General features: G+C 37.0%; 79 protein-coding genes and 4 pseudogenes. 2 read left to right on the forward strand and 81 right to left on the reverse strand.

What is annotated here, in order from left to right; translation table 11 throughout:
* Positions 1-240, forward strand: a 240-nt coding sequence (locus ACFVTB_RS25200) for a hypothetical protein (RefSeq protein WP_387755689.1), incomplete at its 5' end; no start/stop codon positions are given.
* A 208-nt stretch (positions 241-448) separates the two neighbouring features.
* Here the strand turns inward: ACFVTB_RS25200 and ACFVTB_RS25205 are convergent.
* The 34 genes and pseudogenes from ACFVTB_RS25205 to ACFVTB_RS25370 form a co-directional block, all read right to left on the reverse strand.
* Entirely contained in the window at positions 449-913 is a 465-nt protein-coding gene (locus tag ACFVTB_RS25205; RefSeq protein ID WP_387755692.1) for a toxin-antitoxin system YwqK family antitoxin, read from the reverse strand.
* Between the two features lie 44 nt (positions 914-957).
* Positions 958-1,434: a hypothetical protein gene (locus ACFVTB_RS25210; protein ID WP_387755695.1), complete on the reverse strand. Its 477-nt coding sequence runs from the start codon at positions 1,432-1,434 to the stop codon at positions 958-960.
* A 62-nt stretch (positions 1,435-1,496) separates the two neighbouring features.
* Complete coding sequence (locus tag ACFVTB_RS25215) at positions 1,497-2,033, reverse strand: SMI1/KNR4 family protein (RefSeq protein ID WP_387755698.1); 537 nt, start codon at positions 2,031-2,033, stop codon at positions 1,497-1,499.
* A 41-nt stretch (positions 2,034-2,074) separates the two neighbouring features.
* Positions 2,075-2,482, reverse strand: a complete 408-nt coding sequence (locus ACFVTB_RS25220) for a hypothetical protein (RefSeq protein WP_387755701.1) — start codon at positions 2,480-2,482, stop codon at positions 2,075-2,077.
* A 104-nt stretch (positions 2,483-2,586) separates the two neighbouring features.
* Positions 2,587-3,201, reverse strand: a complete 615-nt coding sequence (locus ACFVTB_RS25225; RefSeq protein WP_387755703.1) for a DUF1963 domain-containing protein — start codon at positions 3,199-3,201, stop codon at positions 2,587-2,589.
* Positions 3,202-3,264: 63 nt separating this feature from the next.
* Positions 3,265-3,726, reverse strand: a complete 462-nt coding sequence (locus ACFVTB_RS25230; RefSeq protein ID WP_387755705.1) for an SUKH-3 domain-containing protein — start codon at positions 3,724-3,726, stop codon at positions 3,265-3,267.
* Positions 3,727-3,768: 42 nt separating this feature from the next.
* A complete protein-coding gene (locus ACFVTB_RS25235) occupies positions 3,769-4,113 on the reverse strand; it encodes a DUF2185 domain-containing protein (RefSeq protein WP_387755708.1) in 345 nt (114 codons plus the stop codon).
* 74 nt (positions 4,114-4,187) lie between these two features.
* Positions 4,188-4,676, reverse strand: coding sequence for a hypothetical protein (locus ACFVTB_RS25240; protein ID WP_387755711.1), 489 nt, complete (start codon positions 4,674-4,676; stop codon positions 4,188-4,190).
* An 89-nt stretch (positions 4,677-4,765) separates the two neighbouring features.
* Positions 4,766-5,185: a hypothetical protein gene (locus ACFVTB_RS25245; RefSeq protein ID WP_387755915.1), complete on the reverse strand. Its 420-nt coding sequence runs from the start codon at positions 5,183-5,185 to the stop codon at positions 4,766-4,768.
* 24 nt (positions 5,186-5,209) lie between these two features.
* Positions 5,210-5,695 (reverse strand): annotated as a pseudogene (locus tag ACFVTB_RS25250) (ankyrin repeat domain-containing protein); the annotation flags it as partial.
* A gap of 32 nt (positions 5,696-5,727) precedes the next feature.
* Positions 5,728-6,195: an Imm6 family immunity protein gene (locus ACFVTB_RS25255; RefSeq protein ID WP_387755714.1), complete on the reverse strand. Its 468-nt coding sequence runs from the start codon at positions 6,193-6,195 to the stop codon at positions 5,728-5,730.
* Between the two features lie 30 nt (positions 6,196-6,225).
* On the reverse strand, positions 6,226-6,891 hold the full coding sequence (locus ACFVTB_RS25260) for an SMI1/KNR4 family protein (RefSeq protein WP_387755717.1): 666 nt from the start codon (positions 6,889-6,891) through the stop codon (positions 6,226-6,228).
* Between the two features lie 257 nt (positions 6,892-7,148).
* Complete coding sequence (locus tag ACFVTB_RS25265; RefSeq protein ID WP_387755720.1) at positions 7,149-7,805, reverse strand: hypothetical protein; 657 nt, start codon at positions 7,803-7,805, stop codon at positions 7,149-7,151.
* Positions 7,806-7,925: 120 nt separating this feature from the next.
* Positions 7,926-8,531 (reverse strand): hypothetical protein, encoded by a 606-nt coding sequence (locus ACFVTB_RS25270; RefSeq protein WP_387755723.1) that lies wholly within the window; start codon positions 8,529-8,531, stop codon positions 7,926-7,928.
* Between the two features lie 55 nt (positions 8,532-8,586).
* Positions 8,587-8,772: an Imm43 family immunity protein gene (locus tag ACFVTB_RS25275; protein ID WP_387755917.1), complete on the reverse strand. Its 186-nt coding sequence runs from the start codon at positions 8,770-8,772 to the stop codon at positions 8,587-8,589.
* Entirely contained in the window at positions 8,745-8,927 is a 183-nt protein-coding gene (locus ACFVTB_RS25280) for an Imm43 family immunity protein (RefSeq protein ID WP_387755726.1), read from the reverse strand. The genes ACFVTB_RS25275 and ACFVTB_RS25280 overlap by 28 nt, the downstream gene beginning before the upstream one ends.
* A gap of 391 nt (positions 8,928-9,318) precedes the next feature.
* Positions 9,319-9,918, reverse strand: coding sequence for an imm11 family protein (locus tag ACFVTB_RS25285; protein WP_387755728.1), 600 nt, complete (start codon positions 9,916-9,918; stop codon positions 9,319-9,321).
* A gap of 33 nt (positions 9,919-9,951) precedes the next feature.
* Positions 9,952-10,467 (reverse strand): hypothetical protein, encoded by a 516-nt coding sequence (locus ACFVTB_RS25290; RefSeq protein WP_387755731.1) that lies wholly within the window; start codon positions 10,465-10,467, stop codon positions 9,952-9,954.
* 186 nt (positions 10,468-10,653) lie between these two features.
* Positions 10,654-11,259 (reverse strand): immunity protein Imm33 domain-containing protein, encoded by a 606-nt coding sequence (locus ACFVTB_RS25295; protein ID WP_387755734.1) that lies wholly within the window; start codon positions 11,257-11,259, stop codon positions 10,654-10,656.
* An 84-nt stretch (positions 11,260-11,343) separates the two neighbouring features.
* Positions 11,344-11,835: an Imm6 family immunity protein gene (locus ACFVTB_RS25300; protein WP_387755736.1), complete on the reverse strand. Its 492-nt coding sequence runs from the start codon at positions 11,833-11,835 to the stop codon at positions 11,344-11,346.
* Between the two features lie 177 nt (positions 11,836-12,012).
* Positions 12,013-12,336 (reverse strand): DUF6572 domain-containing protein, encoded by a 324-nt coding sequence (locus ACFVTB_RS25305; protein ID WP_387755737.1) that lies wholly within the window; start codon positions 12,334-12,336, stop codon positions 12,013-12,015.
* 266 nt (positions 12,337-12,602) lie between these two features.
* Complete coding sequence (locus tag ACFVTB_RS25310; RefSeq protein ID WP_387755739.1) at positions 12,603-13,031, reverse strand: SMI1/KNR4 family protein; 429 nt, start codon at positions 13,029-13,031, stop codon at positions 12,603-12,605.
* 35 nt (positions 13,032-13,066) lie between these two features.
* Positions 13,067-13,546 carry a DUF6985 domain-containing protein gene (locus tag ACFVTB_RS25315; protein WP_387755741.1) on the reverse strand — a complete coding sequence of 160 codons (480 nt, stop codon included), beginning with the start codon at positions 13,544-13,546 and terminating at the stop codon, positions 13,067-13,069.
* A gap of 251 nt (positions 13,547-13,797) precedes the next feature.
* Positions 13,798-14,286 carry an SMI1/KNR4 family protein gene (locus ACFVTB_RS25320; RefSeq protein WP_387755743.1) on the reverse strand — a complete coding sequence of 163 codons (489 nt, stop codon included), beginning with the start codon at positions 14,284-14,286 and terminating at the stop codon, positions 13,798-13,800.
* A 191-nt stretch (positions 14,287-14,477) separates the two neighbouring features.
* The gene (locus ACFVTB_RS25325; RefSeq protein WP_387755745.1) at positions 14,478-14,822 is read right to left on the reverse strand and encodes a hypothetical protein; all 345 of its coding nucleotides are present in this window, start codon (positions 14,820-14,822) and stop codon (positions 14,478-14,480) included.
* Positions 14,823-14,900: 78 nt separating this feature from the next.
* A complete protein-coding gene (locus tag ACFVTB_RS25330) occupies positions 14,901-15,548 on the reverse strand; it encodes a DUF1266 domain-containing protein (protein ID WP_387755747.1) in 648 nt (215 codons plus the stop codon).
* 23 nt (positions 15,549-15,571) lie between these two features.
* Complete coding sequence (locus ACFVTB_RS25335) at positions 15,572-17,005, reverse strand: J domain-containing protein (protein ID WP_387755749.1); 1,434 nt, start codon at positions 17,003-17,005, stop codon at positions 15,572-15,574.
* Between the two features lie 336 nt (positions 17,006-17,341).
* Positions 17,342-17,776 carry an SMI1/KNR4 family protein gene (locus tag ACFVTB_RS25340; protein WP_387755751.1) on the reverse strand — a complete coding sequence of 145 codons (435 nt, stop codon included), beginning with the start codon at positions 17,774-17,776 and terminating at the stop codon, positions 17,342-17,344.
* A gap of 99 nt (positions 17,777-17,875) precedes the next feature.
* A complete protein-coding gene (locus ACFVTB_RS25345; RefSeq protein WP_387755753.1) occupies positions 17,876-18,262 on the reverse strand; it encodes an immunity 22 family protein in 387 nt (128 codons plus the stop codon).
* 164 nt (positions 18,263-18,426) lie between these two features.
* On the reverse strand, positions 18,427-18,900 hold the full coding sequence (locus ACFVTB_RS25350; RefSeq protein ID WP_387755755.1) for an SMI1/KNR4 family protein: 474 nt from the start codon (positions 18,898-18,900) through the stop codon (positions 18,427-18,429).
* Positions 18,901-18,955: 55 nt separating this feature from the next.
* Positions 18,956-19,393, reverse strand: coding sequence for an SMI1/KNR4 family protein (locus tag ACFVTB_RS25355; RefSeq protein WP_387755757.1), 438 nt, complete (start codon positions 19,391-19,393; stop codon positions 18,956-18,958).
* Positions 19,394-19,549: 156 nt separating this feature from the next.
* The gene (locus ACFVTB_RS25360) at positions 19,550-20,005 is read right to left on the reverse strand and encodes an immunity protein YezG family protein (RefSeq protein WP_387755759.1); all 456 of its coding nucleotides are present in this window, start codon (positions 20,003-20,005) and stop codon (positions 19,550-19,552) included.
* Positions 20,006-20,052: 47 nt separating this feature from the next.
* Positions 20,053-20,508, reverse strand: coding sequence for a DUF6630 family protein (locus ACFVTB_RS25365; RefSeq protein ID WP_387755761.1), 456 nt, complete (start codon positions 20,506-20,508; stop codon positions 20,053-20,055).
* A 149-nt stretch (positions 20,509-20,657) separates the two neighbouring features.
* Positions 20,658-20,962 (reverse strand): annotated as a pseudogene (locus tag ACFVTB_RS25370) (hypothetical protein).
* Positions 20,963-21,181: 219 nt separating this feature from the next.
* On the opposite strand from ACFVTB_RS25370, the gene ACFVTB_RS25375 reads away from it, so the two are divergent.
* Positions 21,182-22,348, forward strand: coding sequence for a copper amine oxidase N-terminal domain-containing protein (locus ACFVTB_RS25375; RefSeq protein ID WP_387755763.1), 1,167 nt, complete (start codon positions 21,182-21,184; stop codon positions 22,346-22,348).
* A gap of 122 nt (positions 22,349-22,470) precedes the next feature.
* On the opposite strand, the gene ACFVTB_RS25380 is transcribed toward ACFVTB_RS25375, so the two are convergent.
* From ACFVTB_RS25380 to ACFVTB_RS25610, 47 genes and pseudogenes are all read right to left on the reverse strand, one after another.
* Positions 22,471-22,980, reverse strand: coding sequence for a hypothetical protein (locus ACFVTB_RS25380; RefSeq protein WP_387755765.1), 510 nt, complete (start codon positions 22,978-22,980; stop codon positions 22,471-22,473).
* A 25-nt stretch (positions 22,981-23,005) separates the two neighbouring features.
* Positions 23,006-23,536 carry a hypothetical protein gene (locus tag ACFVTB_RS25385; RefSeq protein ID WP_387755767.1) on the reverse strand — a complete coding sequence of 177 codons (531 nt, stop codon included), beginning with the start codon at positions 23,534-23,536 and terminating at the stop codon, positions 23,006-23,008.
* Between the two features lie 45 nt (positions 23,537-23,581).
* Positions 23,582-24,016 (reverse strand): hypothetical protein, encoded by a 435-nt coding sequence (locus ACFVTB_RS25390; RefSeq protein WP_387755769.1) that lies wholly within the window; start codon positions 24,014-24,016, stop codon positions 23,582-23,584.
* A 13-nt stretch (positions 24,017-24,029) separates the two neighbouring features.
* Positions 24,030-24,446 (reverse strand): tetratricopeptide repeat protein, encoded by a 417-nt coding sequence (locus ACFVTB_RS25395; RefSeq protein WP_387755771.1) that lies wholly within the window; start codon positions 24,444-24,446, stop codon positions 24,030-24,032.
* 29 nt (positions 24,447-24,475) lie between these two features.
* Positions 24,476-24,754: an SMI1/KNR4 family protein gene (locus tag ACFVTB_RS25400; protein ID WP_387755773.1), complete on the reverse strand. Its 279-nt coding sequence runs from the start codon at positions 24,752-24,754 to the stop codon at positions 24,476-24,478.
* A gap of 196 nt (positions 24,755-24,950) precedes the next feature.
* Positions 24,951-25,658, reverse strand: coding sequence for an Imm3 family immunity protein (locus ACFVTB_RS25405; protein WP_387755775.1), 708 nt, complete (start codon positions 25,656-25,658; stop codon positions 24,951-24,953).
* Between the two features lie 125 nt (positions 25,659-25,783).
* Positions 25,784-26,251 (reverse strand): DUF6985 domain-containing protein, encoded by a 468-nt coding sequence (locus ACFVTB_RS25410; RefSeq protein WP_387755777.1) that lies wholly within the window; start codon positions 26,249-26,251, stop codon positions 25,784-25,786.
* A 76-nt stretch (positions 26,252-26,327) separates the two neighbouring features.
* Positions 26,328-26,681: a hypothetical protein gene (locus ACFVTB_RS25415; RefSeq protein ID WP_387755779.1), complete on the reverse strand. Its 354-nt coding sequence runs from the start codon at positions 26,679-26,681 to the stop codon at positions 26,328-26,330.
* Positions 26,682-27,053: 372 nt separating this feature from the next.
* Positions 27,054-27,506, reverse strand: coding sequence for a DUF4274 domain-containing protein (locus ACFVTB_RS25425; RefSeq protein WP_387755781.1), 453 nt, complete (start codon positions 27,504-27,506; stop codon positions 27,054-27,056).
* Positions 27,507-27,779: 273 nt separating this feature from the next.
* Complete coding sequence (locus ACFVTB_RS25430) at positions 27,780-28,268, reverse strand: antitoxin YezG family protein (protein WP_387755783.1); 489 nt, start codon at positions 28,266-28,268, stop codon at positions 27,780-27,782.
* A 60-nt stretch (positions 28,269-28,328) separates the two neighbouring features.
* Positions 28,329-29,105 (reverse strand): hypothetical protein, encoded by a 777-nt coding sequence (locus tag ACFVTB_RS25435; RefSeq protein ID WP_387755785.1) that lies wholly within the window; start codon positions 29,103-29,105, stop codon positions 28,329-28,331.
* 107 nt (positions 29,106-29,212) lie between these two features.
* Positions 29,213-29,680, reverse strand: coding sequence for a DUF6985 domain-containing protein (locus ACFVTB_RS25440; RefSeq protein ID WP_387755921.1), 468 nt, complete (start codon positions 29,678-29,680; stop codon positions 29,213-29,215).
* 203 nt (positions 29,681-29,883) lie between these two features.
* Complete coding sequence (locus ACFVTB_RS25445) at positions 29,884-30,702, reverse strand: hypothetical protein (protein WP_387755787.1); 819 nt, start codon at positions 30,700-30,702, stop codon at positions 29,884-29,886.
* A 77-nt stretch (positions 30,703-30,779) separates the two neighbouring features.
* Positions 30,780-31,259 carry a DUF6985 domain-containing protein gene (locus tag ACFVTB_RS25450; RefSeq protein WP_387755789.1) on the reverse strand — a complete coding sequence of 160 codons (480 nt, stop codon included), beginning with the start codon at positions 31,257-31,259 and terminating at the stop codon, positions 30,780-30,782.
* A gap of 18 nt (positions 31,260-31,277) precedes the next feature.
* A pseudogene (locus ACFVTB_RS27650) lies at positions 31,278-31,358 on the reverse strand (T6SS immunity protein Tdi1 domain-containing protein); the annotation flags it as partial.
* 13 nt (positions 31,359-31,371) lie between these two features.
* Positions 31,372-31,779, reverse strand: coding sequence for a hypothetical protein (locus ACFVTB_RS25455; protein WP_387755791.1), 408 nt, complete (start codon positions 31,777-31,779; stop codon positions 31,372-31,374).
* A 1,114-nt stretch (positions 31,780-32,893) separates the two neighbouring features.
* On the reverse strand, positions 32,894-33,430 hold the full coding sequence (locus ACFVTB_RS25460) for a hypothetical protein (protein WP_387755793.1): 537 nt from the start codon (positions 33,428-33,430) through the stop codon (positions 32,894-32,896).
* 1 nt (position 33,431) lies between these two features.
* Complete coding sequence (locus tag ACFVTB_RS25465) at positions 33,432-33,926, reverse strand: hypothetical protein (protein ID WP_387755795.1); 495 nt, start codon at positions 33,924-33,926, stop codon at positions 33,432-33,434.
* A gap of 186 nt (positions 33,927-34,112) precedes the next feature.
* The gene (locus ACFVTB_RS25470) at positions 34,113-34,616 is read right to left on the reverse strand and encodes a hypothetical protein (protein WP_387755797.1); all 504 of its coding nucleotides are present in this window, start codon (positions 34,614-34,616) and stop codon (positions 34,113-34,115) included.
* Positions 34,617-34,893: 277 nt separating this feature from the next.
* The gene (locus tag ACFVTB_RS25475) at positions 34,894-35,421 is read right to left on the reverse strand and encodes a hypothetical protein (RefSeq protein ID WP_387755799.1); all 528 of its coding nucleotides are present in this window, start codon (positions 35,419-35,421) and stop codon (positions 34,894-34,896) included.
* Between the two features lie 22 nt (positions 35,422-35,443).
* Positions 35,444-35,683 (reverse strand): hypothetical protein, encoded by a 240-nt coding sequence (locus ACFVTB_RS25480; RefSeq protein WP_387755801.1) that lies wholly within the window; start codon positions 35,681-35,683, stop codon positions 35,444-35,446.
* Entirely contained in the window at positions 35,683-36,147 is a 465-nt protein-coding gene (locus ACFVTB_RS25485) for an SMI1/KNR4 family protein (protein WP_387755803.1), read from the reverse strand. Before ACFVTB_RS25485 ends, ACFVTB_RS25480 begins: the two co-directional genes overlap by 1 nt.
* Before the next feature lie 372 nt (positions 36,148-36,519).
* Positions 36,520-36,912: a hypothetical protein gene (locus ACFVTB_RS25490; protein WP_387755805.1), complete on the reverse strand. Its 393-nt coding sequence runs from the start codon at positions 36,910-36,912 to the stop codon at positions 36,520-36,522.
* A gap of 5 nt (positions 36,913-36,917) precedes the next feature.
* The gene (locus tag ACFVTB_RS25495) at positions 36,918-37,262 is read right to left on the reverse strand and encodes a hypothetical protein (RefSeq protein WP_387755807.1); all 345 of its coding nucleotides are present in this window, start codon (positions 37,260-37,262) and stop codon (positions 36,918-36,920) included.
* Positions 37,263-37,474: 212 nt separating this feature from the next.
* Positions 37,475-37,714: a hypothetical protein gene (locus ACFVTB_RS25500; RefSeq protein WP_387755809.1), complete on the reverse strand. Its 240-nt coding sequence runs from the start codon at positions 37,712-37,714 to the stop codon at positions 37,475-37,477.
* 611 nt (positions 37,715-38,325) lie between these two features.
* Positions 38,326-38,628, reverse strand: a complete 303-nt coding sequence (locus tag ACFVTB_RS25505; protein ID WP_387755810.1) for a hypothetical protein — start codon at positions 38,626-38,628, stop codon at positions 38,326-38,328.
* A gap of 23 nt (positions 38,629-38,651) precedes the next feature.
* Entirely contained in the window at positions 38,652-38,897 is a 246-nt protein-coding gene (locus ACFVTB_RS25510; RefSeq protein WP_387755812.1) for an EndoU domain-containing protein, read from the reverse strand.
* A 423-nt stretch (positions 38,898-39,320) separates the two neighbouring features.
* Complete coding sequence (locus tag ACFVTB_RS25515; protein ID WP_387755814.1) at positions 39,321-39,842, reverse strand: hypothetical protein; 522 nt, start codon at positions 39,840-39,842, stop codon at positions 39,321-39,323.
* A gap of 1 nt (position 39,843) precedes the next feature.
* Positions 39,844-40,125 carry a CdiA C-terminal domain-containing protein gene (locus ACFVTB_RS25520; protein WP_387755923.1) on the reverse strand — a complete coding sequence of 94 codons (282 nt, stop codon included), beginning with the start codon at positions 40,123-40,125 and terminating at the stop codon, positions 39,844-39,846.
* On the reverse strand, positions 40,095-40,400 hold the full coding sequence (locus ACFVTB_RS25525; protein WP_387755816.1) for a hypothetical protein: 306 nt from the start codon (positions 40,398-40,400) through the stop codon (positions 40,095-40,097). The genes ACFVTB_RS25520 and ACFVTB_RS25525 overlap by 31 nt, the downstream gene beginning before the upstream one ends.
* A 36-nt stretch (positions 40,401-40,436) precedes the next feature.
* Positions 40,437-41,558 (reverse strand): hypothetical protein, encoded by a 1,122-nt coding sequence (locus ACFVTB_RS25530; RefSeq protein WP_387755818.1) that lies wholly within the window; start codon positions 41,556-41,558, stop codon positions 40,437-40,439.
* Between the two features lie 140 nt (positions 41,559-41,698).
* Entirely contained in the window at positions 41,699-42,055 is a 357-nt protein-coding gene (locus tag ACFVTB_RS25535; RefSeq protein WP_387755820.1) for a hypothetical protein, read from the reverse strand.
* A gap of 432 nt (positions 42,056-42,487) precedes the next feature.
* A complete protein-coding gene (locus tag ACFVTB_RS25540) occupies positions 42,488-42,838 on the reverse strand; it encodes an Imm3 family immunity protein (RefSeq protein ID WP_387755822.1) in 351 nt (116 codons plus the stop codon).
* Between the two features lie 14 nt (positions 42,839-42,852).
* Positions 42,853-45,525: pseudogene (locus ACFVTB_RS25545) on the reverse strand (deaminase domain-containing protein).
* Positions 45,526-45,536: 11 nt separating this feature from the next.
* Positions 45,537-45,932, reverse strand: a complete 396-nt coding sequence (locus ACFVTB_RS25550) for a DUF4280 domain-containing protein (protein ID WP_387755824.1) — start codon at positions 45,930-45,932, stop codon at positions 45,537-45,539.
* Between the two features lie 13 nt (positions 45,933-45,945).
* The gene (locus tag ACFVTB_RS25555; protein WP_387755826.1) at positions 45,946-46,470 is read right to left on the reverse strand and encodes an imm11 family protein; all 525 of its coding nucleotides are present in this window, start codon (positions 46,468-46,470) and stop codon (positions 45,946-45,948) included.
* A gap of 2 nt (positions 46,471-46,472) precedes the next feature.
* Entirely contained in the window at positions 46,473-47,081 is a 609-nt protein-coding gene (locus ACFVTB_RS25560; RefSeq protein ID WP_387755828.1) for a hypothetical protein, read from the reverse strand.
* Positions 47,078-48,139, reverse strand: a complete 1,062-nt coding sequence (locus ACFVTB_RS25565) for a phage tail protein (RefSeq protein WP_387755830.1) — start codon at positions 48,137-48,139, stop codon at positions 47,078-47,080. Before ACFVTB_RS25565 ends, ACFVTB_RS25560 begins: the two co-directional genes overlap by 4 nt.
* Before the next feature lie 158 nt (positions 48,140-48,297).
* A complete protein-coding gene (locus ACFVTB_RS25570) occupies positions 48,298-48,783 on the reverse strand; it encodes a hypothetical protein (protein WP_387755832.1) in 486 nt (161 codons plus the stop codon).
* A gap of 440 nt (positions 48,784-49,223) precedes the next feature.
* Entirely contained in the window at positions 49,224-49,916 is a 693-nt protein-coding gene (locus ACFVTB_RS25575) for an Imm3 family immunity protein (RefSeq protein ID WP_387755834.1), read from the reverse strand.
* 18 nt (positions 49,917-49,934) lie between these two features.
* Positions 49,935-50,249, reverse strand: a complete 315-nt coding sequence (locus ACFVTB_RS25580) for a deaminase domain-containing protein (RefSeq protein ID WP_387755836.1) — start codon at positions 50,247-50,249, stop codon at positions 49,935-49,937.
* Between the two features lie 163 nt (positions 50,250-50,412).
* On the reverse strand, positions 50,413-50,787 hold the full coding sequence (gene cdiI / locus ACFVTB_RS25585; protein WP_387755838.1) for a ribonuclease toxin immunity protein CdiI: 375 nt from the start codon (positions 50,785-50,787) through the stop codon (positions 50,413-50,415).
* Between the two features lie 304 nt (positions 50,788-51,091).
* Positions 51,092-51,556 (reverse strand): SMI1/KNR4 family protein, encoded by a 465-nt coding sequence (locus ACFVTB_RS25590; protein ID WP_387755840.1) that lies wholly within the window; start codon positions 51,554-51,556, stop codon positions 51,092-51,094.
* A gap of 435 nt (positions 51,557-51,991) precedes the next feature.
* A complete protein-coding gene (locus tag ACFVTB_RS25595; protein ID WP_387755842.1) occupies positions 51,992-52,606 on the reverse strand; it encodes a hypothetical protein in 615 nt (204 codons plus the stop codon).
* Between the two features lie 10 nt (positions 52,607-52,616).
* The gene (locus ACFVTB_RS25600) at positions 52,617-52,835 is read right to left on the reverse strand and encodes a hypothetical protein (RefSeq protein WP_387755844.1); all 219 of its coding nucleotides are present in this window, start codon (positions 52,833-52,835) and stop codon (positions 52,617-52,619) included.
* 809 nt (positions 52,836-53,644) lie between these two features.
* Positions 53,645-53,791 carry a hypothetical protein gene (locus ACFVTB_RS25605; RefSeq protein ID WP_387755846.1) on the reverse strand — a complete coding sequence of 49 codons (147 nt, stop codon included), beginning with the start codon at positions 53,789-53,791 and terminating at the stop codon, positions 53,645-53,647.
* Positions 53,792-53,925: 134 nt separating this feature from the next.
* Positions 53,926-54,408 carry a hypothetical protein gene (locus ACFVTB_RS25610; protein WP_387755848.1) on the reverse strand — a complete coding sequence of 161 codons (483 nt, stop codon included), beginning with the start codon at positions 54,406-54,408 and terminating at the stop codon, positions 53,926-53,928.
* Positions 54,409-55,310 lie beyond the last annotated feature (902 nt).

Below are 55,310 nucleotides of genomic sequence, written 5' to 3' on the forward strand. Positions count from 1 at the left end.
GTGTTTGACTTGCTCAATCTTTTTTATCGCTTTTCCATTAATCCGTTAGGATTAACAGGGCAGTTTCGCTCGTTGTTCAGTTTTCAAAGAACAATGTTTTTTTCAACAACGTTTGTTATCTTAGCACATCCGTTATTTCGATGCAAGCTTTATTTTTCAGCTTGTTTCGAGCTTCAAAAGCTCTCTACAGGCTTGTCCTTCGCTTGCCTCGCCAACCGTGTTTCTCTCGGCCGGAATTAGAATATACCATACTCAAATAGAATAGTGCAAGTCTTTTTTTAAAAGAATTTATATTCAGTACTCTTTCTTTATATTAACCTTGTTCTTCTATATAACAGAGAGGATTAAATCTATGATGTTATCTGGATGTTGATTGCAGCTTGGACAATTCACCTATTAAATCAGAGGACTGTGGTTTCCTTCATATAATGAACTAATCTTTCGAGCTTCAAGAGTCGTATTTAGTAATCATTATCTTTTCAAAATCAGTTGGCCCATTTTTCACTTCAATTGAGTTCCCGTTTTCATCCCACTCACGACCGTATACTTTGAACCCATACTTTTTTTCTGTAACTGATTTTACTTTGCCACTCTCAAACCATGAAATGCTCCTGCCGGTGGTTGTTCCTCTTTCCATATTGGTATGCTCTCTGACCTTTCCGCTTTGATAAAACCACACTGTCACACCATGTGGAATGCCATTCTCATAAAAACTATAATAGGCTAATGCGCCATTTGCACGTTTTTCATATAACAATCCTGTAATAGCGGTTCCGCCTTCTTCCATTGGCTTATTGAAAACTTGCTGCCCATATTCACCTGAATAACAGACATCTTCTATAAACTCGATTCCTAGTTCCATAACTTCTGATGCAGTCAGGATATTTAATTCATTCATCTTTTTCTCTTCCATTTCCTATCACTCCTAATCTCAGCTGAATGAAATAGTCTCGAGCTTCACTTTCTTTTTGCATTCTCGGGAATTATATCTTTTTCAACTTTTTCATAAATCCCTCTCCATCCCGTTGGAACAAAATCCTCATAAGAACCCGGTTCTTTGAAAAAAGAGTGAAAGATTTTATGATCAAAGTCTAAATAAAACGAAGTATCAACTTCAGGATTCTCTCCATCCAGGTATACCTCCGAATATAACTTAAAGTAATCCGCCAATTCTGTATAGCTTACTTTGAAGTGTTCCACGGCTTCTTGAAATTGTTCTATATTTTTTTCAGACAGTATTTCGCATCCTACACGTTCTTCATAGTCAGCCTCTGTTTCGGTTACTTCAGGCTGATTAAATTTTCTCCGGAAGGCGTTGTCTAACTTCACCAAATCCATAATCCATAATTCTTTTTCACTAACATACCAAGAATACTCTTCTTTGTGCTTCACCAACACCACGACTGTATTCGGAAAGTTTGGCTCTACTTTCACAACTGTCATACCTCCAATCTATAAGAGCTTTTTATTATTGTCTGCATCCATTGAGAGTCACCTCATTTCAACCGTGGTGAAATTAAACGAAGGAATACTTCAAATGACTCGCACACATGATCTAATGTTTCGCTCTGCCAATCTTCGAGTGATTTCTCTTCCAATTCCTCATCAGTCATTTCAGTTTCTAATATAACGTCCTCATGATTCTGAAAAACGATTTTCGGTTCGTTCTCATCTACTCTATAATCAAACAAAAATTTATCACCAGCCCCATTAATCGCAAAAGGAAATACTTTTGGGGGCAAGGCCTCAACCAAAGTATGATAGGCTAGTTCAATCGGAGTAATAATTTCCCCAAGCACTTCTTTTTCTATTAATGATAGTAATTGAATACTCCATGATAATTTCCCTGGTACTTCAATAACTCCTTGGCCCCGCTCCCCATGTTCATTCGTAACGTAAGGTACTGAACCATCATGTGTTAACACAATATCAACGTATCCCTGAGGAAAGTGGATACTCCATTTCTCTTCCAGATCCTTGATTTTATGAATATCTACATTTATTTGATCTGACCATTCTATGTTATAACTCATAGTACTTCTCCTTCAAAAAATTAAATCTCAACACCTTCACACTAACGTTCATCAACTTTCAAGCCTAAGATGTATTCTACTCTTGAATGAGCAGAATCGCTTGTTTCCCTGATTTTATAATCATCTTTATCCATTAACTCTTTACAAATTTGAATGTCTTGCAATAGTCTTTCAATGTCATTTTTATCGATACTCTCTTCAAATTTAGTATTTTCCAGATAACTATCTATTTTAGAGTATATAAAATCAGCAATTTCTTTGTATTTCAAACTCTCCATTGCAATAGAAACGAAGTATAATGTTTTGGCGAACAAACTATCATTTACTACTCCCCAATCCTCTTCCAATGTTCTTGCTGAAACCTGCGCCACATTCAAACCTTCTTCCATATATTCCCCAAAATCAAGTACTACAGAATTTTTTATTCTTTCGTAGCTTGTCATGCCCATTTTATCAATCCTTTTCTCCCGTCTAAAAGATTAGTTGAAGCTAAATAAGCTGGCTCCGATTACGATCGAAAACCAGCTTACTATTAAAACTTTCGTGTGATAAATCAAGTCGACTGTGTGAAAAAAACACCAGCATTATTTTCATCAGTATTAGGATTTAAGTATAAATAACCTATTGAATCAGTTAAATAAAATATATCTTTGTATTCTTCATGATAATCGCTGCCATAAAGTTGGAGACAGAATAAATATTCATCTAACAAAGAATAATCTTCGTTTTGCAAAAAACTCGGATTACCGCCGATTTTCGAACCGGTATATTCCTCTGTTCCAATTGGACCACCGACAATAACTTCTTGAGCTGGAATGATATATTCAGCATCATTGCGAGGTTTTCCTATTTGATGTAAGAGCACTTTGGTAAAGCCGCTTCGAATGTGCTCTAATTCAGAATCATCACCATGATAAACAATCTTATCTAGGAAAAAATCATTTTGATTATACGTTGTAAATACTGAAACCACAGTATCCTCTGGATAGTTTAATCCAAAATTAGATTTCAAAAAATCAGTTGGTAAACTTAAAATAACTACTAATTTTTCACCATCTGGATTTTCAGGCCAGTCCATATCTTCTGGTAAAAAGCTCATGCCGCCAATACGTGGCTTTAGCGATTCATTAGAAATCTCATTAAATATAATCTCTTTTGACTCTTTCATCGCGCCCACCTTTTTTTTACTTACACCTTAAAATTCACCTACTATTACTTCTGCAAAAGTTCATTATTCAGTACCTTCTTCAATATATATGGGTATGAACTCTTTTCCTTCACATAAATGGTTGAGAGCTTCATAGATGTCTCTCCCAAATTCCCAAATGTAGTAATCATCTCGAACACCATAAACTTCCCCTGTCTTAGACATAAACATTACTGCATTATCTCTAAAGGCTGTACCAATAACAACCAATTCGGCACCTATTATTACTTCATATCTCTTATAATGCTTTCTTTCTAAATCCCCCAGACCTTCCTCTGGCTCTATCCTAAAATCCTCCAAGTTGCCATTATACTCATAGCAACACGTCATTCCACTAAACTGCTCCAAAGCTTCTTTTACACAATCGAAAACGATATACCCCTTATCTTCTAAATAGTTAACTTTAGAGCTTATATCTATTTTTCGGTCAGTTGTCCACCCTGATTGTTCTAATATACTTATTGTTTTTTTCGATAATCTTTCCACCTAGGCACCTCATTTGATTAAATGGGCTATCCCAACTGCTATTTAAGTGTTTCTTAAAATTTCATTTAATGTAACTTCTTTCTCGGCAATCAAATCATAGAATCCTGTGTGTACTCCTTTTTCATATAACCAACATAGATCCGTTCCGTATGGAGCATTAAAAAGATCTAAAACGATAGGAGATAGCTTAAAAATAGATTCTGCACTTAGAATTGAAAAATGATCTGGATTACTAATATACTCATCATCATCAGCTATTGAGTATAAATTCCACCCATTACATTGAGGGATAGAGCTTTTTTCTCGAAATGAATAGCGAATAGGAAAACCTGCAACAATATTTTTAGAAACTAAAAAGCCCCCGAACTCACTGTTATTAATTTCCATGCTCCAGCTCCTTAACCATAATCGACTTGTTGAACATTGCGATGGCATTAACCATACCAACCCAAAGGTCTATTTTAATAAACGATCAATTTACCATTTGGCCAGCTGCCTTTCCATCCACATGGGAAGTTACCTGATTCGTATACTTTAAGCAGCTCTAGAAAAAAAATCGGATCTTTCTCGTCTTTGTAGTTGTACTCCATAATTGCACTAATAACATCCCATTTCACATGATCTAGAATCGCGGGAGATAGCTCTTTTTGATTTATATATTCGTTTATTTTAGGGACGACATATTGCTCAATCACTTCTTTACCTTCCCTAACTAGCTGGTTCCATTTTCTAAATTTATCGGGGAATTTTACAGATAAAAACTCAGTTAATTGGTTTCCAACCTCCAGCGTAATTGCTTCCCAATTTCTGCTTTGAGAATGTTTTGTAGCCCTTTTCCAGTTCGATTCGTTAACGACTTCAAATTGAATAGAATATTCAAGAGCATTTCCACAATTTGAAAACCAATTGATTTTACTAATCCTCTCAACAAAATCATTTTCGATAGCCACTATTACCCCTCCCTTAGGGCATTACTCTCCTTTTTCTTCTCTTTCAAAATAAAACAGCGGATATACCTCTCACAGCGTTCTCTTGATCTTTAACTTTTAAAGCATCTAAGATACTTGGTATGCTCATCCTCGAAACAGCGGCCTTCTGATTTTTTATTAGCAATGCTGAAAAACTCTTTTGCTAATTCTAAATCACCCAATTCATAAGCCACTTTTCCTGAGATAAATTCCTTTTTACCTGTATCTTTTCGTGCAAATCCTGTTAAATAAATTTTATCCGACCATTCTTTCGCCTTTATAAAATCGTTTATAACAAAGCAAGTATCAATAATATCCTTCACTAGATGAAAGCTTTCTTCACTATAAATACCTTTCGGTTCAGGCAATAACCCCCATGCTTCTTCCAGTGTTTTAATAGAGTCATTATGGTTACCGTTTTCAAATTGTTCATTACTCTTATTAATGAGGAATTCAAATTTTTCTTTTATGGGTGAATGTAAGGAAGCCATGTCTTCCCTCCTTAAATAATGAGGCTCCAATAATTTTACTACTGCAGTTTGTCCCTGTTCTTGAGCAAAAGCCAGAGCATCCATATTTGTCATATAATCACCACTGTACTTAACACTTATATCAATACCTCTTTTGATTAAAAACTCTGCAATTTCTACATGTCCATTACTAATCGCACCAAACAACGGATTTCTTACAGGATCACTGACATCCAATTTTGCACCATAGGATAATAAATACTTCACCACATCTAAGTGTCCTTCTGAAGCAGCCTCGTTGATTGCTCCACCACCATATGCACCACCAAGCTTATTAACATCAGCTTCTAATTATATAAGTTTCTTAACTATATCAAGTTGGCCTTCCGAAGCAGCTACATGAAGCCACGTTCCAAAAGGTGTCATCATATTTAATAATTCAATATTGTTGCCAATTAGTTCAGTAACTCTTGCAGTATTACCTTGCTTAATAGCTATACGAATTTCTTTGGCAATTTGTACATTATCCATAAATGATTATTTCCTTCGCTTAGCATTATCCCCTATTGCTTATCAATACCCATAGGGTAATTTTTTTCAAAGTTATGTAGTAATTTATCTGCCAAACCATCCAACACATAGACCTCATTAAAAGCCGCTAAAAAGTTCTCAACAGTCTCATAATTAACACTTTCAATAGTTTGTGGGAGAAATTTTTCTTTTTCATATTGATACGCCTCCCATATTGTATATGCTAGAGCATTTGCTAGACATATCCATACTTTTTCTCTGTCGCTATCCTTCTCGTATTGCATGAATGTCATCACGTCTGTCTCGTCCATGTTTTCTAGGTAAAGGTAAAGGTTATAAGCCTCAATGTTTTTAAATTTAACCCATTCCCAACATTTCTCTAATGACTCCAAAGCAACTTCATAACCTTCAGACTTTGAAATCTTGTCGATAATTAGTTCGCACAATGAAAGGAGGAATACTACTTTGGCGTCCACACTTAAATTCTTGAATTGATTCATTTTGTACTACTCACTCCTAATCAATCCATCCTACTTTTCTCTCTTTTCTTTTATTTTTACTCTCTCTCTTGCCAGCCTCATTTTTTCCATAAAATCATTACTCATATGAATACCAATGATTTTCGAGTTAATATCCTCTACTTCTTCTTCTTTTTTAATCTCTAAACTTCTAATAAAATCAATAAAAGAATCCGCCACTAAATATAGGTTCTCCCAATAGTCATCAATGCTAGTTATCCCTTGTACTTCTTCTTTCAACATTACCTTTGCGACCCATTCATTTTCGTGATCCCAAAAATAGATCTTCCCTTGATAGTTGCCTCTGACTCCAATACATATAAGGTTTCCAGCTGAATCATCAGCAATTGGAAGTACCGACGTTGGAATCCTATCGTAATACTGTTCAATTTTTTTCTCTAAATTATTTGATTCATCAGATAACACAAAAAATGAACTAAAGGACTCAAGGTTGTCATCCTGTGACCACGGCGTTTTTTCTATAGTTCGAAATCGAATCTCTTGCTCGAATGTAAAATTTCCGTACCTCAACAGAAACTGTTTATACACTTCTGGAAAAGATATCTCATATCTTTGCTCAATACTTCCTAGATCTTCCTCATTAATACTCTTATCTCCATTTGTTGAAATGCTAAGATCCGATAGTCGTTTCTCAATTTCATTTAATATTTTATCCATCGTCGTCATCCCCATTGCAACAACAAGCTTTTCGTATCCTAAAACAAAGTCTTTTTAAGTCTGAATACCGTTTACCGCTGCCTGATTACCCTACCCATTTATCAGAATCACATTATCACGTTCAAAGATATAACGCTCGGCATTAAATTAGACTTCTATGCTAATACGGCTTTCATAAAACTAGGAACTCCTCTACCGCTTTTCCCTTCCATCGCATATATTTGCTTTCTATTCATGATAGTTTTTGCACTCCATTCTTATTTTTCACGTATAGACAAATAATCCAATAGATTATCGGTATTACCTTTCCCTAGTAATGTTTCTAACTGTTTTTCTAATCGATCTACAAATTCACTTTTGACCTCAAGCGTTTCCTCATCTATGATTTCACCGTTAAATGCATGAGATACCTGAAGGACAACAGAAAGTGCATCAAAGAAACTAGCCAACGAATCCGATACAGAGAATAGTTCTCCTCCTTCGTAGCTTGCAAATACAGGCGAGTTTATAAGACCACTGTCAACTACAATCGGGCTAGAATCAATATCTGCGATTACAATCCAATGGGGATTCCAACTAGGATCTTCATAATACTGTCCTTCTTTATTAACCCACCTATAACCTGATTGTCTTTTTAATAAACGGTCCGGAGCATAGAGATATAGAACATTGTTTCCAAGATCAATATCGACACCATCCAATTGATGATTGTCCTCTCTTACAGGGCCACTAATACGAAAATTCTCATAAAGATACTTCAGTTCATTAGACAATGGAATTCGAATATCGATTAAATCTTTTGGCATATTAGGCTGATGGACAATTTCACCTTCTTTAATAAAGAACTCAAAAGGCTGCTTGGATTGAGTATAAGTTTGAATAAATTGCAGTATAGATTCTTTTAATGTATTCATGAGTTGCATCCCCTTCATGTTTTCTTATAAACGACATTCAGCCGATTAAGGTTAACTACTTTAAGAGAATCTGACACAAGTACATGTGATTTATAATCAGCATTTCTAACCTAGCAACACTTACTTCTTGTGATCAGTGCTTTTATTTTTCAATAACGGATCAACAACAAAATTATAATCATTTATACTCTTAGTGAAATTAAACTCAGGCAAGCTCGAGTGCTTTTGAAAATTAAGTATATATCCAAAGTCTGCATCCAAACCTTTATTTGGCTCACAATAACCAATAATACTTACTCCGTAATGTCCTCTTGGAATTTTCGTATAATCGTTCGAAGTAGATCGTTCATCAAGATGGTTTTCATAGTTAACAAAAAACTCCTCTTCCCAACTCATAATAGATACTATGTCAGAAATGATTACTAACTCACTCGACACTTGAAATGGAAATGGTTCAGTTTCAAATAACATCCATTCCAGTGGGAAGTCTAAGTCTTTTGTACTTTCAAGATTAATAATGATTCTATAATCCAATTCAGGAATAGGATAAATCGGAATGATTGCTCCTCGCGTTATAACTTCTTTTCCGACTTCTTCATTTTCATTGAAGTAAGTGATCAAATCTAACACCGTTATATTTTTTTCTCTTAGATACTCAGATAGTGTTACTGGATCAAAAACGACAATACCAGGAAAATTAAGCGATATTCTGAGCTTACTATCCATTACATTACCCTCCTATTCTTGATATAAGTAACATACAATAAGCTAAGTTATTACGTTATAAAAAATATTTCTTATTATAATAAGCCGGCAACTCTTCAATTGGAATAAAATCCACGCCCTTCAAATGTTCTTTTTCAATTTCATTTTTGAATGTTTCGCTACAAAATAAAAACCTGGTCATTAATGAACCTTTTAGAACAAATACTTCTTTGTCTAAACTAAAAATAAATATTCTGGAAATCTAACTTTTTCTGTACCGTGACTAATAGTCCACTCATAATTCATATCGGGCATTGGGTTTTTATCATTATATTCCTCTGCTAATACTGCATCTAAGGAAATAGGTACACCTCTACCACTCTTTTTTCCCATTGCATATATTTTTTGTTTCATCATGGTAACTTTTTGCACCCTTCTATTAACTTAATCCTTATGTTTTGCCACGCTGCTCTTGTCTAGATGACTATCTGTTTTTCCTACCAAACCAGAAAAACGTTTCTCAATCCTTCTAACGATGCTATCGTAGGTTAACGTAACCTCTTGTCCGTCGGGTCTAACAACCTTGCTCATCATGCATACTCTCGATCGTGAGTGTTATACCCTTTATAAAATAACAAATAGCCAGCCAGTTATTATTGGCTGACAGCATACTTTCGAGAATGCTTAGTATTTCTATTGTCTACAAAGTATCTCTATTTGCAACTTTCGTATAGAAATTCTGGCTTGTTTTGCATCTATCAACATTATCAAATAAATCATCATCATGCAGTTTATCTAAAAAATCTGTTTAATTAACCTCGATTTCAACAAAAGATAATCCCTCGAGATTAGCAGCACTACATAACTCTGCAAACCTAGGACTAACTACAATGGTAGAGAGCGATTCCTCTAGTCTAAATATATTTAGTGCATTTAATTGACGTTTTGAAATAACAAGATTATTAATAGTGATTGGACCATCTGGACGGTGGCTTAACTTAAAAACCGATCGTTCTTTATCCATACAAGATACTTTTTCTATAATATTCATTATATGATATCCCGAATATTCTTTATCATTCACTCTAAGTTTAGCTTCAATTAATTGAACTTCATTATTAAAGTATGTCAATATAATTTCCGTGAACTTGGGGCTAATTAGACTCGGACCATTTCCACAATGAAGTAAATCATAGTTCAATAGCTTTTCTTCGCTTACTTTTCCTTTCAATGAGAATTCAGGAAGAGTTTCATTAGAAGTTGCGATTTTTTTCCCTATAATAAAATTTATGTGCTTCAATAATAAATTAGAATCGTAGTGAATCCAATATTTGTCCGGGTAATCAGAAGAAATAAAAAACTCATACATACAATTGGGATTAAAAACAGTTAACTTTTGATTTCCCATTTCATAACACCCTTCTTATTAGTGACATCTTATTCATAATTCGAAAGGATAGGTACTCGATAGCCCTTTTTTTATTTTTTCAACTTCAGCAAGAATTTGTCGTCTATATTCGTCTTTTAAATTTAAATTTTCATCAAAATAGATATTCCTATGATTTTTAAATAGTTCTTCTTTTTGTGATACGATGTCAGCTAATTCAAACCACTCTTTCATATCTATCGACATATCCACCACAATAGATAAATCATGATCATAAAAATAGATGCTATTTTGAGCATTGGCTAAATCAACTAGCCAAAAATCCCCTTGACCCGTTTCTGCAAATATCCACATATCCTTAGTTATTTCTTCAAACATTTCATGATATTCAGTATTAAATTTTTCGGCTTTTTCATATGAAAGAAGTTTATGATCTATTGATATTTCATTATCTGATAAATTGTTGAAGATCCATACATAATCCCCCTTAAAATTATTCTCAATAATAATTTCCTTTTTTCTCTTTTTTAATTTAAACACTATTTCATCATATTTTCCCTTTTTAAACACATCAAACACCTACTTACAAAAAGATTTTTTAATCAAAGTTATTATACTTTTTAAATATTATGTTCGGGTAACAGTTCCTGGCGAACATGAATAATCATTCATAGCTAGATAAGCCAATAGTTGATTTTTGAGGAGATATACTCATCCTCTTCATCCTCTCTCTTAAATAGCTGTGTGTCTCATCTTCTATTGCCAAACACTATTATCATTTTCATCCAATACCGCTTCGATTTCATCCTTTTCAAACACAACAATATAACCTCTAGGAATTGCAAGTGCTTTAAGCAAAGACGGCCTAAGCGTTAACAATTCATATATATAGTAAGCTTCGAGTTCAGCATGCTCATTTGATTTTTCAATTGGTCCGAGATACCAACCAGAGTCGCCATTAGTATAATTTTTAGAACGTTCCAAATATACTTTTTCTAAATTAAAGGCCCCTTTGGCTACAATAATCTTGTCCTGAAACAAAGCTGCTTCACCATCAATATTTAGTTTATTTACTATATGATTTTGAGCTAATTGCACCGATAGAGAAACTGAAAGATCCTCACTCACGTCACTAAATGGGTTTGTCTTGTAATCAGGAGCAGCTATCTCCAATACCCCATTCCGATCAATAACGGTATAAATAGTCCAACCAATCTGTATTTTCATACCAGGTATTATCTGACCGCGATCTGCTTCTATTTGTTTAAACAGCTCCAATAACCACTCTGCTTGTGGTGACAAATATTCCACACAGTTCGCAACAAATTTCCTTCCATTTATAACTTTTGTGCTTTGGATCATTTGTTGTTAAGCTCCTTTTTTCATTGCTTCTAAGTTCAAAACTTTTAATTGTTCGCTGCTATAAGTTTACTTACTTATCTCCTATCACGTATTAAAGTAAGTAACCACATCTACTTTGGTTTTAATATCAGTATTTATTACATAATCAAAGTAGTCTTCTGCAATTTTCTTATTCTTTGGATCAATTCTATGAAAACAGTCTAAGAAATGAATAATTAATTCATCATCTACATTTTCAATCGGGGCGGGTAAATACCTTGCACCTTCAAAAACATACGCTTGCTTGTTCACAAAAGAAATGGCATCAACTATACAATTCAATTTCGCCTCATTTTCTTCTTTTACATCCATTTGCATTTGAATAAATAATCCTCCGAACTCTGTGCCATCATCTAATAACGTGTATATCTCATCTCCTGTAGGAATTCTTGTTCCCAACCATTCCCAACAAATATCCAGAGTACTTCGAGCATGCTCAAAAAAATCGTTGCTGCTTAACGTTTGGATAACGGACTCACTAAGCCCCAAATAATATATTATTTTCTTATCCATTGTTAAAATCGACCAATTAATCAAAGTAAGAACCTCCAGTTATTTTATAAACCAATTTTAAGTTCTTGTGCCGCAAACAAAAAAGCTCATTCCTACTTAATAAAAAAGGTTGGAAAGAGCTTATAAACGTTTATCAAGTGTTTGAATCATTGTTTTTCTTTTTCGAATGCTCATAAACCAATTTTCCCCGGCATCCCGTTTTTAGGATTCATGTAGTTCAAACTCAATATTCAAATCTTGCGTACTTTTTCTGAAAAACTCCAATAATTTATTACAATTCTCAGTTGGTTTATATCTAAATCTTAAATCAATTATAAATCCATCTACTGACTTCGCATCCGGGTAAACGTTATAGATTTGCCCGCTTTCAATAAAAGATAAATAAGCATTAATTTTGTCCTGCAATAAAGTTAAGTGTTCGAGCTCATTTTCCCAGTCTAAATGGTCTGCAATCATTAAGGCTACCTTATTATCGCTTTCACTTTTACCAATACCATCAATTTTATTTTTGTCTAATACTGACACTTGCATCACACCTCATTTTTCATTCTCAAGTATAGCCTCTCGAACTTCAAAGCCACTAATCTAGTTATCGGCAAATACTTGTAGAAACACATAGTTTTTTGTAATTTGTTCTTCGCATCACTCAGGAAAACAAAAAAGGGAGCGCCTGAGCGCTCCGAGCTTCAATCTACATTTAATTTTAATAACGCAGTACTTTCATCTTTGTACATTTTCCAAAAAGGAATTACGCTTTCAACAGAACAAATTTCACATTCCGCATTTCCAAATTAATATAAGTGATCAAAGAAATCCTTAAAACTGCTGCTTAATAAAAACATGTTATCCATCTCTTCAACTGACTCCATGTCATGCATCCAGAAATATATTTGTCCAAAGTACTCCTCACTAATTCCTATACAAATCTCATTTCCCCCGGGATCACTACCGATTGAAATAAATCCTTCAGGTAGTACACCATCTAAAACCTCAAACACTTTGGCCAAACTGTCCTTCATATCACCAATGCCGTAAAAATCATTTAAAACGCTTTCACCCTCTTCATCAGAAATCTTAAATATGGATAGTTCAGGATATCCCCTGTTATATTTAAGCAAAAAATCAATATATGGCTCAGGAAGTTTAAGACCATATTGACTTTCAAATTCACGAACTTCATTTATCGTTATTTTCTCGTTTGCTCGATCTATATTCGCCATTGTTATTCCCCTTTTTAGTTAGGCATTTCAGACAATCATAGAACGATATCTTGGAAGCCTGTCTCAACTATTTCTTCATCCTCAATTTTAACAGCAAGCCCATGTTCTATTTCCCAAGTACAATTAAAAATCAAGCCAATTCTTCTAACTCCATCTTTCCGTACTCTTCTGATAATCAATTGAGTTGGTTCAATTAATTGACCTAACCCTTCTTTACTTTCAATAACTGGTGCAATCTTGTTAGCTTCATCCTCTCCCACCATATCTCTATAGTCCATATAAACTTCTTGATAATAGTCAAAGATAGACTCTTCTGCTTTAGAAATAATATCGTCCATATTTTCAACAAAATTGATATGAGCTTCTTTTTGAGCATCGTGAAATTCGCCTGCTTCGTTTCCATCAATACTTAAAATGATAACTTTCTCTTTTCCAAATATTTTTATTTTCTGCTGCCCGCTCCAATATAAATCGTAAGAAATTTCACCAAATAGTTCATGGTTAAAACTAGCCATTCCATTACCCTCCTAACTTCTCTTTGATTTTACTATGTCCCCATATATGCCAGTGCTTTACATTAAGTGAGGGGGGAGCGCTGCGGGTCAGAGGGTTCTTCCGATCGCCATTAAAGCCTGATTCCTTATTTAAAAATTGTTTGCGGTAGTAATCAGGCTTTAAAAGCGACCACTGCCGTTTCTCCAGAATCCCTCTGCCCCTTCGCTAACCTCTCCTTTTACGTCAAGAACTGATTTTGATGTAGAACCGTTTAATCTTCTCTATCGTATAATTTATTTAGAAAGGCTGTGAACGAATCTGCAACATAAAAAACATTTCTTCTAGCTGTCTTCTCCGCCTGTTCTTTAGTCATACCTTCACTATTCACTAATAAAGCCTTTTCTGCCGCACCTTCATGATTCCAGAATACTATTACTGGCTTCTCCTCATTCTCTTTATAATCAAAACAGATTAGATTCCCTCCTGGATCAAAAGCAAAAGGAATCACCTTTTCTGGGAGTGTATCATTATAATCATTGAACACATTAGCAATAAATTCATCATCATCTTTATCAAAAGTTATTAAAGTTCCAAATGCTTTTTCTTTCCCTTCTACTTCAAACAATTCTGGACTAACATGTGCTCCATTATTCTCCATCACACATTCTATATAATCGAAAGGAAACTTAACTCCTAATTGCTCAGCTACTATTTCAACCTCTTCAAGTGTTACTTGTTCATCAGCCGATCGCCATTTCACGCGCGTACCTCCTTGGTGGGGTCTTATTAATAGAAATTATTAGTCGTGCCCGGAACCTTTTCAATCTCTTGAGAAAATGAATATAACAAAAAAACAGGTCATTCATGGTGCTATCTGACCATAATCGATCTGTTTTATGTAACGAAATAGCATTGTATTCAATTTTGAAACTGTCTCCCATCCATTCTCGATTATTCTTCATCTTCTTCTACTAGAATGCCATCCATTCTTTCTCTATTTTGTGCAATTTGTTTTGACATTTCAAAGCTATTCATAAAATGTTCAAGAGGGAGTTCTTCTTTATAGTCGTCATCCTGTTCAAACAGTTGGAAATTCGCATTATTATTAACTAACTCTTCGACTAACTCTTTCATTTTTTCCATGTCTTCACTATTTACAAAATCGGCTTCCATAAGAGGATTATTACTATTAATACGAGTTTTAATATCTGACAGACCTAAACCAGTGTATTTCTTAATGTTCATTAACAATTTACTAGCACTTTCAGTTTGTAATGTCACAGAGATTCTAGTCACTAGCAATCGGACTCCCCTCACTTTCGTGTAGAGCCTAAAAAATACTCCATTACAATGTGTGTACGCCCTAGAACCTTACTAGCTTAAGCTAATTTGTCTTAGCGGACTGTCTGGAGCAACTAGCAATTTAATAAGGTAATCTTGATGTCTATTCACATAGTCAAAAGAAGAAGAAGGCTCTGCGAAATCCGCGCCTGCCGCATACCCGATAGCGTAGTCCTTCCAGCTTGAATATGACATTCTAACATTCCGAACACTGGCAGCCACTATTCTCCATTTATCCTCTTCCGTTAAGTATCCGAGTTCATATCCTGCGCAACAAGCATATACGAGCCAAGAATGATCGTATGCGGCTATGCCTTCCGCTGGCAAGCGTGTCAAATAATGATTGGAGACAATCAGCTTTGCTTTTCTTGGATCACCCTCAGGCACTGATTGGATATATGAAGCGCGTTCCGATATAGAAAGCCCTGAGAGCAGCATACTACTGTTACGAAACTCTTTCCTGTGTCCAGCTTGAAAGAACCAGTCCAACTTATCCTTTAACATTCTCGCATCATCGATTTCCCATTGGTACAGCAATTGACGCAGCCGACTTTTATTTTCGAATATGAGGTGCATATTTTTAGCAAAAGGATAAGGATTATGCCCTTTCAAGCAAAAAGACGAAAGTGCATGAATATATAAAGATAATTGTTGGCGAACTTCGAGATTGTAATAATCCATGCTGGAACAAAGACAACTCCTTTCTACTTGCTCCATAAATAATTTTTAAAAACACAGTAAACTCTCCATACTATTGTGAAAATAAGACCACACCAAGCCACTATTAAAATAGTTCCGATTATTGATACCATTTTCACGCCCATATCAGGCAAATATCCATCAAGTATTAATACCACTAATACGAAATCGGCAACTAGCAACAATAGATATAACCAGATGTTTTTTGCAATTTGTAATAACAGCTCTTTCATTTTTGCAAAAAACGACGGTAAGGGCGGCCCAGCACTCTGTTGGAGCTCCAGTTCATCTGTAGGCTCTAATTCCTCCGTTTGCCCAAAGCTCTCTTGCTTAACTGTGAATCCCTCGAAATCCGCAAGATAAACAAGTGCTTCGATATCGTTCGAATCGATTTCCAATATCCGATTATAGGTTTCTCTAGCGTGGTTCAATTGTCCTGATTGGATATAACATTTTCCTAGAAGAGATAACACATCCAGACTTTTCGGCATTTGAGGCAGAAGATAAGCTAAATCCTGAATCGCATCAACCAGCCTGTCTTGTTTATAGTAAATACGAGCGCGATAGAAATAAGAATCCTTATCGTCAGGAGCAATACGAATACAATGATCGAAGGCATTAAGAGCACGGCTCAAATCATCCGTTCGAAAGTAAAATTCCCCTTGAAGGCGAAGCAAATCCGGATCACTCGGAAACACTTCGCAGGCCTTATTCAGCATATCTTCCGCAGTCTGCAAGTCATTGTCTTTGAGCGCTTTCAACGCCATTACCCGGTAATGCAGAAAGGTATCGTAATCAATGTTTCCTGCATCTGCAAGGAACGAGTGCCGCAAGCTTGTCACATATTGATGATCCTCCAATGCATACATAAACACATTAGGATACCGTTTGGAGAACAACTTCCAATCCTCTAGCGCTTCCTCCTTCCAAGCAAAACTGCCTTCGAGCAGTTGCCAAACCGATCTTGGTAAATGAGGATGACTTTCCAAAAAAATGAGCATTCGTTCGTAAACGGAACGTCGGAGATTAAAATCCCACATGACATCGTCATTCATCAGCTCCAACCAATAATCTGTATCGATTCGTGATTTGAACGTGTCGTATATCGTTTTGACCTTAGCCATAAACTCATTTAATTGATGTTCAGGACTGCGAAGCACATGATTCTGCTCTGGCACGATCGTGATGCGATGAGAAATAGACACATACTGACTTTCCTGCTGCTCATCTTCTTCCTCCGAAAGAATACGGTTGGCTGTTCGATCACTCTGCTGTTTACGTTTGGCCTGCTTAAGAGCTTGATCATAAGCTTCGCGCAGCCGTTGATACCCCTCCGGGTCATCCTCAGGGTGGTGGAGCTTCAACTGCTTCGCGTAAGCTCTTTTAATAATGGAGCTGTCACTGCTCGGATCTACTCCAAGTACATCCCAAATGCGCATGAATAGTCATCAGTCCTTTTTACGCAGTTAGATTTTGGCGCTACCTCAAAATCAGTTGTTGATATCTACTTTTCTATATCGGCAGACGTCTATCCCATGAACAGATCATTCAAACTTCCCCCATGTTTCACCAGTCAAACTGGTTTCATTAAAAGGATTAAATCCGAGCTCATATTGAATAGCAAATGTGTTCTTAAAAAGACAAAAGGGCGCGCCCTGCAAGGTGACGGTGATCGCTATTACATCACATTTACGTCATCTTGATGAAGGGCACGCCCTATAAAATTCAAAAAATCGGATTGTTAAATCTGAACCGACATCCCTACTGAATTTATGTTACTCGATAGAATATAATCTATTTAGAAGTTCCGAAAAAGTCTCACAAATTTGTGTTATTGCTGCTTCCCCTTCTTCTTCATGATCATAGAAGACAATCAACGGAGCTTCTTTTGTATGGCGATAGTCAAAACAGATTAAGTTACCAAATGGATCTCTTCCAAATGGAATAATTCCTTTGGTAAACGAATCCTCTGCAAAATACTTAAACATTGTTATATTCATATCGCTATTTGTAAAACTTATCAAATCATTGAATACTCCTTGTCCACCATTATCATAATCAAAAATATCAGGCACTGGATAACTACCATTATATTTTTTAATACAATCCTTATAATCTTGAGGGAAGGTCACTTTAAAAAGTTGTTCGACCGATACTATAGTAGCATCATCAACTGGCTCTTCTGCATAAATCCATTTTGTTAATCCCATATTAACCACTCCAGGTATTTTATTTTTGAGTTTTCTATATCGCGCTGATTTTTCGCCATTCCTATATCGCTCCTACCCAAGGGACTGAGTAGTCCCACATTATTGATATTCTACCGTACCTAAGAATCTCAGGTAATTGGATTGAAATGTAGCTTCAAAAATCTCCCCCGTGTATTTAAAGTTATAAAGTAAAACTACCGAGTTAATATCATTAGGCAATCCTACTTGAACTAGCTCTTCAAATCTTGTGACAATTTCATCATCATACGAAAATCCCTCAAGTAATTGATTCAGGTCATTACTCGCCGTTTCATAATATTCTGCTTCTATAGTAGCATCGTCATATCTTATAATCTCAAAGTGTTTTGCAAATATAGATGGTACAAAATCTCCTTCATCAGAATAAGAAACCGCGAGTAAATTACTCAATTCTGCAGCGGATTGAACTTTCCCTACCCACAACGAGACGAATCCTTCCTTTTCCATGTTAATCCTCCTCAAGCTTCTAACCCCTATCATTCCCGCTCTAAATATCATCATCTGGCTCTAAATTGCGTGGATCAATATCCCAAAAACTGAATCATTAATTTTCATTATTAAATCTCCCCTACTATGTCTAATGATCTGTTTGCCGGATGGACTAATATCACCTACACCTTAAGCATTTCAAAAAATTCAGATATATTTTGGGCAACCTTTTGTGTTACTGGAGAAAACTCCCCTGACTCTTCATGGAACCAAATAACTACTGTAGGTTCTTCTGTTTCTCTAAAATCTAAACAAATAAAGTCCCCAGCAAACAGTGTAACAACTGGCACTACATTCATTCCCACTAAATCTTCATCATCAGTTAATCTATCACCTATTTGGGCAATTGTAACTTCAACATCAAACCACCCATTAACAGGATCAGACTCACTGTCATCCAATATACACAGAAACTTTTCAAGTATATATTCATGGTTATTATAATTAAATACATTTGTGATCGGTATAGCTCCATTATTTTTCTTAATAAAACCCCTATAAAACTTAGGAAATGAAACTCTCAAGCTTCGCTCAACTACATCTAATAATTCATCGGTTGGCAGTGGAAAAACAATTGTATTACCATCCAATCTCAATTCTTTCACTCCCTATTTTCATAACTTTTAACATGCGTCCAACCAATAAGGACTTCTATTCAGCATCGTACAGACTATCAATAAACTCTTGAATATTCTCCGCCAAATAATGCATATTATCCATAGCTTCATCATACTCTTCATCTTGTGTCCAAAAGAAAATCTGATCATAGAACTCTTCTCTTATACCTAAACAAATTTGGTTACCACCAGAATCTCTCGCAATAGGAATAAATCCAATTTCTAATATCTCCTCAAAAAATCCTATCTTTTTTTCAAGATTATTATTCATATTACCAATTCCATAGAAAACATTTAGTGCACTTTCACCCTCATCAGATGAAATTCTAAAAACATTTGGTTCTACACGCCCCCCGTTATACTCCAACAAAAAATCTTTATATAAATTAGGTAATTTTATACTATTTGTCATCTCGAAGCTCTCTACCTGCTCTAATGATAACTGTTCATGTGTCCTTACAATTTCAGGCATGCTCATACCCCCTCTGGTTTCTCTTTAAACAAAAAAGGCCTATTACCAACTCGATTATGGGTTAGCATAGGCATTAGCAAACTATATACATACACCTGGAATCATGGAAATGCCAAAATTTCAGAAAACATGCTCATCGTTACAACACCTTGGTAGTCAAAGGTTACTCGTCTTTATCCCCTCAAACCATTCATCAGCAAAATCATCAGCTGTTTTTACATCATCATTTGTGTGAACTAAATTATATTTGTAATCAGCTTGAAATTTCCCGCTCATAGCGTTATATATTAACTTCATTTCAGTTGGCATCTCATGATCTTGTGCTTTACACAATTCTGCAATTTTTTCAATGTCTTCATTTATTATGTTCAAAACCATAAATTGGCGTTCTGGTGAGGCATCATACCTTTCGTCCCCATCCCTTAATGCATCATTCACCTTGTGACACTCTACGTACTTATTATTAATCAAATAATAGAAACTGCTTGATATCATACCTTCTTCGCACGAAGCATAAACATATACCTTATCGGCTCTGCCTCCAACATATTCCATACAAATAGAAATTATATCTGCTTGCAATTCACTAAATCTGCTTTCAAATTCTTTCAATACTAAATCTCACCTCTGTAAAAACGTATTAAAAATTAGGTTATACGCTAGACGTAATATTTGATACACCTTTCTTGGAAAGGGATTCTATCGTCGAGCAGTATTTCTTTTTGGAGCAAGTTTGTTATATTATCTAATTTTGCAATGAATAGTGCATAAAAGTCGCCGGAATTTGGATATGCAAATAGTCCATATCCCTTTGGTGACAGTATTTTGTTGGCCTCTTTGATCTTCTCAGGTAAAAATTCATAATCAAATGCTTGTAATTGCTCAAGTTCTTCTTGTGTTGCTAATTTAATATGGTGAGCAAATTCGTAATCCAGAATAAAATCGATAACTTCCTGGTATTCCTCACCTTTAAAATCAACGTATAAAAATTGTTTCGTCGCCAACCCATATTTTAATAGATCTTCATGTAAATCATAACTTCCTTGATCCTTCAAAAACGCTTTTACTTCCTTACTATTAGGAAATATCAGCTGCGCTATCCCTTGATCTGGCATACAGGGCTTCCCTCCTATTGAAAAAACTCCCCATGATTGTTGGGAATATATTCGTGGTAGCTTTTACGATAAAATTGGTCGATCAACCATGAGTAATATTTCGGTATCATTTCCAAAAAAATTAATAGACCTTAAAGCAATATATCACTTTAACTAAGCGCTGCTGAGAAAGCTGATTCAAGCATAGCATCAAAATCAGAAAAAGTTTCCATCAATTCCCCCGAAGGTTTATCTAGTTCAACAAAACTTTGTTTAGAAACGTTGTAACAATACCACGCTATATCTGAATCCCCCAAAAAAATTCGCAGTATTGCTGTGGCAGCACATCTTCGCCGAATTTTCTCACTACAGATTCACGAAATCGAGATAACTCGTTTCCTTTGGCAGGTAAATTGAGTTTACGGTTTCGCTCCTCTCTTATTTTTGAAATCTGTCCAATTTGCTCTTTCCACATATAATCACCTTCTTAAATTATTTATTCGTTACCAGGAGGATGAATATAAACCTTCTGGAATAGGAAACTCTACCTTGTTACGTTCTAATCTTTATATTTTTGTTTTACAAAATTCATCATTTTCATCTGTCTTAATTCGGAAATCTATACTATAATAACCTTTGGTCATATGGGTGTGACAAAATCATCCAAAGAATATTACCGGAGGGGAATAAAGAAATGAAAAAGTCTTTTATAGCAATTATGGTTGTTTTTATCCTAGCATGGTCGATGCCGGTAATGGCGGCAGCAGCCAAAGCCGAAGAGACAAGCGTGTATGTGAACGGCACGAAAGTTAAATATGCGCAAGCTCCTTTGACCGAAAAAGGTACGACAATTGTGTCGGCTCGGGAAACGATCGAAAGTCTTGGATTGACATTTACATGGGATAGCTCGAATAAAAGAATTATCGGCTCAAATGGAGAAATGACGCTTTCGATCGTCCTAGGCGCGCCAACTGCCACAGTTAACGGTGTATCCGTATTTCTAGGAACACCAGCGGTCGAGCGTAATGGCCGGATGATGGTACCGCTTCGTTTCCTTCTGGATGGCTTGGGCGCTTCGATGGAGACCAAGGGAAGCCAGATCAAAATCAAGACGGCACCAAAGGAGAAAAGCCGCTACTATACAGGGCTGCCGCTTGAAATTACAAATACGACCGTTAAAAATCTCGGCACCGACACCGTAAAAGTCAATTACGTCGAATATATTTATCTAGACGATAAGATGTACACGGTTGATTACTCGATATCTTTGGGTGCACGTAAAAAAGGTGTATTCGAGCATTCTAGTGCAACACCAGGCGATGACGTGGTAGTCGACAATGAGGAGCATATATTTTTCGGGCGTGCTGTAAAGAGCATTGAAGTAGATGGCAAGGAAATCGCAAGCAAAGGATTCCAAAAAGCAGAAGATGCCTATTTGGACAGATCGTTTGAAAATAGCTTAAGGAAGTACTTTGAGAAGCAATGGGCCGAGTATCAGAAATCGCTGAAGCAAGAGCTTGTCAAAAACAAAAATGTGCCGTTTAAAATTAGAAAATACAGCATTTCTTATGATACACTCGGCTATCCGGATGCCAACATTAGTCTGCTAAATTTGACTGACAAAAGAATCGTTTCGTTCGAGCTTTCGTTCAGCTGCTACGATGCTTACGGCGACAAGGTCAACGGACTGTTTTCCAATAGCAACCGGTTCTATGGCCTAGGAAATAATGTAAGTGTGAAAAGCGGAGAGAGCTTCACATTCACATGGAGCTTGTCGGAGTTCGGAGATACGGCCTCGTTGAAGAATATTCAAATCGATAAAGTTGCATTTTCCGACGGAACGTATTGGAAGAGAAAATAATAGTTGGAATCGCTGCAATAATTATTTGATCAGCATGGCTGTCGAGAATTTCTCGGCAGCTTTTTTCTATACCATTACGAAAAAGTAATCTGATGTATGCTGCTCTCAAGAACATAGACCTGCTAGAAATTTACTACCTTCCAGTCAGTCTCACATTTTTTTTCATAAGATATAAAACCTTCAATCGAAAATCTTTTTTCAAGCATCCTACTAGCCTCGTGTTTACCACAATCCTTCTCCAGATGCATTTCATCTTGTAAAAATAGTATAAATATAGAACTAGATGCATCGTTATTCGCCAAATATAAACCTAATAATTCGTTGTATTGAGTGCTAAAAAACAAAACTATATACTCTAATTTGAGTTTAATATTTTCCTTACATTCAATTAATCCTTCATAACTAGAAAACAAATTAAAATCATCCAAATCGTAAATTCTATTCACTGAAATTAATGGATTCATACCTCTTATATACAAGCCTATAACATCACCATTATCCTTCTCAAGGAAAAGGACATGGTTTAATCTCTCATTATCATCCTCATCATGTAAATAAATAATATTTGAGATTTCTTTTTGCTCGAAAAAATACTCAAACTTTTTTGTAAAAGAGATTATATAATTATTCATAGTCATCCTCACTATCAAATCAAATCTAATTCGGATTTAACTTGGACAATTTTGTACCATCGAACTCGTTTCCCCATCCCTTATTTTCATCAATAGAAAATATTAGAAACTGTTCTACGTTTGGCAATGGATAGTTGTTATCTATCATTAAATTTATAAGTCTTTCCAAAGATTTTAAGCTACTTTCACCATACCCGCTAACCACACTGTATGCATGGCTAGCACCTAGCTCATGGATACCATAAAGTAATGAGTTAATGGATTCATCCATATCTTGATACAAATTGTACAGGTACAGAAATTCCTCTTTGCTCAATCGTTCAAACTCATGCTTTTCATATGTTTTAAACTCTAGCAAGTGCTCAGGAATTAATTCGTTTGCAATGGTATGAGATTCTTCTAAGTTGGAATTAGTGAATCCCCATAAGTAGTTCAAAACGATCTTCCAGTCATTGAGATTATATTTTAAAGCTAGAAGGGCATTCTCAAAACAGCTAACTCCGTAAGCAACTCTACCTCTTAATGAAATTAGCTTAAACTTTTCCATATTCATCATTGATTAGCCTCCTTTATATCACCCGGAACAACCCTATTCATTCACTTATCTTGCAATTTCAAATTTAAAGAATTTGAGATATTTAGCATTCTTCGGACTCCCAAAACATCTACCTTCTGATTTGCTATTGGCAATCCTGAAAAATTCTTTTGCTGTTTCTAAATCATTTAATTCAAAAGCAACTTTACCTGAGATAAATTCCTTGCCGCCTGAATCTATGCGTTCAAATCCAGTTAGAAATATTTTATCTGCCCATTCTTTTGCTTTCTTGAAATCTTTGATTATAAAACAAGTATCAATAATATCTTTCACTAAATGATAACCTTCTTCAGAATAAATACCCTTTGGTTCAGGTATTAAGTTCCATGCCTCTTCTAATAACAAAATAGAGTCATCATAGCTGCCTCCCTTAAACTTTTCATTACTTTCATTTAGAATGTGTTCAAATCTTTCTTTAATTGGTGATGGCAAAATAGCCAAATTAAATCCCCCCTCAAATCATATCTATAATTAATCCAATGTATTTATCATCTTCGGTAAAAAAGATCTTATAGCCTTCTAACATGTAAGCTCTTAATAGATACTCCTTAGCTTTATCAAGCTCCTCGCACTCGAACAAACTTTCTCCAAGTCTCAGTAAAATAAATGGATTTGAGATTCCATCCGGGCAGTTTAAAGCATTAAAAAAATTGTTCTTTGCCATTTCATAGTCACCATTATGAAAATACGTATCACCTATTGCTGTATATATCCATGTACTGGTATCCCACTCGCTCTTGGGTAACGGAACCAAATCCAGTGCCGCTGTGTAGCTCTCAATTGCCTTATCCGTTTGTCCTTTATCAAACAGCGTGTCTCCCTGTTTACACAATTGGACAATTTGGTCATGTGCGTTTTCATTAATTTCCATTATTCTTTCCCCCATTAAGACCATCATATTTATAAGTTATCAATACCTTCTTGAAACATATCTATTGTATAATCATCAAAGGTATCATAACGGATTGAAAGCTCTCCCCCCCTGATCCAACTAAATACTCTATTGTCATTAACATCAGCGGAGTGCATACATCGAATAAATTCTCCTGAATCTTCAATCACAATTAGCCTTAAACCAAGCATTTCTTCAGTATTACGAATATCTTCCTCTGAAGCCCCTCCGAAAAAATCCCTTACTTCACCATATTCTTCGATCATTTTTATTATTTTCTCATTCATGATATCACTCTTTCTAGTCTTCATTTGCGTGCATCTTCCAGTAATTGCTTCTAAAATTATTATACTGTTTTTCAAGGAATGATGGATTCATTCGTCACCCACACCTACAAAAAAAGAAACCTTGAAAGGCACGAAGCCTATCAAGGTTATTCTTTCACTTTCAGATATTTGTAATGTTTAGATCATAGCGTAAACATCAGCTGTTCTGTTTACTAAGTAGCACTATTGCGTTTTTTATACGAATACCTAATCTATCAATCTCCTCTTTTGTAAGCTGTTCATTTCTAATACTATCTATTTTAAAAATTTGTAGTTCATGCTTTATAACAGTTAATTCATCTGCTTGCGAGTAACCGATTTTAGCCAAATTCTCTACAATTGTTGTATAAACGATTATTTTTTCACTCCATGTGTTTTTGCATTCTTTTTCAAAACGTTTAAGAACTTGGGGAAGTATTCGATCTTCATCAATCTTTTCGTTGTTGATCTGTTCAAAAAATACATTAACTTCATCTGTCAATTCTTCGTAATACCAACATGCTCTCGGGTAGAAATCCACTAGTTTTGTTTGTAACAAATTTATCGCATTCTCATAACGAGATGTTAGAGAAGCGTATTCCATACTTGTCAATCTATTCTCGTCCATGACTAGCTTAAAATCTAATGTAGACATTTCATTCATAATATAGTCTTTAAAAGTATTAAGCACCTTAGGGTGTGTTACCAAAATTTCTGCAACCGTTATACTAATCAATGCCCTGTCCGTCTCGCTTTTTTTCATTAACATGTCATATTCATTAAATGTTCTTGCAATAGCCTCTTTACTGCTCATCTTCTCATCATTTTTAAATTCCATATAGGTCTCGTTTATATACTCTGAATACTCATCATAACTAAATGACATCGACGACTACCTCCTAAATAAGGCCTTCTTAAATTAAAGCATAAAGAAACCTTGAAAGGCATAGAGCCAACTCAAGGTCAACAAACCGAAAATTTATATGATTACATCACTAATGAAATCAAACCTCAAAGAGCAACATCTTGGTATCCTACCTCAGTGACTCCTTCATCTATTAGACGTATACCAACCCCATTTTCCACGTCCCATTTACAGTCAAAAGTTAGTCCGATATATCTGCCTTCAAAGCGTCTCGCAGCAGGCACAAAAACCCCTACTAATCTAATATTTTTTAGAAGTTCGTCGATGGTGTCAATTATGGGATAATTCTTATCGTATAAAACATCATATCCAAGCTCAAATCGTTTTTGCTGGTAATAATCTAAGATAGGTTGTAAAAGACTTTGTTGGAGATGCTCCCAGTTTTCTATTAAAGAATTATACGAAGCATACTGTTTCTCACTAAATTCACCATCGTCGTCTCCATCTATCATCAAAGCAATATTGGCTTCTATTTCACAAAACTCAATGTTAGTATGCCTGACCCACCCATAATTGTATTCAAGTTCGCCGAAAACTGCATCATTAATTTTCATTTTGAGAAAGCTCCTTTCTATACGCCTGTTATCACCTATGGAATTAGAATCTAAAAAAATATTCAAAAGTGTATTATTAGGCTTTGTTTGTTAATTCTATATATTTATTTTTAACCAGCTCCAGGTACTCTTCTAGATACCCAATCTCGTTCTCACCAAAGCTGTCCTGATAATTAATCTTATCTGATAAATTTAAGACTCGCTTCATATTATTAATGTCTAGTTCAGTAAATGCAACATTATGTCGCATCATTAATTGGGTTAATAGGGAGATAGATAGTATACTACTGATATTATCAGCACTAATATATTCATAGAAAGATTGATAGCAGATACCAGCAGATTGTTCATATGTATGTTCATGTACGGTAACTTCAAAATAAAAACTATCAGTTATTAAATATTGTAGTTCAAAAAAATTAACACTCACTTATTTTGCTCCTCCTTTAGTTCGATCTGGCCCTTTTTTATTACGGTAAGACTCTTATTATTTTCAATCCCAGAATTGTAATCAATGGACATTTCATCAAGTGAAACTAAGACATTATTTATTTTAGTAGTCGAGTCCGTAAGGTCTTCGTCTGATATCTGTCCAATTAACTCGTCAGGGTTAAATTTAATGGGATTTGACCATAATCGACCTGTTCGATGTAACGCTTTAGCGTTAATTAAGTTATACTTTTTCCAGCATTACTGCACGTAAAAATGAAACGGCTAAATCTTTATACGGGTATTACATGGGTTAAATCTGTTATTGTTGAATGGTGAGTTCATTCGTCACTGGTAGCCCCCATATGATAAACTAGAGAACTGGAATTTCTATGTCATTACCAGGCGACTTATCGAAGAAGATATCAGGATTACTAGGGTTTGACTTTCTTAGCTTAGAGGCTTGTACTTTTGTTAATGGAGGAGTAAAAGAAATTGACTTATTAGAGAAGTCATTATCAAATATTTTTTCATACAACTTTGAGATGAAGTCTGTCCACTCACTCGAAGTTGACGGAGAGATGACGTCTTTTGATTCGAGTAGGCGATAACCATCTGCATGATAAAACATTAGCAGACCTGTTCCAAAATCACAATTTTCATTGCTTAATATAGCGTTTGGAACTTCAAAGCCACAGTTCCAATTATAGTTGGCAGCAAAAATATGAAGGTACAGAGAATTCTTCATATTTTTGATTTCTACAATAATACTTTCACTATCTTCACTATATAGCAGGTCTTTCAGCTTCTGAAGTTCTTCGTTCATTTATTTTACCCACCTTTCCCAACCACTGTAGCCAAACCAACGAGCAACAACACAGGCGGTTATCTCGGATTGTGGCTTCGTTCGTTGTATCCATTGCTTGACTGTAGTGTCCTTTTTCATTAACTCTCTTGCTTTATCAGATAACTTTAGCTTGTCCTCAACTTCTCTCGTCGCCCTAGCCCCCCATTCTACTTGAGGTTTATTTAAAAGTTAAAGATAAAAAATACCCCTAACAAGAGTACGTGTTAGGGATGATTACTATAATTTGATGAATCAAATCGGATTATTCGGGTATTCCTCTAAATATCTCACTATTAACTGTTGTCCTTTTGCATCTTTTGGCATTGCACTTAGATACTTATATTCCCAGATTATCAATTGGTCACTATAACTATAGTCGGTTTTGAACCAATCTGTATAGTCAAAATTCACTTTAAGTTTACCCGTTCGTTCTAGCGTTAGAGTAAATGAATACCATAACTCCTGTTCATTATTTTTAAAGACTTCTCGTAACTCTCTCGCTAAACTAAACAAATTTCTTCTTTTTATTTTAAATTCTTTTTCGTCTATGTGATAATTGTCGGGTATGTCAAGACTATATTTGTAATTTTCAGCTTCTTGAGAAGGACTATAGTAAAAATAAGTTCCACCGCCATCATCCGAAATCTGTGCATAAAATGAAAATATTCCCCATTCTTCTGGAATCATTGCATCTACTGTTTCTGCTATTTCACGGTACAATTCATTAATTATTTTTTCCAATATCATCATTCCTCTTGTTTACTTGCGATTATTTTATCGAATTTTTCCCCTCAGTTCACTTTATCTATTGAGATAGTTTTGCCAAGCGTCGCTAGGACTGAACGTTGCGCCCATCCGATTACTGGAAAATTTCGGTACAGCTATTGCGCCAGAAGTTTCTAAATACTTCATTAATTGCAGCCACTTGTTAAGTAATTCACTAGAATCAGCTTCCCATGGCTTCTCAATCACATCAATACAAACTCCTCCCCAATCAAACTCAGATACATAACTAGGTGAATTTTTCAAACACTCTCTTCCAAACAGTTCAAGAATATTATTACTAAAATAAGTTCGAGACCCTACTCCCAAAGGACCGTTCTGCAGAAACTCCACTGGAACTGGTTGTGAACACAAATCCATCCATATTTGATTACGCTCATTTTCAGTATTCCAAGGATATGCTTTTGGCCAAAATATATTTGTAATTCCGTAGCGAGGTTTTGCAATATTCGATATTTTGTCAGATATCTCAAAAAACATCGACCAGTGTTTTTTAGAAAGAGATTTATGGAAATTAAAATATAAAAAGGATCGATTACTGAGATTTACATGAAAATAACCAGAATATTTGATAGACTTATCTCGATGAAGATGAATTTCTGTTATTTTTCGTTCTGTAACTTTCTCAATAATTTCATTTCGATTATACTCAACCTTAACCCTCTCATCATTTCCCCAGTGAGTAGGAACTAGCTTTTCATCTGACTCGAAAACATCTAAGATACGACCTAGTACCTCTTCATTGCTAAAAGATACTGTTGGATACATTTCAATTAAAAATAAATCTGGTGTCATTTCCATCCTCCGCTCAAAGAAATTAATCATATGAATCATGGATCAACCCGGTAACCCCCACCCGTTTGATTGACGGTGAGTGTTGCGCTGAGTGGCTTATTTTGCTGCTACAGTACAATATCCTGGTATCCTACTTCAATGACCTCTTCATTCGATAAACGAAGTCCCAGTCCGTTTTCCTGGTCCCATGTGCAATTGAAAAGTATTCCAATATCTCGACCTTCTCTTATATCTCCATATGGAACCACAATTCCATCTAGAGAAATCATCTCAAGAACTTGGTCGGCTTTTTCGACTAAGGGATAATTTTCATTCTGAGCGATGTCGTAACCCAGTTCATGTCGCTTTTGTCGATAATATTTTATAATTGGTTCAAGGAAACTTTCATGTAATTGCTCCCAACTCTTCAACAAAGCTTGGTATGCCACATACTGTTCTTCATCAAATTTTCCATTTTCTTCGCCATCAATCATTAATGAAATATCGGTTTCTCTCCCGAAAAAAAGAATAGTAGTATCCTTAGACCAACTATAGTTATACTCAAGATCACCAAAGATTGGATCATTTTTTTTCATTTTACGATCTCCTTTTGTTGGTACAAGTTGCATTGTAAAAAAAACCAATAAGTTCATATCACTCATTGGTTCAATGCTAATAAATTCTTTTAATAATATCTCGTTTTTGGCTTCACCAGCATTAATAATAATATTACGTAATTCACTATTATAGCTGTCGGTATCAAATAAATGCGCCTTATGTTCCATCGCCATAATTATTTCTATACTTCCTCTTGTTGGAGAATTAAGAGGGATCTTTCTAGTTCTTTTCGAATGTCTCCTTTAGCTCGCCCATTCATAATCGGCTCCAGCAGAACATAAGCGTTTTGTGCTGGAATATACTTAGAAAATATAGCAATGACTTCTTTTGCATAAGAATCAATCTTCATTTTCAAAATAGTTGAACCCACAAACACTAATTTATCAAGGAGTACATCATCTAATGTACAAGATAGAGTATAATCTTCTAATGCAGTCCATAATGCCTCCAAACCTATAATTATATCATCTTCATAATCGCCTCTCTTCATTTTTTGTATCCATTCTTCATTTTTACTCACATATGATTCCAACGCATTAATAATAAAATGGACATCCTCTAACGTAATCACCATGTTACTTGAGTAATTGTATAGTAAATTTGATTTAACAACAGGATGAGTGTTTCCCCTAAAAAAGGCTTTTTCCGCACCAATTGGGCCTTTTTCAAGACGAATGATTACAGATTGTAATATTGCCTTTTCACTGACTGAAGAATTAAAGTCGTCTTGTGAAATAGTCTTTTCTATTTCTCTGAGCATCGACACACTTTCCACATCATTTAAACTCAGAAGACTATGCATGGCTTTGATTCTTATACGCTGTGTTCGATGTCGTAATGCTTCATGTAATCTTGGAACGAACATTTTATTATGCGAAGCCCCCATGGCAATTACGAATTCGATAGGAAAGTTTTCACCATTTTGCAGATAAGCTTCTTCTAGTTGTTTATCCGAAACAGTTACCTTCACATTATTTTCGTTATATACTCTGTACTCCATAAGGTATCTCCTATCATGTTTACTTGAGTCTAACAAAATCAGCCCCCCGTAAGGGTAAGGTTATGAGTAACCCCCATTTATAAAATAATATCTTGAAAACCAACCTCAACTACTTCTTCATCCTCAAACTTTACAGCAAGTCCATGCTCAGGTTCCCACATGCATTCAAGTAGCAAACCAACTTGTCTTACATCCTCATCAAAAACCATAGGAAATATCAGTTGCTTAGGTTCAACAATTTTAGATATCTCGTCCTTTGTTGATATGATAGGAGCCATCTTATCAGCGAATTTCTCACCGAGTTGCTGTCTGTAATCTTCGTAAACTTCTAAATAATAATTCAATATAGCATCCTCAGCCAAGTTTAAAAGACGATCTTTGTCGTTAAAAAATGCTTGATAGGCACTGACCTGTGCGTCTTCAAATTTTGCATCATCTTCTGCGTCAATATTTAATATCACAGTCTCTTCATACCCAAACAAAATAATATTAACATCTCTTTTCCACCCATAGTTGTAAATTAATTCTCCAAGCGTTTCATGCTTGATCGTATTCATTAATTTCACCTTCCATAGTTATTCTATAGGGCCCATAAATTGAGTGATTAAATATATGTGCTCAATAAGTTTAACCTTTTTTAAACTCTCAACTGCTTGAATCATATTAAAATTAATCAGCTTTCAACTCTAAAATGTACTCTACTCTTGATTTAGTAGAATCGCTTGTTTCCCTAATTTTGTATTCACTTTTATCATTAATTAACTTTCTGCAGATTTGAATGTCTTGCAACAGCTGATCAACGTCATAATTGTCTACATGTTCTTCAAATTTAGTATTTTCTAGGTCAATATCCAGTTTATCATATATAAAATCAGAAATTTCTTTATATTTCAAACTCTCTATTGCAATCGAAACAAAATATGATGTCTTAGTAAACAAACTATCGTTTACTCTCGTCCATTCTTCTTCTAATATTTTCGCTGAAGTCTGTGCTACATTTAACCCCTCTTCATCTATATATTCCTCAAAGCCGAACACTACTGAATCTTTTATTCTTTCATAACCCATAATGTTCATACTAATACTCCTTATCTCATACTTTTTAGAATAAATATTTAACCAAATATTCGGGACCGTGAATAGCGACCCAAATATGGCACCGGTTAATGCCCCAATGATCCAACCGCGGTCTTATTCCATATACATGTCCCTAAACTACTATCCTCTCCGCTTTGTAAATTGGATACACAAGTGGCTGCTAGCGCACCTATTGCCGCTGCCATTGCAATCAGGGGAGCTGCCGCAGCAATCAGCGGAACTGATAAAAAAAGCACACCTGCTCCTTGTTCTGCAGAAATTTTGAACATGCTTGGTGAAGGATCTCCACCATTTGATTCTAATAGGAATTTAATACATTACTCAGTAAATTATAAATTAAACTTGTGCTGAAATTCATTAATTCCATCTAAAGTAATTGGTTAATGTGATCCATCCATTGGCACTATAGTTACACCCCTTGATTATTTTTCTCACTATCTTTTCCCGTTAATTTAGGATATTCTCCCACTCCTGTTCCTTAATCTCTCCGGTTTTTGAATCTCTTTGTTCCATAGCTATATACCCATTTTCCTGATCACCTGCCACCGCAACAGGAACGAAGGAAAAAAAGACCACAACACGGCGGTTAGCTCGTATTGTGGCATTATTGGTAGTGTTGTCCGTCCTTGTTACTCAGGCTTTCAATTTACTCAAAACCCTTAACAGACTCTACTCTAATGAATCAGGGAATTATGAGAAGATATGTTATATCAAGTGCTAATTATACATTCCGTTAATTGGGTTATACTTTTTGAGCATTACTGCACGTAAAAATGAAACGGCTAAATCTTTATTCGGGTATTACATGGGTTAAATCTGTTATTGTTGAATGGTGAGTTCATTCGTCACTGGTAGCCCCCATATGATAAACTAGAGAACTGGAATTTCTATGTCATTACCAGGCGACTTATCGAAGAAGATATCAAGATTACTAGGCTTTGACTTTCTTAGCTTAAAGGCTTGTACTTTTGTAATGGAGGAGTAAAAGAAATTGACTTATTAGAGAAGTCATTATCAAATATTTTTTCATACAACTTTGAGATGAAGTCTTTCCACTCACTCGAAGTTGACGGAGAGATGACGTGATGTCATTCTACAAACAGAAGTAATTATTCTTCACTATTTTAAAAAAATCTTCTTCTTCATAAGGGTAATTCAGCAGTGCTAGATTTTCTTTAGTCAAATAATTAGCTTGATATTCATCTGAATGAGTATTGATCTGTAACACCCCTTTAATCCTTTTTATTAATGGGTAAGAAGTATCGTCTTCAACAAGCAGATCCTTATCGTTTAACTGCAGTAGTTTCCCAATAACTTCAATTATCTTTAACCACCCAATATCAAAAGTACGCGATATAAATTGAATACTAATAGGAACATTTGTATCCACTCCATGATCTTCGAGATTCATCTCTCGAAAGCGTTTAATATAGTCTTCTTCTTCATCTAAATCTATATTTAGTGAAAAATAAGTGCAACCAATACTCACTTGTTGAGCACCAGATCTATCCCTTACTTCCACTTCATAATTAATTAATTCTACAAAAAACACTTCGCATATCATATCGTAAAGTATCTTTCGCAAGGCTTCTCTAGGCAAATCAGAACCAACAGATACCCTAAAATCCATTTTAATCAAACCTCCAATACCCTCTTGTTACTTGAATGATTAGTAGTTCGTCTAGATGTTTTAAATCCTTGTGTTTCTGACTTATTAAATAATCAATAAGTTCATTTTTCTCTGGAACAACATCAAATGTATCTTTTTCTGCATTCCATGTTGAACTATCCCTCAATGGCATACCTCCATCCATATATTCTTTTTCTTTAATCTCATGATTTGCTAGTTTTCTAAACCATTCCTTTTCTGCATCATTAAGTTCTCCCTTTTGTGCCTTTTGCCATGCATGTGCAATAACAGGATCAGCTTGAAAATATAATTCTTCGTAGGGTTTACCACGAACTGATAACTGTTTAGTATCTAAGAATAAGTGCCTTTTCATTTTTAATATCTGTTCTTCTGTTAAGCCTGTATTTTTAGCAACAGTTGCGATGTCATCAAGCCCTGATTTTCTAATCTCAATGTACTTCCGCTCAAGGAATGCTTGAAATCCATCTTCAGGCACACACCATTATATCAATTGCTTTCACAAGCCTTCTCATTACGTATATGAGTACCTGTTACTACATTTTGTACTCAGCTAATTTACGATGGTAATGCTCGTAGAATAGCGGATTCCTTTACTTTTTACGTAAGCGCAAAACAGCTCCCACCTTGTTTGCATGATGCGAGCCGCTTTACGCTTACATTTTCATAAAATGATGATCCTATAATCTCTATCTGTAATAATTAACTTGTCATTAAAAACTATAGATAAACCTTTATATTTTTCGATAAGCATTTCATTAAGTGTTAATATATCTGACCCTTTCCGAACATACAAATATAGTTCGTTAATATTTCGATTCATAGGATCAAGATGCATCTCAACTCTCATAATATCATTTAAATTTCTTTCAATATTAGCTATTTTGTATACTATTTTCTCGACATCTTCCTCCACATTTGTATCGTTTCCAAACATTTCACCAAGTGATGAATAGTTCGGTTGTCCCCTTCTAAATATTTCCACTAACCCTATAACTAACTCCTGAAATGAACTTTCTGAAAATTTCACCTTTAACAACTCCCACGAGTTATCAAACATCCAACTCATATCATTGGGATCAATATCACTATCGTCCAAAATTCCAATAACTACAGGTTTTCTATAAAGAAATTTCGAATTAATTCTTTCATCATTATTTAAAAACACTAAAATCCCCTCCCATCTTCTCTGCCATTTTACTATATAGTAGGATGTTTGCTTGTTCCCCATCAGAGATTAATCTACCAATCACATTGCCGTCTTTATCGAAAAACAGACCATGCTCTAACGGCTCATTTCTAATACCGTCTTCCAAATATTTAACTGTTGAAGGTGCTTTATTACATGGGATAGATGTGTTATTGGTTGAATGATGGGTTCATTCGGCACTGGTAGCCCCGCCCATGAAGGTCAAGAAGGGCACTAAGCCTAAACTATGTGCCCACTATAGAATTACAATTTTTAATGAATCCTTCAATTCCCAATACTCATCTGTCGTTAAATCATTTACGGTCACATGAGTGATATAATTCTCATAATCAACACCAATATTTATTCTTCCAAATCTGATTAATGTATTGCATTTATCTACTTCACCAATGATAGTTGTTATTGCTTTTTTTCCCAAACACACTTGAAAATCGTTGATGTAATCATATATCCCTTTCTCAGGAATGATACTTAAATCAAAAACAGGAGTACCATCAACTGTTTTATTATTTTTAATGATTATGTCACTTAATACTGCATTCTTAACTGCCGTTAACGTGAGATTTCTAAGTATCCCTGTTCTTGAACCTATTCCAATCTCAACTAACGACCTTTCTATATCTCCTGTTCTCCAATACACAGTTTTTTCGTTTGCTAATGAATTCTGATAATTGCCTATTTGGACACTAAAAGGAACATAGTAGTCAAACTCAATATGGCACTCATTACTTTCTTCTAGCCCACATAATTTCAGTAAATTCATATTTCCCTCTATTCCCAATGTATTATTGAGGATTATACCTAGCATGTTTCACTACAACATTCATTCCGGGTTCCCGTGGGGCTAAAAGCATAAATTCCCAGTCGCCACCACAAATCATTTTATCCAAAACTACCCCGTTATTTTTAAATGCTTGAGTAAACGCACTTTGGAACTCTGTCAACATCCCTTGACTACTTACTGAGGTGGTCATTGCACCAATATTTTCCTCTTTGTTTTCGCAAGCATTTAGCATTGTTATCATTAATCTTTCTTTTTAAATATATTTTTGTCTTTTGTATACATACCTAATAAGAAATCAGTAAATGAATCTGTAATTTTGTAAAAGTCATCTTGATCAGTACTCTCAGAATAAAAATAAATTGGGGGATTATCACCTTCATTAAATTTAAAAAAACAAAACATGCAACCCTGGCTCATCCAAAAAACAAAATCATTTTCTGTTAAATTTTTAGTAGAATCATTTTCCTCAAGTAATTCCTGCCCACCTTCATTTAGAATTAACAGTTCGTCCATAAAGCAAGAATGTCCTCGTAAAAAAGTATGTTCTGTACCTCTACCCATTGTTTTAAGAAATTCAATGTATGCTTCAGGTAATTTTTCACTACCAATCATCTCTTGTAAATGTGTTAAATCTTCATTGGTACATGGGTTCATTGGTATCCCATCTTTGCTTAATTGACTTATAAGTTCAAATAAATACTTCATCCTACTTTCCTCCTTTTGGTAGTACCTCCACACGTGTTACTGTGTGCGCTATTTCTTTTCTAGAGCCGCTACTCTTACATTGTTTGTTTCTCCCGGTTTCAACAGTTGCATAGCGTTTTGAATATCCTGTGAGAAAGCGAACATAGCTAAAAGCAGGTCAATCATGGTAGTATCTGATCATAATTGACCTGTTCTATGTAACGGAATAGCGTTATTTGGGGTATGAACTTAAAGCATTTGATGTGCGTACAACCGAAATAGAGAAATCTTCATAGGGGTATTACATGGGTTAGATGTGTTATTAGTTCAATGATGGGTTCATTCGGCACTGGGTAGACCCTAGGTAAACGTCAATACAGATTTCTATAAGTGTCAAATTGCTTTGAACGGTGGATGATTCGTATCTTGATTTTGTAAGATGCTCGGATTACGAAATCTTAAACTCGTTTGAAGTTCTATAAGCTTTTCTCCCTCTCTTTGTTCTTTAAACAAAACATTAATCCATATAGGACACAATGGAACTCTGCATGATAACATGTTAGTGACAGTTTCGAAATCAAATTCCCTACCTTTTAAATTGTCTTCATTTAACATTCCTCGTTGTAGATATTCATCTGTAGAATTGAGCGATTTTCCATCTTCTATTACAGGAACTACTGTGAACTTTAAATTTCCATCTAGTTTCACATTTTGAGAAACTGATATTTCATTTAGTGTTAATAATAAGTATTCTTTGAAAGTGGGTTTATCCATATACTTTATCATTATGTTCACTCCGTTATCTTTTTGGATACAACTTTAGTAGATTCAATAATGAATCCATCACTATCTAACTTATAACTATAATTTTCAACCCATGCACCTTTAACATTGACCCCTGTTTTCTTGAGCAATTCTGGATAATCCGCTGCTTCCTCTGGTGTTGGACGATAATGTCCTGACTCATTAGTAATCCTTCTTACTTCTCCTTGCCCATTTATTTTTAATTGTCCTGCCGCAAGAACTTCGTCTTTATTCCCTAATGTATGATGTTTATCCCCTATAATCATCTTTCCATTTTTATCAATTACAAAGTCTACTTCCGTTCTTCCATTGATACCCTTAATATTTTCCATTTTTAGGTAGGTCTTCATCAGGGAATTTATTCTTGATTGTTGGACTAGTATTACCCGTCCCCCCAGCCTCATTAACATCTGCACGTGGCTTCTGTTCTGGAACTGGCTCTTCTCTTACATGGCTTGTTTCTCCCGTTTTCGGCTGTTCCGATCCAGAGGTCTGCGAAGTTGGTTTTTGTCCCCCACTTATTCCTCATACTAGCGGAAACGCGCTAAAATGCTTTTGAAGCAAAGGGAGCAAGCGCTATGAAATATCCCGTAAACAAGGTTCCAACTACAAATGATTTCATCGCTTCTTGCCATCGAGGCATTTTTCCAGTTAAAGCTTCATATAGCGTGTAGTCTATTGAAAATGCTGCTCCCCCTGTAAGCATCGTCATCACTTGCGTCATCACTTGTGAATTGGTTATAGGCAACAGCGTAGCCGTCGCCGTCGCCGTCACCGTGAACAACGGTCCAAATACGGCACCTGTTAATGCAACGACGATTGCAGCAGCAGACGTGTTCCATATATAGGTCCCTATACTACTATCCTCTCCGCTTTGTAAATCGGAGATATAAGTGGCTGCAAGCCCCCCTACTGCACTTGCCGTTGTGTGACAGAGGTTAGATGGCAGGTGGCTAACCTTATATGTTCCCTGCCTGTTCTATGTCACCTGCTCGTCAGCAGAGTTTTTTTATTCACAGTAACAATCGCGATAGCAGTTCGTTCTGTTGCTAACAAAATAAAAAATGTTTTACTGCAGCCGCTCCCACTATATCCACCCTAGAAGATGCGATATATTACGTTATCATCTTCCCTATCGTCGTGGCGTATCTTACAGTTAAGATTCATTTCAAAAAAATGTGAGAAAGCGAAGACAACGAAAAACAGATCAATCATGGTGGTATCTAACCATAATCGACCTGTTCAATGTAACTCAATAGCGTTATTTAGGTTATAAAGTTAAAGCATTGATGTGCGTACAACCGAGATAACGAAATCTTCATACGGGCATTACAAGGATTATACGTGATATTGGTTGAAGGATGAGGTCATTCGGCACTGGGTAGCTCTATTGCGTCAGTCAATATAACCTTCAGCTACTTCAATGTGACTCTTTAAATCCAAATCGGGATATCTCTTATCTAACAGATATAATAATTCGATATATTCTTTACTTTGCAAGTTATGTGCTACCTCTTCAAATACCTCACTAAGGAACGAAAGCTCAGTTTTTGAACATACTTTCAGAAAATCCAATGTTAATTTTTCATTTTCACTAAGTAGCTCAATTAGCTCTGCCCATTTTTGACCAATCCTAGGATCATTCTCATCAAGTAGTGCCCTTGCCCCTAATACCGCCCTTACTCTTTCATTGAACATATACGTTACGACCTCCATTAATATTATGGTTGCAATAAGTCGTCCAAGAATATAGTACCAATTTCTCCATTTGTTTTAATTATTCCTACACGTACACCTTTGTACTCTCCAAATACAGTTACTCCATCAGGCACGTCGATATGCTCAGGCATGTTGGCAACATATTCGCCTGCTTTCCTTATATCTTCCTTTGTCCAACTTTCTGGAAACCACGCTTGCCCTGTCCCCGTTCTCTTTCCCTTCGATTTATGACCTGGAACGTTACCCACCCTAACTCCATTCGGGTACGTTTTTTATATTATATTCAATTCCATTCTTCTCGAGGAATTCAATATTGTCTTTTCCATGACCGCCCCCACTCATCTTCGATATCTGTCCTGTTTTGGGGTTAACAGTAAAATCAGCGACATTCGCATGATCCAATGACTCATTACTTACTTGATGCACTTTGGTGTTTTTTGGAGGAGTACCATTACCCGTCCCCTAAGTAGTGTGTTATAGATTGAATGATGGGTTCGGCACTGGGTGGGGTATATTTGAATAGCCGCCACTTGTATGACTATATTTTTTAAGCATGAAGCGGCAGATAAAAAAGAAACCACAATCGGGCGGCTAGCTCGCATTGTGGCGTTGTTGGTCGTGATAAAGATTTACAAACCCTGATGTCATTCTACAGACAAAAGTAATTTACCTTATTCTTCACTATTCTTTAAAAAATCTTCTTCTTCATAAGGATAATTCAATAGTTCTAGATTTTCTTTAGTCAAATACCATGTCCTATAATCTAAGTTACTATTAATTAACAAACGACCTTTAACTCTTTTCAATAGAGGGTACGTGGTGTCATCTTCAACGAGCAAATCCAGATTGTTTAACCGCAATAGTTTTCCAATGACTTCGAGTAGTTTTACCCATCCGATATCAATAGTACGCGCTTTAAATTGAATACTAAAAAAAACATTCGTATCTACACCATACGCTTCAAGATACTCCTCTCGATAACGATCTGTGTAGTCCTCCTCATCATCATCTAAATTAATGCTCATTGAAAAATATGTGCAACCGACACTTACGTATTGATTACCAGTTCGATTCCATACCTCAGCCTCATAATTAATTAATTCTACAAATAATACTTCGGATAATATATCGTAGAACAATTTCCCCAATTCTTCTTTAGGTAAATCAGAACCAATACTTAACGAAAAATCCATTCTACTCATACCTCCAGTATGCTCTAGTTACTTGACGACCTTCTATGACTAATAGTTCATCTAAATGTTTTAAATCCTTATGCGTTTGACTTATTATAAACTCAATTAGTTCAGCCCTTTTTTCAATTGGATAATCATTTAGATTTAACACTATTCTTCTAGCTTGATCTGTTGTTTTTTCTCTAAGCTTTTTCAGAATGGTTGATAGTTTAGGTGAATTAGGAGCATAACAATCAAATACTTGCCCCTCTATTATGAAATCAGGACTTTTATCAGGATGAATACCGTAGCCATTTCCCTCAAATACATTTCCATTGGGGTTTCGTCAAGCATTGTCGTACGATATCCATTTTCCGATAGCACATCCGCAGCTTCATTTTGTCTTTCTAATCCTCGTGTATCCTTATCCTTACCTTTAATAGGAGCATAATTTCCTTCCGGTTTTCCTCCTTTAGGTAAAGATGGCTTAGTGACTACAGCATTTGGTCTAATTTTAGGTGTATAAGGAATATATTTATCACCAAATAGTTTGTACTCAGAACTAGTTTTCCATTCCACATTCTTATCGCCATATTTTGTACGGAAATACTCATCCTATTCTGGTCCTGTTCTGGGTATATTTGTAGAATCACCCATCCCCTCAGTCTCATTAACATCTGCACGCTTTTTCTGTTCTGGAGCGGGTTCTTCTCTTACCTTGTTTGTTTCTCCTGGTTTCGGCTGTTCCGGACCATTATTCGTAGAGGTCTGTGGCTTCTGTTCTCCCGTTTTCGGCTGTTCCGATTCAGAGGTCTGCAAAGTTGGTTTTTGTCCCCACTTATTCCTCATTCTGGAGGAGATTCGTGAAAATGCTTTTGAAGCAAAGGGAGCAAACGCTATGAAATATCCTGTAAACATGGTTCCAACTACAAATGATTTCAGCGCTTCTTGCCATCGAGGCATTTTTCCAGTCAACGCTTCATATAGCGTGTAGTCTGTCCAAACTGCTGCTCCCCCTGTGAGCATCGTCATCACTTGCGTCTTCATCACTTGTGAAGTGGTCATAGGCACCAGTGAAGCCGTCGCCGTCGACGCTAGGAGCGCCGGCCCAAATAGGGCACCGGTTAATGCTCCGACGATTGCAGCAGACGTGTTCCATATATAGGTCCCTATACTACTATCCTCTCCGCTTTGTAAATCGGAGATATAAGTGGCTGCAAGCCCCCCTACTGCACTAGCCGCTGCCATTGCAATCATGGGAGCTGCCGCAGCAATCAGCGGAACTGCTGCACCGCCTGAAACAATCACGACTGCTGCTACAGCGACAATCGCAAGCGCTGCGCCAGCGACTACGGCTAACTTCTTCCAATTAAATCCCTTTTTCTTCGTAGCAGCCTCCGCTTCTTTAGCGGCTGCCTCTTTGTCTGCTGTATCCTCTGTTGGACCGTCATTATAAACGATATAGCCTGTCCGATCACTTCCTGCGGCAATGACCTTGTTTGCAGCAATATGATACTCGCTTTCCATAACCAGCCCATTCGGCAGATTCCCTTTGCGCGCCAGAATCTGACTTTGAGTACTAATAATAATGCGCTTCGGCGTGAAGAGTGAGATTTCATCCGCCGCACTCAACGTCAACTTCTTATGGCTGGTCAAGGTGATGCCGTAGTTATCGTCAAAGCTGATCTTCAGCGGCTCCTTACTCCCGCCCGTGAGGCTGAGCGCCGTCGGCGTCATTTCCAGCTCACTGCCATGCTCGGTGCCAAAATACCGGTTATTCGGATTGCTCGTCTTCGGGCTGCTGCTCCCATTTTTCCTTACAGAGCCTACGACGATTGCATTGGCTCCCGAGCCATAATGTATGGCTATAAATCTTCTTATTTTAAACTCAAAATATTTTCAAGTCTACCTTTCCAAGTAATGTCTGTTTGAATGATTTTATAATCAACCTTTTCAATACGTTCTTTGTATAAATTGATATCATGAGAAAGTTGCTTTACATCATCTGTTTCAATGTAATCTTCAAATTGTACGTTCCTTAAAAAAGTATCTAATTTTAATAATATAAAGTCAGCAATTTCTTTCTTTTTCAGACTTTCTAAGGCCAGACAAACAAATAATGCCGTTTTATTGAAATTTCCTTCGTTTAATAACCACCAGTCCTCCTCTAGAATTCTTGCAGAAGCTTGTGCAGAATTATAATTGTTATTACCAATGTATTTTTCAAATTCCAAATTCGACAGAATCTTTAATTTCTTCGTAGGTACTCATAAAACACAGTACGCCATTTCTTTTCTGTAGCCGATTCAACTCTTTATTTCTCCCGGTTTCAACAGTTGCATAGCATTTTAAATATCCTGTAACATAACAAAAGCAGGCCAATCATGGTGGTATCTAACCATAATCACCTGCTCAACGTAATGCTTTTATTAAAATAGGGTAGCTTTATTGTGCATATATCAGCAATGACAAAATCTTTATACGGGTGGTGCATGGTGAAGTCTGCTGTTTAATAGTAGGTTCCATCGGCACTGAGTGGGGTCAAATTGCCTATCACTTTTCCCAAAACATTACCTTATGTGTATCAGCTCATGAAAAGAAGAAAACTACAATATCGGATGGTTAGCTCGCAACTTACACAAAATAACTGATAGATGATTAATTATCTAGATTTTATCTTTTATGACCAACCTAACATTTTCCAAGTACTGCTCCCTAATATTAAGTTCATAAAAATTAATTTTTTCTTTTTTCCAGATGCTTATCAATCTCTTATCCTCGATAATTTCTAATGCATGTTTAACAATATGTTCTCTGATACAATTATTACGCACACAAATTTCTGCTGATATTACAGTGAACAACCAATTTATTTCCTCATAGTCATCTGTTTGGTTTTCATACTCTACGACCAATCTTGAAATCGCTTGACCTGGGGATAATCCATCAGAAACAAAACTCGTATAATCATTCGGGACATACTCCATCAATTCATCATATGTTAATTCTTCTACCATAGCCAATTTTCCACCTATCTCTTTAATTCTTTTATATAATACACATAAACCTCTATATCTGGGAACATCTCTTTGAATTTTGAAATAATCGGACTACAGCTAGCACACGGCTCTCTATCAGTTTAAAGGTCAATTCTCCCTCTTCTCTGATTTGGTTCAATCTTTTTCAGGTCGTCAGTAATATCATCCAAAATTTTAAATTCTGTATCCCATTTTCTTGTATAAGCACCCTCTCCATCAATGACATCTAAATCGTTAACATCACGTGGTCTAAAATTCCAATCCTTCTCTTCTTTAAGAGTCGAGAAGCCTTGAGCTTCACCTGCATCATTCACAGAGTTTACACGACTAGAAGACTTATACTCAGATCTTAATCCTCTTATCTCTACATTTGCCAAACCAAAATTACCTTGTTTTCTAATTTCCTTTGGCAGTTCTTTTCTCAGTTCTTTACTTCTTCTAGCTAGTTCTCCACCGATACCTTGCGAATCGATTGTTACCTTCTTTGGCGGTGGGTTAGTACTATTCTTCTCCTTCAACTTATCAAAGAGCGTCTTTTCTTTATCTAAATACTCACCATACTTAGATGCTTCTTTTGCCTTCCTGCTGTTAGCAATATTCTCTATGACGCGCTGTCTCATTTGTTCATTTACTTTTGATGGTAATCTAAATTTAAATCCCTTTATTTTATTAACAAATCGGCCTATAAACATCGCCGCCGGCATACCTACAGTACTTACCATCATTCCTACCTTAAACTCATTCACTGCTTGACCAATAGTAGGCATTCTAATATGAAGGGCTTCCTCTAAGACATAATAGGTTGAATTAGAAGCGCCGCCAACCATCACATTGGTGACACTCATTCTGGTAAATTGTGACGTGGTCATCGGAATTAACGATGCGGTACCAACTATGGCTGCAGGAGCAAATATAGCTGTCGTTACGGCACCAGCAATACCGCCAACTGCTGTATTCCATATATAGGTGCCTATACTACTATCCTTATCGTTTTGTAAATCCGCAGCGTATGTACTCGCAAGCGCTCCAACCATGCCCGCTGCCGCTCCCGCGACAATTGGAATAGCCGCAGCTGCAAGTCCTCCAGTTGAAATGACTACAGCTGCAACCACTACAATTGCTGCAGCTGCAGCTGCAACGCAAAGCAGCTTGGTCCAATTAAATTTCTTCTTTTTGGGAGGCGCTTCGCAGATCTTCTGTGCCTCTGCCTGCGCAACCGCATCAGCCATTGGCTCGTCATTGTACGACGGATGACTGGTTCGGTCGCTGCCATTGGCAATTACAAAATTGGAGCTCAAATTGTACTCGCTCTCCAAAGCCAGCCCATTCGGCATCTGCCCTTTGCGAGCTAAAATCTGACTTTGCGCTTGAATCATCACCCGTTTAGGGGTGAACAGCAGGATTTCGTCTGCCGCGTTTAACGTCAGCTTCTTATGGCTCGTCAATGTGATCCCGTAATTCTCGTCGAAGCTGATCTTCAGCGGCTCCTTGCTTCCTCCCGTAAGGTTTAGCGCTGTTGGCGTCATCTCCAGCTCGCTGCCGTGTTCCGTTCCGAAATACCGGTTGTTCGGGTTGCCCGTTTTCGGACTGCTTCCGCCATTCTTCCGTACTGATCCAACCACGATGGGCGGACTCCCTGCCCCATCTGGGAAGTAGAGGCTCGCATGCGTACCGACTTGCGGCATGCAGTACATCACATTGCCGGTCGGCGGCGCGAAGCCGAACCACTCTGCTTTCGAACTCGGCTCCGGGTCAATGTCCAAATGCATCCGAACCTGCTGCCCCTTCACCTCAACCACTTTGCCTTCCAACGATCGTCCCTTCAAGCCCTCATGGCCGAGAGGGGACTGCAGGATGCCTTCTCGCCGCTGCAGCCGATATCTGTAGGTCAGCCCGCTTGCATTCATGTACGCTTGCATGCTGCTCACATACAGCTTTTTGTTTTTAAACTGAATTTCGTCTCCCAGCGCATAACGCGTATTGCTCTCGATCTCATAATAGAAGAAATCGATGTCATGCGCATCGCCCTTCTGCTCCCGGGCTTTCTTGAACGCCTGCAAATCTTTCCGCGAGGTATACGGCGTATCTTCGGCAAGCGTATAGCTTTTTCCTTCCGGCAGACCGAAATATAGGCGAGGACTGCTGTTCAATGGGTCGCAGCTGACGACCGTTTGCAGCTCGCTGGCCAGACGTTTCGCGAACATCCAATCCGTTTCTTTGTACTGAATGGCCGCTTTCCCCAGCTTCACTTCCTGTCCTGCCGTCGCGATAACCTGACCGTTAGTGTAACTGTCCGCAACCGTGTGCAGCAGGTCGGCATAGTTCATTCCGCTGTCCTGAAAAGAGCGGCTCTTCTGCTCGGTGTCTAGTTGGAAGCTGCCGGAAAGCCCCTCGATCTCCAGCGTGTAGATCCCGTCGCGATTTGTCGTGCGGACCGAGGTGACGAGCCCTTTGAACAACGTTTGTTCTTGCTTGCCCTCCATCCGGTACAGCTCAATTTCATCCTGGGATGAAGCGCCCGTGACCGATGTGAAATGAACCGAATCATCCACCAGACCGCGTACATAAAGCCGGCCATGCTCATTCAGCTTGCATTCGATCGTTACATCTTCGATGCTTTTTATGGAATAGGGTGACTTCACCCTAATCGTATCAAACCCGTCCATCCCCTCGCCCCCTACTCAGCATGCTGTCCGTCATCCACGAACGACACAATCCCGCCGTGCATGCAAAAAAGCTGCGATTTCGTCGTCAACGCCGGTTTTCCCTCGACCAGTGCATCGGCTTTCGTGATCGCCCACTTCCCTAGAAAGGACGGACAGCACCGTTTTCCCGAAACGGATACGCCGACTTGATTAAAGAGATACAGCGTCTCCGTATTCGGGTTGCTTGCGCAGTTGCAGACGCCGAAGTATGGAATGTTCGCAATCGGAACCTGATCATCCTCGTTCATCATCGGCTTTTCGTTCACATAAGTACCATGACTTTGCGGCAAATTAATTCGCCGGTAATTGCTGCCGTAATTGCACATCATGCTGGCGCCTCTCACCACATATCCGCTTTCGTCCGCCATCTTCCTTCCTCCTCTACTCCATCGCCGCTCGAACGAGCTTGATGCCCTTCAGCCGCCTCCGCAGTATACTTTCCGCTACATCCAGGCGCACGATTACCATCGTTTGCTCGCCTTCTTTGACCGCGAATAGTTTCTTTCCTTTCACTTTCTCCTCCTGCAGCACCAGCTTCTTGATAACGCTTCGGTAGAGGTTAAACACGTTGCTGTCGCTTAAGGCTTCGATCTCTTCCAATATTGGCAAGTAGTAGATTTGCTGCCGCCGGTTTTGCGGGTCGATGAGCGGAATCATTTTGAACAGCGTATCCGGCGCATACATGCCGATCACTTTCTTCAGTTTGTCCGATACGAGAAAGAGCTGGCGGTCCAGCAGATCCAGGTACGCGCTGTCCGTATCAGCCTGCACATGGAAAACGATCGTATCCGGCAGGGTCCCTGCATGGAACCGGTTGATCTTCCGGGAGTCGATCTTCTGTCTAACCTCCAGTAATGCAGGTGTATTGGCATAGCGTTCATCCTGCTTCAACACGAAGTAGTCCATCGCTACTCTTCCTCCCCTTTTGCCGGGTACAGAATCTCATGCTGGTCCCTGAATTCCCCGGCCAGCACAGTAACCGATTCGCTCTTTCGCAGGGCAGCGTATGCTTCACTTTCCAGAAGAGCTGGCAACCGGTCGCGCAAGTATTCGACCGCCAGCAAATGATATTTCAGCGCATCCTGCTGCTGGATGTGTTCGATATCCATCGCGGTAACGAGGCGGCCATACCTCGCCTTTTGCTTGTCCATCTTCTGCGTTCTCTCGAACATCGGCTCAAAGAGGAAGTCAGCTTGCCACAGACTGGCGCATTCCTCCCGATCCATATACCAGCCTGCATCGTAGAGGTCAATGCGATATTCCGCTCGCTGCTCCATCAGACTCGTTCGCAAGTAGGAGAACTGGATATAGTTGATTTCTCCTTTGCGCTCTTGCTGCTGCAATAGGGACGCACGCACGCAAGCCTGTTCAAAAGCGGCCAGCAAAGAGCGATCTATACGCTCCTTATCTTCCATATACCGCTGATTAATGATGACGAAGTCAAACTGCCACTGACCGTCCACGTGGTTCGCAACCAAATCCTCCAATGCCGCCTCGCGATCCAGGAACAGCCTCATAAAATATTCACCTTGCCCCCGCTCATCGTCACGTCGTCTATAATCGTCAACGAGGCGCTAGCCTGCTTCAGGTCTACGCCTTCCTCGCCTTGGATCACAACCCGGCTGCCGTTAATCTCAATATCTTCCTCAGCCTGCAATGTAATTTTCTTATCGCTGTTAATCTCGATGCCTCCATCGTCAGTTAGCCGCATCAGCAGCTTGCCCCCGCCGATAATTTCAACGGCGCCGGGCTTCAGTACAATTTCCTTGCCGTATTTCGTACTGATGCTTTTAACAGCTGGATCGCTTCGTTTCTGGTCGTTGGAAGATGAGAGGTTGACGGAGCTTGCGGCAAAAGCATTGCCGTCATCAGCATCGGGAAAATAAACTCGAATCTGATCGCCGTTCTCCGGCATGCAATACCAGCCGCTGCCGTCGGGCGAGGAGTAAATAGTAGAGTAAGGGAACCAACTGGCAGTCGCATCATCCTGGTCCTTGTCGATATCCAGAAATACTTTGACCGTATCATTCTTCACGCCCAGCACTTTGCCGAAGAGCGATGTCCCCGCAAGCACTGGATTATAGGTTTTGTCGAAGCGAATGCCGTTGGCATCCATGAATCGGTAGGTATGAACCAAAACGCTGTTTTTAAACTCCGTGACCGCCTGGCAAACGTAAAGCGAACGGTTCTTGAATTCCACGACGTCGCACAGCTCGAATATTTCGTTTGTCGTTACTTCGTAGCGGATAAAATCCTGCGCTTGAAGCCCCGCTCCTTGAGCCGCCGACTTGAGCCGGTATTCTTTCAAATCATTCACCATCGTGTAGTTGAACTGCTCCAATCGGCGCTTGGCGGGATGGTCGGGCAATCCAATATAATACTTAATCCCTTGAACGCTGCAGATGGGAGCCACGGCCGCATGAAAATGAGAGGCCAGCCGCTTCGTCAATTCCCAATCCGTTTCCTTGTATTGCACAAGAAAACCGCCGATGCTTTTTCCGTTGGAAGCCTGGTCGATCACTTCGGCATCGGGATAGGCCTCGGCGGCTTCATCGAACGCGGCGCTATAGGCCATCGCTTTATTCTGGAACGAGCGGCTCTTCTTCGTGAGGCTGCTTTGTCATTCGTTTCGTCTAATTATAGGCATAAAAAAGCCCATTCCGACTCATGGTTTGAGTTGGAATGAGCTTTTGAAAGTTGATCAAGTATTTTAAGTATTTGATATGAGTAATTTTACAAAATCTTTTTACTACACCACTCAGGGTTATATGGCATTTGACTTAATTTTAATATATCAGCAGCGGAATAATACCAGTCAGCATCATCAAACCATAAATTATCCTCACTATTTTCCTTAAAGTATTCTATTACAAATCTAAAAATAAATTCATACTCATGATTAATATTTTCAATATCTACTGCCCAGAAATATCCTTTGTCTTCAGTCAGCCAAGTGAAGCTATCGTTCAAATCTTCTCTTGCTCTGTTTATATTAAACGTAAAGTATCTAATATCCTCTTCATCATCGATATGTGTAAACGTAATTTCGTCTACTTCTGATAATGTACCTTCAGCTGAAAAGAAATAACCATCTTTGTCTAATTTAGTTGTTATATAAAAGCAATACATTTTAGCTCTTTCAGCTGCTTTTATAAAATGACTAATAGTTTGTTCAGGAGAATAATTCTCCATATCTTTCAATATGATAATTGAACTCACCTTATCAAAACCTCTCTTAATTCATCAAGGGAAACTTATGATTTTTTGTCCCTTTATACTCCAATATTTTTACTAAAATTTTTGTCGATAATTGGCTAACACGCTTTCGTTATGCTGAACAGTCTCCTTAATCCAGACGTTCCTGCTAACTATGCGGCGCAGGATTTCCAGTCTGGGTTGTCCGTCCTTCTGAACTACTAGATGGTTATAATAATCAGCCTATTTCAGTAGCATAAATTATTCATTTCCTTAGTTATGAACTATTTCGGTCGTTTTGAGCATGCAAAAAAGGCTTATCCCTTCCCATTATTCAAATGGAATAAGCCTTTCATAGTTCATCAAGTGTGTTTATAGAGTTTTTTAGTGCTTGATTTGTTTGTTGTATTGTATAATCCTGCTTCTAAGATGTAAACTCTTCTATCCTAAGAACTTTCAGTTATTTATTCGGCACTAGCCAGATTGGTTAATACGTTCTTAATTCGAATGCCTAGCTCCACCCATTCTTCTTCTAATAGCTCTTCAACTATTTCTTCTTCATTAAATGATTTCAGATTGAATATGATACTCTTCAGGTCACTAGTTTCCGTTAATTTATTTTGCAATAACTTTTCGGCCAATGTTGTTAGTACAACAATATCTTCACTCAGTGAATGCTTGCGATCTCGTTCAAAACGATTTAAAACTTCTAATACAATTTCATCTCCTGATTTATTTTGAGATAGAATATTCATAAAAAATTGACTGACTTCTGCTGTCATTTCATCAACAGACCAAAATGCTCGAGCATAATTATGAACAGGCTTTTTATCAATCTCTTGCAAAAATAAATCTTTACGAGCATTCCAATTAGCAAATAGTTCAGGTGTTAAGTATGGTTCTAGTCCTTTAATATCTATACTTTCAAGTGTAGATAAAAGATACTCTTTTGACATTTTGAACACTTTTGATTGTCTTATCAACAATTCCCCTAAAGCAACAGTAACTATAGATTTTTCAAATATTCCTGTATTTTTTACTGCTTCAAAATCATCTACCGTTCTTGCAAAAGCTTCGCTATTACTCATATATTCTGCTTTATACTCTTCATAACCATCATTGATAGCTTCAAATAACTCTTCATATTCCCATTCCATCTTTATATCCTCCAGTTATTAGTTTGGTTTCACAGGAACGTTGTTATTGTGAATCACTTCGACACCTATATTGGGATACTTATCTTTAAATTGACGAATTATATAATTGCAATTCCCACAAGTATAATTCAGTGAATTAGGTACCTTCCCTTTAGCATCAACTTCATCGCCCAATTGTTTAGCTAAATCATTCAAAATTTTATATTCAGTATCCGAAGTTCTCAAGTATGGAACACCATTTCCACCAGGAGCCTCTGTAGCTTTAAAAATAATGTTTTCATCTGTTGGTTCAATTGAATAATTATTTATTGATAAATTTCCTGTTTTCACCATCACACTGCCATGCTCGGTGGGTTTTGTGTTCTAATAAACCTTTGATTGGGCATGCAAAAAAGCTCATTCCTACTCAAAGTTTCAAGTTAGAAAGAGCTTTTGAAAGTGTATTTGTTAAATTTTCAAATATTTCGATTATTGGTTCTATTATATGATCTTGTTGTTATGAATGTAAACCCAATCTTTTTTTTATCACTTCTAATAGTTCATCAATCTCTTTTTTATCTTCCGGGTGTTCGTCCAGGTGTTTTTCACTATAAATATTTAAATAGTTATAAAATTCATCATACTCCATTATTGCCATCACATCTTCGTCATACGCTGGGGGTTCTCCTATAAAGCAAACTTTTTTATCACCAATGTAGTATTCCTCTTCTGGCTCATGATAGGATGAAAATTGTACCTCTAGTGGGCCTGAACCATAACCATGCCTCTCAACATCTCCAAAGTATGTTAAAGCTCTTGGAAAATCAATAATCCAGAAGTAAGATTCGACCAGTCTATCTATTTCTTCTTTTATTGTTAATACTTTGTACATACTATCCCTTCACCTCTTATCAATAGACTGTTTCTTCGGCTCACCTATAATATAATCCCTTTTTTCATTTATCCCATACTTACTTGCGTCTTCTTCTAAAGTTTTGTAGGCATTATCCATTGTGACCGTCAGATTCCTGGTCTGCCGCCGTTCCTACTCATAGATCAAATTGAAAAAAGCTTTTTAGAATCTATAAATGGTTAGAATTATTTGTTGTTTGATTTATTGGTTGTATTGTTCGATCTTGCTGACATAATAATGTAAATCCAGTATTTTTTTTCGCAAGCATTTAGCATTGTTATCATTAGTCTTTCTTTTTAAATATATTTTTGTCTTTTGTATACATACCTAATAAAAAATCAGTAAATGAATCTGCAATTTTGTAAAAGTCATCTTGATCAGTACTCTCAGAATAAAAATAAATTGGGGGATTATCACCTTCATTAAATTTAAAAAAACAAAACATGCAACCTTGGCTCATCCAAAAAACAAAATCATTTTCTGTTAAATTTTTGGAAAAATCATTTTCCTCGAGTAATTCCTGCACACCTTCATTTAAAATTAACAGTTCGTCCATAAAGCAAGAATGTCCTCGTAAAAAAGTATGTTCTGTACCTCTACCCATTGTTTTTAAAAATTCAATGTATGCTTCAGGTAATTTTTCACTACCAATCATCTCTTGTAAATGTGTTAAATCTTCATTGGTACATGGGTTCATTGGTATCCCATCTTTGTTTAATTGACTAATAAGTTCAAATAAATACTTCATCCCACTTTCCTCCTTTTGGTAGTATCTCTATGCGGGTTACTGTAATGTTTGGAATTTCCAATTGAAATTGATCTACTAAATCTATACAGTTGTCAAAGTAGGGGCGTTCAGAAATAATTTCAATTTTACCTTTAATATTCGGATTGTCTTTGTATTTAGTTCTTAAATACTCAACTATTTTCTGCTCCTTATAATTAGTAAACTCTGTTATTGGACCTTGATACAATAAAATTCAAGCATTTATGTGCGTACAATCAAAATGACGCAATCTATATACGGGTATTACATGGGTTAAGTCTACTTGAAATCAGCCGCCCTCATTCGGCACTGGGTGGAATTGAGACAAGAGCAAAAGAAAACCACAATACGGGCGGTTACCTCGCATTGTCGTTTGGCCGGTTGTATTTTACGATCTTAACTAAAACTTTGGTAAACCTAGGATTTGTCTAACTCTTCATTCTTAATAGCCACTCTCCCAGAGCCAAAATGATCTTTAAAAAAGGTGAAGTCAAACAGTTTACCACGAGATATTATTTGTTTATGTTCATTTTTCTTTAGCTTAGCTTGCTCTATGCTAGTACTACTCATGAAATCAAATGGAACAGTTTCCGTTATATCAAATGTTAATGTTATTTTAGGCTTACTTTCAGTAACAATCATCAAGGCTACATAACAATTATCAAGAAAAGATAACTTCCCACCGGACTTACATACAATATCCCCTGTATCAATTGTATATGACCAACTAAGATACTGTTCACGAGCCTCAGAGGAACTACCCTCAATTATTTTAAAATCCGCTCCCTTTACTTTCTCAATTTGAACTTTCATTTTGCCAAATACAAATAGTGAATCATCCTTTATATGAAAACCTTGCTTTTGTATTTGATCTTGAAAATCATAAATATTTATAACAGTATTAATGAGCTCAAATTCATATGTGCCCCTAATATCATTTGGAAAACCCAAGAAAATAGTTGGTATAAAATCTCCTGAATCATCTACAATTCCATCAAATTCTTCATTACTAATATCAATCGTAAGATTCATTTCCCTTACCTCACTTTCTAATAAATGTATATTGATCTAACATTGGTGACATGATTTTTTCACCATCTGTGGTTAGATAGCTACCATCGTTCGGAACATCTCGTCTTTCACCCTTGATTTTTAATCCTTTATCATCTAATTGCTTTAACAGTTTTTTCATATTAGATCGTGAGCCAGTAATAATAATTTCTCCATTCCTTGATAAAACTCTCAGTATTTCTGGATTCAAGGGATCGTATCCAAATGGGTTCTCAATAATAATTCTACTTTGGCTTCCTGTCTTAATATTAGTTAATTGAGTTGCATCTCCATAATAAACATCAGGAGACTAAGGATCTATATCGATGTTATATGCTCCTTCTATAGGTTTACCTCGAGCCCCAATGTTTAAAGTTCCATTTTCATCAGCGGGTTTTTCTAAATATTTTTTCGGACCTTTTCCCATCCCCTAAGGAGGTTTGCTCGCCTCCGTTGACTTAGGAGGCTCCTTAGGTCTACTTGAAATTGCTCCATGCTGGGTATCATCAATTTCGTGAATTGGCTGGGTTACGCCTTGCCCACCTTTTTGAGTTGGTGCTGGTTTGGACGGGGATGATAGCTTACTGCTACTATTCATCCGATTCATCATTCTACCCGTACCAACGGCTGCCGCTACTACCAAGTAAGGTTGAGCAAATTCTACGGCTAACGCGCCTGTAATCATGGCGATATCCACTGACATCAGATAGGCTTCTTCGTTTCCACCAAACAGCGTATCTCTTATAAAGTTAAAGGCAGGGGTTTGCGTGTCCCCCTTGCTTCCATAATAATAGTCTTGGGCACCCCTCCGTAACATCGGCTGCCACCGATGCTAACGTATACGTTCCTGCAGCGATTGCCACTGCTCCCGCCCCCGCAATTACGAGACCCAGACCTGTCCAGCTCAAACCACACCAACGACGACCGCACCAACTCCCACCGCTATGGTAATTGCACCCACAGCGTAATTCATCAGACCATTGAGAATATTAAGTGCGCCTTTCGATTTTCGTTCCTCGCTCAGATTGTATGCTCCAGCTTTTGTGCTGCCTGCTGCGCCTCAGCCTGACCATCGAATACAATCGGGGAATAGGCGACCGTTTCGGTGGAAGTTCCTTCGATGTAGGTTTTGTTGGATAGCATTTTACGCAGATCGTCGATCTGCAAAAAAAGCTCATTCCTACTCATAATTCAAGTGGGAAAGAGCTTTGAAAGTTTATCAAGTGTTAATAAATTATTTAGTATTTGGTTTGTTGGTTGTATTGTACGATCTTGTTGTTAAGGCTGTAAAGCCTCACAAGTTAGTTTTTAGGATTCTTATAGCACCAATCTGGGTCATACGGTAACGATTTTAATTTTTGCATATCCTCCCAACTGTAGACCCAATTGTAACCTCCCAACCAATAATATTGATTAGGGTTTAACTTCAAGTATTCATAAACAAAACTAAACAGCAACTCCTCGTTATCATACACATCCTCAATACAACCTACTTGATATAAACTGAGTGATAGGTCCAATCCTGAAATTTGTCCGTTATTAGTAAACTCAAGTCCATTGTTCTTAACTCCATCTACATATATTAAAAACTTATTTTCATCAGCATCTGGATTATACATAATACTAAGGGTCGTATACTTAAATTGATCCCCTTCGGTAAAGTACTTTTCATTCCTGTAGTAAAGCATGGCGTCAGAATGAAACGAGGCTAACATTACTGAAGACAGTAAATTGTCTGATGAATATATGTCTCTCTCAACTAAAAAAAATGACGAGGTTCCCATTTACTTTAAAACTCCTTTCAATTCTTCAAGTGAATTTACTACGATTGCGCCCATACTCTTAATCTTATTCAATTTTTGTAGTTGTTCAGGTGCTAGATTAACTAGGGGCTCTTCAATATACACAATAACTTTCTATTTTCTGGATTCAAAAAATCTTTGTGATTTGTGTTTGTATACTTTTCAATTTGATCCACTTTTAATGCACTAGCAGAAGCTTTTCTTCAATAATTTCATCTTTTGTCAATACATCAAAATCTCCAGCAGGTGTTTTATCTGCCCTCTGAACCTTTTGTCCAAAACCTGTAACCTCTTTCTGTTCTGAAACAAATTTTGCAACTTTTCCCTCTGTTGCTTTACCTATATTAGGGCTATTCAGGAATGTCTCAATATCACGACTAATATTTTTCGGATGTTGATCAACCCAAGTTAATTCGTTACCGGCCGGGTTCGTATACCTTGTTTTATTTCCATCCTTAACTATACTGCCTATATTAGAAGCTTGTCCCGTCCCCTATGTGAAATCTTAAAATCGGGAATAAAGAAAGTGGTAACTTTTTTCCAATTACCACCATTATATCAGCTTGCTTGATGCTCTGTTAGACTTACCGCCCGATACTCTGTCTTGTGCTTCATCATACTGTAGATAATGTTTATAAGCCTTTTCATGACGCAGATAAGGGCTTGCTTCTTAGTTGCTGACGATATGAAAAAACCTTCGTTTTAGTCGCCCTACTCTTAATAGTGGCGTTATCTTCAGGTACGATAAATTTAAAAAAATCACAAGAAAGCGAAGATAATAAAAACAGGTTAATCATGGTGGTATCTGACCATAATCGACCTGCTAGATGTAACGGAATAGCGTTATTTAGGGAATAAAATTAAAGTATTTGATGTACGTACAA

Source organism: Paenibacillus sp. NPDC058071 (genome assembly GCF_042885235.1).
Taxonomy (GTDB): domain Bacteria; phylum Bacillota; class Bacilli; order Paenibacillales; family Paenibacillaceae; genus Pristimantibacillus.

What these genes read in the sequence shown, in the direction of transcription:
- ACFVTB_RS25205 (WP_387755692.1), bottom strand. Translation starts at nt 913, where the DNA reads ATGGAAGAGAAAAAGATGAATGAATTAAATATCCTGACTGCATCAGAA.
- ACFVTB_RS25215 (WP_387755698.1), bottom strand. Translation starts at nt 2,033, where the DNA reads ATGAGTTATAACATAGAATGGTCAGATCAAATAAATGTAGATATTCAT.
- ACFVTB_RS25220 (WP_387755701.1), bottom strand. Translation starts at nt 2,482, where the DNA reads ATGGGCATGACAAGCTACGAAAGAATAAAAAATTCTGTAGTACTTGAT.
- ACFVTB_RS25225 (WP_387755703.1), bottom strand. Translation starts at nt 3,201, where the DNA reads ATGAAAGAGTCAAAAGAGATTATATTTAATGAGATTTCTAATGAATCG.
- ACFVTB_RS25235 (WP_387755708.1), bottom strand. Translation starts at nt 4,113, where the DNA reads ATGGAAATTAATAACAGTGAGTTCGGGGGCTTTTTAGTTTCTAAAAAT.
- ACFVTB_RS25245 (WP_387755915.1), bottom strand. Translation starts at nt 5,185, where the DNA reads ATGGCTTCCTTACATTCACCCATAAAAGAAAAATTTGAATTCCTCATT.
- ACFVTB_RS25255 (WP_387755714.1), bottom strand. Translation starts at nt 6,195, where the DNA reads ATGAATCAATTCAAGAATTTAAGTGTGGACGCCAAAGTAGTATTCCTC.
- ACFVTB_RS25260 (WP_387755717.1), bottom strand. Translation starts at nt 6,891, where the DNA reads ATGGATAAAATATTAAATGAAATTGAGAAACGACTATCGGATCTTAGC.
- ACFVTB_RS25265 (WP_387755720.1), bottom strand. Translation starts at nt 7,805, where the DNA reads ATGAATACATTAAAAGAATCTATACTGCAATTTATTCAAACTTATACT.
- ACFVTB_RS25270 (WP_387755723.1), bottom strand. Translation starts at nt 8,531, where the DNA reads ATGGATAGTAAGCTCAGAATATCGCTTAATTTTCCTGGTATTGTCGTT.
- ACFVTB_RS25280 (WP_387755726.1), bottom strand. Translation starts at nt 8,927, where the DNA reads ATGATGAAACAAAAAATATATGCAATGGGAAAAAAGAGTGGTAGAGGT.
- ACFVTB_RS25285 (WP_387755728.1), bottom strand. Translation starts at nt 9,918, where the DNA reads ATGGGAAATCAAAAGTTAACTGTTTTTAATCCCAATTGTATGTATGAG.
- ACFVTB_RS25295 (WP_387755734.1), bottom strand. Translation starts at nt 11,259, where the DNA reads ATGATCCAAAGCACAAAAGTTATAAATGGAAGGAAATTTGTTGCGAAC.
- ACFVTB_RS25310 (WP_387755739.1), bottom strand. Translation starts at nt 13,031, where the DNA reads ATGGCGAATATAGATCGAGCAAACGAGAAAATAACGATAAATGAAGTT.
- ACFVTB_RS25315 (WP_387755741.1), bottom strand. Translation starts at nt 13,546, where the DNA reads ATGGCTAGTTTTAACCATGAACTATTTGGTGAAATTTCTTACGATTTA.
- ACFVTB_RS25330 (WP_387755747.1), bottom strand. Translation starts at nt 15,548, where the DNA reads ATGGATTATTACAATCTCGAAGTTCGCCAACAATTATCTTTATATATT.
- ACFVTB_RS25335 (WP_387755749.1), bottom strand. Translation starts at nt 17,005, where the DNA reads ATGCGCATTTGGGATGTACTTGGAGTAGATCCGAGCAGTGACAGCTCC.
- ACFVTB_RS25340 (WP_387755751.1), bottom strand. Translation starts at nt 17,776, where the DNA reads ATGGGATTAACAAAATGGATTTATGCAGAAGAGCCAGTTGATGATGCT.
- ACFVTB_RS25345 (WP_387755753.1), bottom strand. Translation starts at nt 18,262, where the DNA reads ATGGAAAAGGAAGGATTCGTCTCGTTGTGGGTAGGGAAAGTTCAATCC.
- ACFVTB_RS25355 (WP_387755757.1), bottom strand. Translation starts at nt 19,393, where the DNA reads ATGCCTGAAATTGTAAGGACACATGAACAGTTATCATTAGAGCAGGTA.
- ACFVTB_RS25365 (WP_387755761.1), bottom strand. Translation starts at nt 20,508, where the DNA reads ATGCCAGATCAAGGGATAGCGCAGCTGATATTTCCTAATAGTAAGGAA.
- ACFVTB_RS25375 (WP_387755763.1), top strand. Translation starts at nt 21,182, where the DNA reads ATGAAAAAGTCTTTTATAGCAATTATGGTTGTTTTTATCCTAGCATGG.
- ACFVTB_RS25380 (WP_387755765.1), bottom strand. Translation starts at nt 22,980, where the DNA reads ATGAATAATTATATAATCTCTTTTACAAAAAAGTTTGAGTATTTTTTC.
- ACFVTB_RS25385 (WP_387755767.1), bottom strand. Translation starts at nt 23,536, where the DNA reads ATGATGAATATGGAAAAGTTTAAGCTAATTTCATTAAGAGGTAGAGTT.
- ACFVTB_RS25395 (WP_387755771.1), bottom strand. Translation starts at nt 24,446, where the DNA reads ATGGAAATTAATGAAAACGCACATGACCAAATTGTCCAATTGTGTAAA.
- ACFVTB_RS25400 (WP_387755773.1), bottom strand. Translation starts at nt 24,754, where the DNA reads ATGAATGAGAAAATAATAAAAATGATCGAAGAATATGGTGAAGTAAGG.
- ACFVTB_RS25405 (WP_387755775.1), bottom strand. Translation starts at nt 25,658, where the DNA reads ATGTCATTTAGTTATGATGAGTATTCAGAGTATATAAACGAGACCTAT.
- ACFVTB_RS25410 (WP_387755777.1), bottom strand. Translation starts at nt 26,251, where the DNA reads ATGAAAATTAATGATGCAGTTTTCGGCGAACTTGAATACAATTATGGG.
- ACFVTB_RS25425 (WP_387755781.1), bottom strand. Translation starts at nt 27,506, where the DNA reads ATGAACGAAGAACTTCAGAAGCTGAAAGACCTGCTATATAGTGAAGAT.
- ACFVTB_RS25435 (WP_387755785.1), bottom strand. Translation starts at nt 29,105, where the DNA reads ATGACACCAGATTTATTTTTAATTGAAATGTATCCAACAGTATCTTTT.
- ACFVTB_RS25440 (WP_387755921.1), bottom strand. Translation starts at nt 29,680, where the DNA reads ATGAAAAAAAATGATCCAATCTTTGGTGATCTTGAGTATAACTATAGT.
- ACFVTB_RS25445 (WP_387755787.1), bottom strand. Translation starts at nt 30,702, where the DNA reads ATGGAGTACAGAGTATATAACGAAAATAATGTGAAGGTAACTGTTTCG.
- ACFVTB_RS25450 (WP_387755789.1), bottom strand. Translation starts at nt 31,259, where the DNA reads ATGAATACGATCAAGCATGAAACGCTTGGAGAATTAATTTACAACTAT.
- ACFVTB_RS25455 (WP_387755791.1), bottom strand. Translation starts at nt 31,779, where the DNA reads ATGAACATTATGGGTTATGAAAGAATAAAAGATTCAGTAGTGTTCGGC.
- ACFVTB_RS25460 (WP_387755793.1), bottom strand. Translation starts at nt 33,430, where the DNA reads ATGGATTTTAGGGTATCTGTTGGTTCTGATTTGCCTAGAGAAGCCTTG.
- ACFVTB_RS25475 (WP_387755799.1), bottom strand. Translation starts at nt 35,421, where the DNA reads ATGAATTTACTGAAATTATGTGGGCTAGAAGAAAGTAATGAGTGCCAT.
- ACFVTB_RS25480 (WP_387755801.1), bottom strand. Translation starts at nt 35,683, where the DNA reads ATGATAACAATGCTAAATGCTTGCGAAAACAAAGAGGAAAATATTGGT.
- ACFVTB_RS25485 (WP_387755803.1), bottom strand. Translation starts at nt 36,147, where the DNA reads ATGAAGTATTTATTTGAACTTATAAGTCAATTAAGCAAAGATGGGATA.
- ACFVTB_RS25490 (WP_387755805.1), bottom strand. Translation starts at nt 36,912, where the DNA reads ATGATAAAGTATATGGATAAACCCACTTTCAAAGAATACTTATTATTA.
- ACFVTB_RS25495 (WP_387755807.1), bottom strand. Translation starts at nt 37,262, where the DNA reads ATGGAAAATATTAAGGGTATCAATGGAAGAACGGAAGTAGACTTTGTA.
- ACFVTB_RS25505 (WP_387755810.1), bottom strand. Translation starts at nt 38,628, where the DNA reads ATGTTCAATGAAAGAGTAAGGGCGGTATTAGGGGCAAGGGCACTACTT.
- ACFVTB_RS25515 (WP_387755814.1), bottom strand. Translation starts at nt 39,842, where the DNA reads ATGGATTTTTCGTTAAGTATTGGTTCTGATTTACCTAAAGAAGAATTG.
- ACFVTB_RS25530 (WP_387755818.1), bottom strand. Translation starts at nt 41,558, where the DNA reads ATGACGCCGACGGCGCTCAGCCTCACGGGCGGGAGTAAGGAGCCGCTG.
- ACFVTB_RS25540 (WP_387755822.1), bottom strand. Translation starts at nt 42,838, where the DNA reads ATGGTAGAAGAATTAACATATGATGAATTGATGGAGTATGTCCCGAAT.
- ACFVTB_RS25550 (WP_387755824.1), bottom strand. Translation starts at nt 45,932, where the DNA reads ATGGCGGACGAAAGCGGATATGTGGTGAGAGGCGCCAGCATGATGTGC.
- ACFVTB_RS25555 (WP_387755826.1), bottom strand. Translation starts at nt 46,470, where the DNA reads ATGGACTACTTCGTGTTGAAGCAGGATGAACGCTATGCCAATACACCT.
- ACFVTB_RS25560 (WP_387755828.1), bottom strand. Translation starts at nt 47,081, where the DNA reads ATGAGGCTGTTCCTGGATCGCGAGGCGGCATTGGAGGATTTGGTTGCG.
- ACFVTB_RS25565 (WP_387755830.1), bottom strand. Translation starts at nt 48,139, where the DNA reads ATGGCCTATAGCGCCGCGTTCGATGAAGCCGCCGAGGCCTATCCCGAT.
- ACFVTB_RS25575 (WP_387755834.1), bottom strand. Translation starts at nt 49,916, where the DNA reads ATGGAATGGGAATATGAAGAGTTATTTGAAGCTATCAATGATGGTTAT.
- ACFVTB_RS25580 (WP_387755836.1), bottom strand. Translation starts at nt 50,249, where the DNA reads ATGGTGAAAACAGGAAATTTATCAATAAATAATTATTCAATTGAACCA.
- cdiI (WP_387755838.1), bottom strand. Translation starts at nt 50,787, where the DNA reads ATGTACAAAGTATTAACAATAAAAGAAGAAATAGATAGACTGGTCGAA.
- ACFVTB_RS25590 (WP_387755840.1), bottom strand. Translation starts at nt 51,556, where the DNA reads ATGAAGTATTTATTTGAACTTATTAGTCAATTAAACAAAGATGGGATA.
- ACFVTB_RS25595 (WP_387755842.1), bottom strand. Translation starts at nt 52,606, where the DNA reads ATGAATCTTACGATTGATATTAGTAATGAAGAATTTGATGGAATTGTA.
- ACFVTB_RS25610 (WP_387755848.1), bottom strand. Translation starts at nt 54,408, where the DNA reads ATGGGAACCTCGTCATTTTTTTTAGTTGAGAGAGACATATATTCATCA.